The 40,943-nt window shown below is 62.6% G+C and carries 31 protein-coding genes; 13 read left to right on the forward strand and 18 right to left on the reverse strand.

Going from position 1 to position 40,943, the window contains the following annotated elements:
* Nucleotides 1–127: 127 nt before the first annotated feature.
* Entirely contained in the window at nt 128–1,732 is a 1,605-nt protein-coding gene (nadB, locus tag ACK59L_RS15290; protein WP_144966313.1) for an L-aspartate oxidase, read from the reverse strand.
* Between the two features lie 433 nt (nt 1,733–2,165).
* On the opposite strand from nadB, the gene rpoE reads away from it, so the two are divergent.
* The 10 genes from rpoE to pdxJ all read left to right on the forward strand — a co-directional run bounded on the left by rpoE (nt 2,166) and on the right by pdxJ (nt 12,083).
* Nucleotides 2,166–2,747, forward strand: a complete 582-nt coding sequence (gene rpoE / locus ACK59L_RS15295) for an RNA polymerase sigma factor RpoE (RefSeq protein WP_003252049.1) — start codon at nt 2,166–2,168, stop codon at nt 2,745–2,747.
* Nucleotides 2,748–2,778: 31 nt separating this feature from the next.
* Nucleotides 2,779–3,369, forward strand: coding sequence for a sigma-E factor negative regulatory protein (locus ACK59L_RS15300; RefSeq protein WP_023535291.1), 591 nt, complete (start codon nt 2,779–2,781; stop codon nt 3,367–3,369).
* Nucleotides 3,370–3,381: 12 nt separating this feature from the next.
* Nucleotides 3,382–4,341, forward strand: a complete 960-nt coding sequence (locus ACK59L_RS15305; RefSeq protein ID WP_058639318.1) for a MucB/RseB C-terminal domain-containing protein — start codon at nt 3,382–3,384, stop codon at nt 4,339–4,341.
* 226 nt (nt 4,342–4,567) lie between these two features.
* A complete protein-coding gene (locus ACK59L_RS15310) occupies nt 4,568–5,953 on the forward strand; it encodes a DegQ family serine endoprotease (protein WP_409274548.1) in 1,386 nt (461 codons plus the stop codon).
* 182 nt (nt 5,954–6,135) lie between these two features.
* On the forward strand, nt 6,136–7,935 hold the full coding sequence (gene lepA, locus ACK59L_RS15315; RefSeq protein ID WP_023535281.1) for a translation elongation factor 4: 1,800 nt from the start codon (nt 6,136–6,138) through the stop codon (nt 7,933–7,935).
* Nucleotides 7,936–7,940: 5 nt separating this feature from the next.
* Nucleotides 7,941–8,795, forward strand: coding sequence for a signal peptidase I (lepB, locus tag ACK59L_RS15320; RefSeq protein ID WP_058605209.1), 855 nt, complete (start codon nt 7,941–7,943; stop codon nt 8,793–8,795).
* 157 nt (nt 8,796–8,952) lie between these two features.
* The gene (rnc, locus tag ACK59L_RS15325) at nt 8,953–9,642 is read left to right on the forward strand and encodes a ribonuclease III (RefSeq protein ID WP_023535270.1); all 690 of its coding nucleotides are present in this window, start codon (nt 8,953–8,955) and stop codon (nt 9,640–9,642) included.
* A complete protein-coding gene (era, locus tag ACK59L_RS15330) occupies nt 9,635–10,537 on the forward strand; it encodes a GTPase Era (RefSeq protein WP_058605208.1) in 903 nt (300 codons plus the stop codon). The genes rnc and era overlap by 8 nt, the downstream gene beginning before the upstream one ends.
* Nucleotides 10,538–10,616: 79 nt before the next feature.
* A complete protein-coding gene (gene recO, locus ACK59L_RS15335) occupies nt 10,617–11,300 on the forward strand; it encodes a DNA repair protein RecO (protein WP_058605207.1) in 684 nt (227 codons plus the stop codon).
* 60 nt (nt 11,301–11,360) lie between these two features.
* Nucleotides 11,361–12,083, forward strand: coding sequence for a pyridoxine 5'-phosphate synthase (gene pdxJ / locus ACK59L_RS15340; protein WP_230380071.1), 723 nt, complete (start codon nt 11,361–11,363; stop codon nt 12,081–12,083).
* 8 nt (nt 12,084–12,091) lie between these two features.
* Here pdxJ and cmoB read toward each other — a convergent pair whose 3' ends face one another.
* The 7 genes from cmoB to ACK59L_RS15375 all read right to left on the reverse strand — a co-directional run bounded on the left by cmoB (nt 12,092) and on the right by ACK59L_RS15375 (nt 23,042).
* A complete protein-coding gene (gene cmoB, locus ACK59L_RS15345; RefSeq protein ID WP_167339820.1) occupies nt 12,092–13,048 on the reverse strand; it encodes a tRNA 5-methoxyuridine(34)/uridine 5-oxyacetic acid(34) synthase CmoB in 957 nt (318 codons plus the stop codon).
* A complete protein-coding gene (cmoA, locus tag ACK59L_RS15350) occupies nt 13,045–13,788 on the reverse strand; it encodes a carboxy-S-adenosyl-L-methionine synthase CmoA (protein ID WP_409274530.1) in 744 nt (247 codons plus the stop codon). Before cmoA ends, cmoB begins: the two co-directional genes overlap by 4 nt.
* Before the next feature lie 137 nt (nt 13,789–13,925).
* Entirely contained in the window at nt 13,926–14,318 is a 393-nt protein-coding gene (locus tag ACK59L_RS15355) for a protease inhibitor I42 family protein (protein WP_409274532.1), read from the reverse strand.
* A gap of 110 nt (nt 14,319–14,428) precedes the next feature.
* Nucleotides 14,429–16,849, reverse strand: a complete 2,421-nt coding sequence (gene lon, locus ACK59L_RS15360) for an endopeptidase La (RefSeq protein WP_058605200.1) — start codon at nt 16,847–16,849, stop codon at nt 14,429–14,431.
* Between the two features lie 134 nt (nt 16,850–16,983).
* A complete protein-coding gene (locus ACK59L_RS15365; protein ID WP_058605199.1) occupies nt 16,984–19,395 on the reverse strand; it encodes a glucose/quinate/shikimate family membrane-bound PQQ-dependent dehydrogenase in 2,412 nt (803 codons plus the stop codon).
* Between the two features lie 27 nt (nt 19,396–19,422).
* Nucleotides 19,423–20,757, reverse strand: coding sequence for a carbohydrate porin (locus ACK59L_RS15370; RefSeq protein WP_145256658.1), 1,335 nt, complete (start codon nt 20,755–20,757; stop codon nt 19,423–19,425).
* A gap of 239 nt (nt 20,758–20,996) precedes the next feature.
* Nucleotides 20,997–23,042, reverse strand: coding sequence for a TonB-dependent receptor (locus tag ACK59L_RS15375; RefSeq protein WP_409274535.1), 2,046 nt, complete (start codon nt 23,040–23,042; stop codon nt 20,997–20,999).
* A 160-nt stretch (nt 23,043–23,202) separates the two neighbouring features.
* Here ACK59L_RS15375 and ACK59L_RS15380 point away from each other — a divergent pair, with 160 nt between their 5' ends.
* Together ACK59L_RS15380 and ACK59L_RS15385 are read left to right on the forward strand one after the other, a co-directional pair.
* On the forward strand, nt 23,203–23,424 hold the full coding sequence (locus ACK59L_RS15380; protein ID WP_027915371.1) for a VF530 family DNA-binding protein: 222 nt from the start codon (nt 23,203–23,205) through the stop codon (nt 23,422–23,424).
* 1 nt (nt 23,425) lies between these two features.
* Entirely contained in the window at nt 23,426–24,049 is a 624-nt protein-coding gene (locus ACK59L_RS15385; RefSeq protein WP_058605196.1) for a Pr6Pr family membrane protein, read from the forward strand.
* A 98-nt stretch (nt 24,050–24,147) separates the two neighbouring features.
* Here ACK59L_RS15385 and ACK59L_RS15390 read toward each other — a convergent pair whose 3' ends face one another.
* From ACK59L_RS15390 to ACK59L_RS15410, 5 genes are all read right to left on the reverse strand, one after another.
* Entirely contained in the window at nt 24,148–24,909 is a 762-nt protein-coding gene (locus ACK59L_RS15390) for a siderophore-interacting protein (RefSeq protein ID WP_196136177.1), read from the reverse strand.
* Nucleotides 24,902–25,438: a PadR family transcriptional regulator gene (locus ACK59L_RS15395; protein ID WP_409274538.1), complete on the reverse strand. Its 537-nt coding sequence runs from the start codon at nt 25,436–25,438 to the stop codon at nt 24,902–24,904. The genes ACK59L_RS15390 and ACK59L_RS15395 overlap by 8 nt, the downstream gene beginning before the upstream one ends.
* 84 nt (nt 25,439–25,522) lie before the next feature.
* On the reverse strand, nt 25,523–28,672 hold the full coding sequence (locus tag ACK59L_RS15400; protein ID WP_409274540.1) for a transglycosylase domain-containing protein: 3,150 nt from the start codon (nt 28,670–28,672) through the stop codon (nt 25,523–25,525).
* Nucleotides 28,673–28,797: 125 nt separating this feature from the next.
* The gene (locus ACK59L_RS15405) at nt 28,798–30,417 is read right to left on the reverse strand and encodes an FMN-binding glutamate synthase family protein (RefSeq protein ID WP_144966336.1); all 1,620 of its coding nucleotides are present in this window, start codon (nt 30,415–30,417) and stop codon (nt 28,798–28,800) included.
* A gap of 29 nt (nt 30,418–30,446) precedes the next feature.
* Nucleotides 30,447–34,775, reverse strand: coding sequence for a DNA glycosylase AlkZ-like family protein (locus ACK59L_RS15410; protein WP_409274542.1), 4,329 nt, complete (start codon nt 34,773–34,775; stop codon nt 30,447–30,449).
* Between the two features lie 132 nt (nt 34,776–34,907).
* Between ACK59L_RS15410 and ACK59L_RS15415 the strand changes: the two genes are divergently transcribed.
* On the forward strand, nt 34,908–35,321 hold the full coding sequence (locus tag ACK59L_RS15415; protein ID WP_196136180.1) for an NUDIX domain-containing protein: 414 nt from the start codon (nt 34,908–34,910) through the stop codon (nt 35,319–35,321).
* Here ACK59L_RS15415 and metR read toward each other — a convergent pair.
* From metR to ACK59L_RS15440, 5 genes are all read right to left on the reverse strand, one after another.
* Nucleotides 35,305–36,222 carry a transcriptional regulator MetR gene (metR, locus tag ACK59L_RS15420; protein WP_023535218.1) on the reverse strand — a complete coding sequence of 306 codons (918 nt, stop codon included), beginning with the start codon at nt 36,220–36,222 and terminating at the stop codon, nt 35,305–35,307. The genes ACK59L_RS15415 and metR overlap by 17 nt on opposite strands.
* Before the next feature lie 117 nt (nt 36,223–36,339).
* Entirely contained in the window at nt 36,340–37,668 is a 1,329-nt protein-coding gene (locus ACK59L_RS15425) for a sigma-54 dependent transcriptional regulator (protein ID WP_027915364.1), read from the reverse strand.
* A complete protein-coding gene (locus ACK59L_RS15430; RefSeq protein ID WP_196136182.1) occupies nt 37,665–39,569 on the reverse strand; it encodes an ATP-binding protein in 1,905 nt (634 codons plus the stop codon). The genes ACK59L_RS15425 and ACK59L_RS15430 overlap by 4 nt, the downstream gene beginning before the upstream one ends.
* Nucleotides 39,570–39,642: 73 nt before the next feature.
* On the reverse strand, nt 39,643–40,377 hold the full coding sequence (locus tag ACK59L_RS15435) for an amino acid ABC transporter ATP-binding protein (protein ID WP_058605188.1): 735 nt from the start codon (nt 40,375–40,377) through the stop codon (nt 39,643–39,645).
* Nucleotides 40,374–40,943, reverse strand: a 570-nt coding sequence (locus ACK59L_RS15440; protein ID WP_409274546.1) for an amino acid ABC transporter permease, incomplete at its 5' end; no start/stop codon positions are given. The genes ACK59L_RS15435 and ACK59L_RS15440, both read right to left, overlap by 4 nt.

The raw sequence follows: 40,943 nt of genomic DNA on the forward strand, positions 1-40,943 counted from the left end.
CCCTGCGTTCGGCCTCCTGAAGTCGCGAAGATCAAAAGCCAAAGCAAGATCAAGATCAAGATCAAGATCAAGATCAAGATCAAGATCAAGATCGAAATCGCTTCAGCTGTCCTAGGTTCCCCTCTATTCAGTCGGGCTGAAGCACCGTGTCCCTGGCCTCACCAAGCATCGCCGGATAATCCAGCGTGTAATGCAACCCCCGGCTCTCCTTGCGCTGCATCGCCGAGCGAATCATCAACTCCGCCACCTGCGCCAAATTGCGCAACTCGATCAAATCCCGACTGACCTTGTAGTTGCTGTAGAACTCATCGATTTCATCCAGCAACAACCGCACGCGATGCTGCGCCCGTTGCAACCGCTTGCTGGTCCGCACGATCCCCACGTAATCCCACATGAAGCGCCGTAGCTCATCCCAGTTATGCGCGATGATCACATCCTCGTCCGAGTCCGTGACCTGGCTGGCGTCCCATCCAGGCAAGGCCTCAGGCATGCCCACATTTTCGAGGTTCGCCTGGATGTCGGCCGCCGCCGCCCGGCCGTAGACGAAGCACTCCAGCAGCGAGTTGCTGGCCATGCGATTGGCGCCATGCAGCCCCGTGAAACTGGTTTCACCAATCGCATACAGCCCCGGCACATCCGTGTGCCCCCTGTCGTCCACCATGACGCCACCACAGGTGTAATGCGCTGCCGGCACGACAGGTATTGGCTGGCGCGTGATGTCGATGCCAAAGCTCAGGCACCGCTCGTAAACGGTGGGGAAGTGGCTCTTGATGAACTCGACAGGCTTGTGCGAGATGTCCAGGTAGACGCAGTCCACCCCCAGGCGCTTCATTTCATGGTCGATCGCCCGCGCCACGATGTCGCGCGGGGCAAGCTCCTCGCGCGGGTCGAAGCGGGGCATGAAGCGCTCGCCGTTGGGCAGGCGAAGCAGGGCGCCTTCGCCACGCAGGGCCTCGGTGATCAAAAAGCTCTTGGCCTGCGGGTGATAAAGGCACGTAGGGTGGAACTGGTTGAATTCAAGGTTTGCGACCCTGCAGCCGGCCCGCCAGGCCATGGCGATACCATCGCCGCACGCGCCATCCGGGTTGCTGGTGTACAAGTACACTTTCGCCGCACCCCCCGTGGCCAGCACCGTGAACCGCGCACCGAACGTGTCCACCTGGCCCGTGTTGCGGTCCAGCACATAGGCGCCCAGGCAGCGCTCACCGTCCAAGCCCAAGCGCCGCTCGGTGATCAGGTCCACGGCCACACGCTGCTCCAGCAGCTCGATGTTCGGGCGCTGCCTGGCCTGGGCCAGCAAGGTGTTGAAGATGGCCGCGCCCGTGGCATCGGCGGCATGGATAATGCGCCGGTGGCTATGGCCACCTTCACGCGTTAGATGAAATTCGAAGCCTGCGTCGACAACGCCGTGGGGCTCGTCCCGGGTGAACGGCACGCCTTGCTCGATCAGCCACTCGATGGCTTCGCGGCTGTGCTCAACGGTAAAGCGAACGGCGTCTTCGTGGCACAGGCCGCCGCCGGCATTGAGGGTGTCCTCCACATGGGACTGAATCGTATCGGCGCCATCGAGCACCGCCGCTACGCCCCCTTGGGCCCAGTAGGTCGAACCGCTGGCCAGGTCACCCTTGCTCAGCACCGCAATGCGCAGATTCGCAGGCAGGTTCAGGGCCAGGCTAAGGCCCGCTGCGCCGCTGCCGATAACCAGGACATCATGTTGGAATTGTTGGCTCATGTCAGGACACTAGTAATCTTCGGAAGGGGCACGGCACAATAGCCACGCGTCGATGGCATTGTGAAACTATCGTTTATTGGCCGGGTGGCCTTTATAGCAGCCTCGGGTGGCCCTTTTCCATGCCGCTCGCCCGGTAACGGCAGGCATTGTGGGAACTTTCCAGCGTGGCTGGAAATCCTATGAAGGCTGCCCGCACGCCAACAATTTGCCGCGGCGACGCAGGGCGGTAGCTCGACATTGGGCTCACCTGCGTATTCGTAACCTGATTATCGACGTTGTCGGCTGCTGCCGTACCGCGTCTTCCGTGCACGCCGCTCAAGGTCTGCAGGAAACTTGCTTGGAGGGGAGAACTTTTGCGCAAAGCCCGAGTCTATGGTTGCAAGCCTGAGCGATGGCCGCTGCAACACTCCTTCGAGTTCACCGAGGAGTGTTCATGCTAACCCAGGAAGAAGATCAGCAACTGGTCGAGCGCGTACAGCGCGGCGACAGGCGAGCTTTCGATCTATTGGTGCTGAAGTACCAGCACAAGATTCTCGGGTTGATCGTGCGGTTTGTCCATGACACCCACGAAGCCCAGGACGTAGCACAGGAAGCGTTCATCAAGGCGTACCGTGCGCTTGGCAATTTCCGCGGTGACAGTGCGTTTTACACGTGGCTGTACCGCATTGCCATCAACACGGCGAAGAACTACCTGGTGTCCCGTGGAAGACGGCCGCCAGACAGCGATGTGAGCTCCGAGGATGCGGAGTTTTACGACGGCGATCATGGCCTCAAGGATCTTGAGTCCCCGGAGCGCTCGTTGTTGCGGGATGAGATCGAAGGCACTGTCCATCGCACCATTCAGCAGCTGCCAGAAGACTTGCGTACGGCGCTGACCCTGCGAGAGTTCGATGGCCTGAGTTACGAAGACATTGCCAGCGTCATGCAATGTCCAGTGGGTACCGTGCGCTCTCGGATCTTCCGCGCTCGGGAGGCCATTGACAAAGCCTTGCAGCCTTTGCTGCAGGAAACCTGAGACAGCGGCTACAGCCAAAAGAGGAACCGCCATGAGTCGTGAAGCTTTGCAGGAATCGCTGTCCGCGGTAATGGATAACGAAGCGGACCAACTGGAATTGCGTCGGGTATTGAACGCCGTCGACGATGCCGAAACCCGTGCCACCTGGTCGCGTTACCAGGTAGCCCGCGCAGCCATGCACAAGGAGCTGCTGCTGCCTAACCTGGACATCGCCTCGGCGGTATCCGCGGCACTGGCCGATGAGGCCGTACCTGCCAAGGCCAAGCAAGGCCCATGGCGCACCGTAAGCCGTGTGGCCGTTGCCGCGTCGGTTACCCTCGCCGTACTGGCAGGTGTGCGCCTGTACAACCAGGACGATATCACCGGTGCTCAGCTGGCTGCCCAGCAGCCTGTTCAGCAGGGTGTGACCGTGCCTCAGGCCCAAGGCCCTGCCGTGCTGGCCGGCTACAGCGAAAGCAGTGATCAGCCGACCGGCCCAATGGCCAACGGCGTGCTGCAGAACCAGGCTGGCTGGGATCAGCGCCTGCCAGGTTACCTGCGTCAACATGCCCAGGAGTCCGCTCTGAAGGGTTCTGAAACCGCATTGCCTTACGCCCGCGCCGCCAGCCTGGAAAACCGCTAATTAGGGAGGCTCATGCGCGCGCTACCTCTCCTGTCGCTGCTGCTCGGCAGCTGCATGACGGTGCCAGCATTGGCTGCCAACTCTTCGCCCGAGGCGAACGAGTGGTTGAACAAGCTGGCACAGGCCGAGCAACGACAGAGCTACCTGGGCGCCTTCGTTTACGAACGTAACGGCAGCTTTTCAACCCACGATATCTGGCACCGTGTCCAAGAGGGCAAGGTCAGCGAGCGGCTGCTGCAGCTCGATGGCACCGCCCAGGAAATCGTGCGCGTCGATGGCAAGGTACAGTGCGTCAGTGGCGGGCTTGCCGAGGGTATCTCGGCGCCGCCCGACAGCGCGCCGCGTCGCCTTGACCCCCTCAAGCTCATGAGTTGGTATGACCTATCCGTGTCCGGCAAATCTCGCGTTGCAGGCCGGGACGCGGTGGTCGTGTCACTCTCGCCGCGTGATCAGCACCGCTACGGCTACGAACTGCACCTGGACCGTGTAACGGGCTTGCCGCTGCGCTCGCTGATGCTCAACGAGAAAGGCCAGTTGCTGGAGCGCTTCCAGATGACTCGGCTCGAAGCGCGTGTGCCAACCGACGACGATCTGCGCCCCAGTTCGGCCTGCAAGCCCGTGGTGGCGGCAGCCCCTGCCGGCGGTGCTGTGTCTGGGTGGCGTTCCGATTGGCTGCCTTCGGGGTTCGAAGTGGTCAATAGCACCATCCGCCGCGAACCTGGGCAGGGTGGCCCGGTCAGCACCTTGATGTATGACGACGGTCTGGCGCGGTTCTCTGTTTTCATCGAGCCTGTGAAAGGCGAGGCTGGCGCCGATGTGCGTACCCAGTTGGGCCCCACATCGGCGGTATCAAGGCGTCTGAGTACACCCAAGGGCCAGATGATGGTGACCGTCGTTGGCGAGATCCCCCTCGGCACGGCCGAACGCGTCGCCTTGTCGATGCGTCCTCAAGATGCCCAGGCGAGTCATTGATCGAAGGCTGATGGCGAGCGTGCTTGTGTAGAGCGTGGCTTTTTGAAATGAAATTAAAGCATTGTCATTTGCAATCTGACGGCAAATTTTCTATAGGTCAGGCTTCTGGGAGTCTGGCCATTGCTGCGTTGTGCAGGGTCGTTTTTTAATTACCGCTCGTTGTGACGGGAGCCGTATGTCAATACCTCGCTTGAAACCCTATCTATCGTTCTTCGCGGCCGTGCTGATGCTCGGGCAAGTGCTGACGGTCCAGGCTGAAGAAGCCTTGCCGGATTTCACGACACTGGTCGAGCAAGCCTCGCCTGCGGTCGTCAACATCAGTACCAAGCAGAAGCTTCCGGACCGTCGCAGCGCCGCGGGTCAAATGCCGGATCTCGAAGGTCTGCCGCCAATGTTCCGCGAATTCTTCGAGCGCAACCTTCCGCAGCAACCGCGTGCGCCGCGTGGTGATCGCCAGCGTGAGGCGCAGTCACTGGGCTCGGGCTTCATCATCTCCAGCGACGGCTATGTGCTGACCAATAACCATGTGATCGCCGACGCCGACGAAATCATCGTGCGCCTGTCCGATCGTAGCGAATTGCAAGCCAAGCTGGTCGGTACCGACCCGCGCACCGACGTCGCGCTGCTGAAGGTGGAAGGCAAGAACCTGCCTACCGTCAAGCTGGGCGATTCGGAAAAGCTCAAGGTCGGCGAATGGGTTTTGGCCATCGGCTCGCCGTTCGGCTTCGACCATTCGGTGACCAAAGGTATCGTCAGTGCCAAGGGTCGCACGCTGCCTAACGACACCTACGTACCATTCATCCAGACCGACGTTGCGATCAACCCGGGTAACTCCGGGGGGCCGCTGTTCAACATGAACGGCGAAGTGGTGGGGATCAACTCGCAGATCTTCACGCGCTCCGGTGGCTTCATGGGCCTGTCGTTCGCGATCCCGATCGACGTGGCCATCGACGTCTCGAATCAGTTGAAGAAGGACGGCAAGGTCAGCCGCGGCTGGCTGGGCGTTGTCATCCAGGAGGTCAACAAGGACCTGGCTGAATCCTTCGGTCTGGACAAACCGGCCGGTGCGCTGGTCGCCCAGGTGCTTGAAAACGGGCCTGCTGCCAAAGGCGGCCTACAAGTCGGTGATGTCATCCTGAGCATGAATGGCCAGCCGATCATCATGTCGGCCGACCTGCCGCACCTGGTAGGTGGTCTGAAGGATGGTGCCAAGGCCAAGTTGGACATCATTCGCAACGGTAAGCGCCAAACCCTCGATGTCAGCGTTGGCGCACTGCCAGACGACGATGCCGACATCGGCGCCGGTGCCGGCGACAGCAATGTCGAGCGCAGCAGCAATCGCCTGGGCGTCTCGGTGGCCGACCTTACTGCCGAGCAGAAGAAGTCCCTGGAGCTCAAGGGCGGCGTGGTCATCAAGGAAGTGCAGGATGGTCCGGCCGCGCTGATCGGCCTGCGTCCGGGTGACGTGATCAGTCACCTGAACAACCAGGCCATCGGTTCGGCCAAGGAATTCACGCAGATCGCCAAGGAGCTGCCGAAGAACCGCTCTGTGTCCATGCGCGTGTTGCGCCAGGGGCGTGCCAGCTTCATTACCTTCAAGCTCGCCGAGTAAGCGCGGCGGATACGGGAGGAGGGCAGCGACAGCTGCCCTTTTTCATGTGCAGTGACACTTCCCTGCCAAGCTGCAGGTGACGGCCGGGCAGAGGAATCTCCCACATCCTGGCAGCTTCAGGTACAATTGCCGGCTATTTTTCGGCGGGCGTCTGGCTCGCAGCCTTTTCCGAGTGTTGACCCGTGAGTGATTTGAGTCATATCCGCAATTTCTCCATCATCGCCCACATCGACCATGGCAAGTCGACGCTGGCCGACCGTTTCATTCAAATGTGCGGTGGCCTGACAGCGCGCGAAATGGAAGCCCAGGTGCTTGACTCCATGGACCTGGAGCGCGAACGCGGGATCACCATCAAGGCCCACAGCGTCACGCTCAACTACAAGGCCCAGGACGGCAAGGTCTACCAGCTCAACTTCATCGATACCCCCGGCCACGTCGACTTCACCTATGAAGTCTCGCGCTCGCTGGCGGCGTGCGAAGGGGCGTTGCTGGTGGTCGATGCCGGTCAGGGCGTCGAGGCTCAGTCCGTCGCCAACTGCTACACGGCCATCGAGCAAGGCCTGGAAGTCATGCCGGTCCTGAACAAGATGGACCTGCCACAGGCCGATCCCGATCGCGTCAAGGACGAGATCGAGAAGATCATCGGCATTGATGCCACCGACGCTGTGGCCTGCAGTGCCAAGAGCGGCATGGGGGTGGACGAGGTGCTCGAGCGCCTGGTGCATACCATTCCCGCCCCGACTGGCGATATCGACGCGCCACTGCAAGCCCTGATCATCGACTCCTGGTTCGATAACTACCTGGGGGTGGTCTCGCTGGTGCGCGTGCGCCACGGTCGCGTCAAGAAAGGCGACAAGATTCTGGTCAAGTCCACCGGCAAGCTGCACCTGGTCGACAGCGTGGGCGTGTTCACGCCCAAGCACACCCAGACCGCCGACCTCAAGGCCGGCGAAGTAGGCTTCATCATTGCCAGCATCAAGGACATCCACGGTGCCCCGGTTGGCGATACCCTGACCCTGTCGTCCACTCCGGAAGTCGAAGTGCTGCCTGGGTTCAAGAAGATCCAGCCGCAGGTATACGCCGGCCTGTTCCCGGTCAGTTCCGATGACTTCGAAGACTTCCGCGATGCCCTGCAGAAGCTGACCCTCAACGATTCGTCCCTGCAGTACATGCCCGAAAGCTCCGACGCCCTGGGCTTTGGCTTCCGCTGCGGGTTCCTGGGCATGCTGCACATGGAGATCATCCAGGAGCGCCTGGAGCGCGAGTACGACCTGGACCTGATCACCACCGCGCCCAGCGTGATCTACGAGCTGGAACTCAAGACGGGTGAAACCATTGTCGTCGACAACCCGTCGAAGCTCCCAGACGTCTCGTCGGTCACCGACTTCCGCGAGCCGATCGTGACCGCGACCATCCTGGTGCCGCAAGAACACCTGGGTAACGTGATCACCTTGTGTATCGAGAAGCGTGGCGTTCAGCGCGACATGCAGTTCCTGGGCAGCCAGGTGCAAGTGCGCTACGACATGCCGATGAACGAAGTGGTACTGGACTTCTTCGACCGCTTGAAGTCCACCAGCCGTGGCTATGCTTCGCTGGACTATCACTTCGATCGTTACCAGTCGGCCAACCTGGTCAAGCTGGATGTGTTGATCAACGGCGACAAGGTCGATGCCCTGGCATTGATCGTGCACCGCGACAACGCTGCGTACAAAGGCCGCGCGTTGACCGAGAAGATGAAGGAGCTGATCCCGCGGCAGATGTTCGATGTGGCGATCCAGGCAGCCATTGGTGGCCAGATCATCGCGCGTACCACTGTCAAGGCGCTCAGAAAGAACGTACTGGCCAAATGTTATGGCGGCGACGTCAGCCGTAAGAAGAAGCTGCTCGAGAAGCAGAAGGCCGGTAAGAAACGCATGAAACAGGTGGGCAACGTGGAAATTCCACAAGAAGCCTTCCTCGCCGTGCTCAGGTTGGATAGTTAGGTCCTATGTCGCTAAATTTCCCGCTGTTGCTCGTCATTGCCGTGTTCGTGTGCGGTCTGTTGGGCCTGATCGACCTTTTGTTCCTGGCGCCGCGCCGACGTGCGGCGATCGCCAATTACCAGGGCAGTGTCAGCCAGCCGGAACCGGCGGTGGTCGAGCGCTTGAACAAGGAACCCTTGCTGGTCGAATACGGCAAGTCGTTCTTCCCGGTACTCTTCATCGTGCTGGTGCTGCGCTCGTTCCTGGTCGAACCGTTCCAGATTCCGTCGGGGTCGATGAAACCCACGCTGGAAGTGGGTGACTTCATCCTGGTGAACAAGTTCTCCTACGGCATCCGCTTGCCGGTGATCGACAAGAAGGTCATCGAGGTGGGCGACCCGCAGCGCGGCGATGTCATGGTGTTCCGCTACCCCAGCGACCCGAACGTCAACTACATCAAGCGGGTCGTCGGCTTGCCCGGTGACCAGATCCGCTACACCAACGACAAGCAGTTGTTTGTCAACGGTCAGCGGGTCGCCGAGCAACTGGTGGGTACCGAGCCTGGGACCCTAGGCAGCGCTCAGCTGTACAAGGAGAAGCTCGGTGCTGCAGAGCACCTGATCCGCAAGGAGATGAGCCGTTATCGCATGCCGCCGGACCAGCAATGGACGGTACCAGCCGGCCATTACTTCATGATGGGCGACAACCGCGACAACTCCAACGACAGCCGTTACTGGGATGACCCCAATATTCCCAAGGAACTGCACGGCATGGTTCCGGACCGCAACATCGTTGGCAAGGCTTTCGCCGTATGGATGAGCTGGCCTGAGCCGAAACTCAGCCACCTGCCTAACTTGTCGCGGGTCGGACTGATCCATTGATACCCTTCGGCGCTGTCCATACAGCGCCGAATGCTTTTCTGACATAGGCTGTGTCTCAGGGATGGGAGATTCGCCGCCCAGCGTGCGGTGACCATGGCCAAACCGTCTTTCAGGATGCTGATTTGAACAACGCGTTTAACAACGATCGGGTGGCCGCATGACTGCTTCCCTTACCCGCCTGGAGCGAAAGCTCGGTTACACCTTCAAGGACCAGGACCAGATGCTCCTGGCGTTGACCCACCGAAGCTATGCCGGACGCAACAACGAGCGTCTGGAATTCCTCGGTGACGCCATTCTCAACTTCGTCGCCGGCGAGGCGCTGTTCGAGCGCTTCCCTCAGGCCCGTGAAGGGCAGCTGTCACGGCTGCGCGCCCGCCTGGTCAAGGGCGAGACCCTGGCCCGTCTGGCCCGCGGGTTCGACCTGGGCGAATACCTGCGCCTGGGTTCCGGCGAGCTCAAAAGCGGGGGCTTTCGCCGCGAGTCCATTCTGGCCGATGCGCTGGAGGCCTTGATCGGGGCCATCTACCTGGACGCCGACATGGACACGGCCCGCGAGCGCGTGCTTGCCTGGCTGGCCAACGAGTTCGAAGGGCTGACCTTGGTCGATACCAACAAAGATCCTAAAACGCGCCTGCAGGAGTTCCTGCAATCGCGCAGTTGCGAGCTGCCGCGTTACGAAGTGGTGGATATCCAGGGCGAACCTCACTGCCGTACGTTCTTCGTCGAATGCGAAGTGGTGCTGCTGAACAACAAGAGTCGTGGTCAGGGTGTCAGCCGGCGTATCGCCGAGCAGGTAGCCGCTGCGTCCGCATTGATCGCCCTGGGCGTGGAGAATGGCAATGACTGAGAACACCACCACCCGTTGCGGCTACGTCGCCATTGTCGGTCGCCCCAACGTCGGCAAGTCGACCCTGTTGAATCACATCCTCGGTCAGAAGCTGGCCATCACCTCGCGCAAGCCACAGACCACGCGCCACAACATGCTCGGCATCAAGACCGAGGGCCAGGTGCAGGCCATCTACGTCGATACCCCCGGCATGCACAAAGCCAACGACAAGGCCCTGAACCGCTACATGAATCGCAACGCCTCGGCGGCCTTGAAGGACGTCGACGTGGTGATCTTCGTGGTGGACCGCACCCGCTGGACAGATGAGGACCAGTTGGTGCTCGAGCGCGTCCAGTATGTGACCGGCCCGGTGATCCTGGCGGTGAACAAGACTGACCGCATGGATGAAAAGGCCGAGCTCATTCCGCACCTTCAGTGGCTGCAAGGCCAGCTGCCCAATGCCGAGATCGTGCCCATTTCCGCACAGCAGGGCCACAACCTCGAGTCGCTCGAAGCGCTGATTGCCAAGCACCTGCCGGAAAACGAGCATTTCTTCCCGGAAGATCAGATCACCGATCGCAGCAGCCGCTTTCTGGCTGCCGAGCTGGTGCGCGAAAAGATCATGCGCCAGTTGGGCGCCGAGCTGCCTTACCAGATCACGGTCGAGATCGAGGAGTTCAAGCAGCAGGGGCATGTGTTGCATATCCATGCACTGATCCTGGTCGAACGCGACGGGCAGAAGAAAATCATCATCGGCGACAAGGGTGAGCGCATCAAGCGCATCGGTTCCGACGCGCGCAAGGACATGGAAGTGCTGTTCGACGCCAAGGTGATGCTCAACCTCTGGGTCAAGGTCAAAGGCGGCTGGTCCGATGACGAGCGCGCCCTGCGTTCGCTGGGTTACGGCGACCTCTAAGGCTCACGCGGCCTGATGCGAGTACGCCCCGGTCGGTGCGTTCTCGCCAGCGTCTGCCTCACGCGGGCTGGTGAATTTCATGGAACAACCTGTCGGTCAGCCAGCCTACGTGCTGCACAGCCGCGCCTACAAGGAAACCAGCGCGCTGGTGGACTTCTTCACCCCCCAGGGGCGCGTACGTGCCGTATTGCGCCGTGCGCGTGGCAAGGGTGGCAGCCTGGTGCGCCCCTTCGTGCCACTGGAGCTTGAGCTGCGCGGGCGAGGGGAGCTGAAGAACGTTGGCAGGCTGGAAACGGTCGGCATGGCACCCTGGCTGCACGGGGACGCTGTCTTCAGCGGTTTGTACCTCAATGAGTTGCTCATGCGCCTGCTCCCGGCAGAGGTACCTTCGCCTGGGTTGTTCGATCATTACGCGCAAACCTTGCAAGCCCTACTCGCCGGCCGCCCGCTTGAGCCGCTGTTGCGGGCTTTTGAATGGCGGCTGCTCGATGAGCTGGGTTACGCCTTCTCGCTGCACAGGGATGTCGTTGATCAGCCCATTGCCGCCGAGGGGCTGTACCGCCTGCGCGTGGACGCTGGGCTGGAGCGGGTCGAACTGTCCCAGCCTGGGCTGTTCGGTGGCACCGAGTTGCTGGCCCTGGCCGAGGCGGACTGGGAAACGCCAGGTGCTTTGCTGGCGGCCAAGCGCTTGATGCGCCAGGCCTTGGCCGTTCATCTGGGTGGCAAGCCGCTGGTCAGCCGCGAACTGTTTCGCAAGCGCTGATCACGACGTATGCTGTAGGGCTCAATCCAAGGAGAGCCTTTCGTGACTCACAGCAACCGCATGCTTCTCGGCGTGAACATCGACCATGTGGCCACCCTGCGCCAGGCCCGGGGTACGCGCTATCCAGACCCTGTCAAGGCGGCGCTGGATGCTGAAGAGGCGGGTGCCGACGGCATCACCGTGCACCTGCGCGAGGATCGCCGCCACATCCAGGAGCGCGACGTGCTGCTGCTCAAGGATGTATTGCAGACGCGCATGAACTTCGAAATGGGCGTCACCGAAGAGATGATGGCCTTTGCCGAAAAGATCCGCCCTGCACACATCTGCCTGGTACCTGAAACCCGTCAGGAACTCACCACAGAAGGTGGGTTGGATGTGGCAGGCCAGGAAGCGCGGATCAAGGCGGCCGTCGAGCGCCTGTCGCGCATCGGCGCAGAAGTGTCGCTGTTCATCGATGCCGACGAACGCCAGATCGAGGCCTCGCACCGGGTGGGCGCGCCGGCCATCGAGCTGCACACCGGCCGTTATGCCGACGCGCAATCACCTACCGAAGTGGCCGAGGAGCTCAAGCGCATTGTCGATGGCGTTGCGTTTGGCCTCGGGCAGGGCCTGATCGTCAATGCCGGTCACGGCCTGCACTACCATAACGTCGAGGCCGTGGCGGCCATCAAGGGCATCAACGAACTGAACATCGGCCACGCACTGGTCGCCCACGCATTGTTCGTGGGCTTCAAGGCCGCCGTTTCAGAAATGAAGGCGTTGATTCTCGCGGCCTCGCGTTGAGCCAATGGTTACTTGCGCGCTACCAGCGTGGCGCGACGCGGGGCAGGCAAGCCCTCGATGGTTTTGCCTGAATCGCTGGGGTCGAGGAAATCACTGAGCGACTGGTAGCGCATCCATTCGGTGCTGCGCTGTTCTTCCAGACTCGTGACACTGACATCCACGCAGCGCACATCACTGAACCCAGCCCGGCGCAGCCAGCGCTCCAGGGCTGGGACCGAGGGCAGGAACCACACGTTGCGCATCTGCGCGTAACGGTCCTCGGGCACCAGCACCTGTTGTGTGTCGCCTTCGATCACCAATGTTTCCAATACCAGCTCGCCGCCCTTTACCAGGCAGTCCTTGAGCGCCAGCAGGTGCTCGATGGGCGAGCGACGGTGATAAAACACCCCCATCGAAAACACCGTGTCGAAGCCTTCGAGGCTGGCAGGCAGGTCTTCCAGGGCGAAGGGGAGGTGCCAGGCGGGCAGGTCCGGCAAGTACCGTTGCACCGCCTGGAACTGACAGAAGAACAACCAGTTCGGGTCGACCCCGATGACCATGTCGGCCCCGGCGCCTAGCATGCGCCACTGGTAATAGCCATTACCGCAGCCAACATCCAGTACCCGCTTGCCCTTGAGGTCCAGGTGCGGTGCGACGCGCGACCACTTCCAGTCCGAGCGCCATTCGGTATCGACGTGCACGCCAAACAGATCGAAGGGGCCCTTGCGCCAGGGCGACAGCCCCATCAATGCCTGGCGCATCTGCACGCGGCTGGCGTCATCGCAGTCGCAGTCCAGGCGCAATCCATTTACCAGGTCGATTTCGCTCGGTTGCAGCGCCGGAAGCGCGTCCAGTGCACCGCGCCAGCGGTCCAGGTCGCCATGACCTTTTTCCAGCTTGGTATCGAGCTGCGCCTGCAGGCCTTGCGACCATGCAGCCAGGGGGGTGCCCGCCAGGCGGCGCGCCAGAGGAGAAAGGTCGATCATGGTAGGGCTATCAACGAGGCAAAGTTTAGGCATTGGAACCAGGGCACCACGGTCGAGAACCCTGCATCGAGCAGGCGCTGGCGGTGGGTTTCCAGGGTGTCGGGCTTCATCACGTTATCTATGGCGCTGCGCTTCTGGGCAATTTCCAGTTCGCTGTAGCCGTTGGCACGCTTGAAGTCCAGGTGCAGGTCATTGAGCAGTGCCTGCGCGGTGCTGTCGGCAAAGCACAGCTTTTCCGAAAGAATCAGGGCACCGCCGGGTAGCAGTGACTGGCGGATGCGCGTCAATAGCGCCAGGCGCTGTGGAGGTGCGATGAACTGCAGGGTGAAGTTCATCGCTACCACCGAGGCCGGTTCGAACGCCAGGTTGAGGATGTCCGCTTCCAGCACCTCAACAGGCAACAACTCCTGGAACATCGAGTCCTGGGCCGCGAGGTATTCCCGGCAGCGCTCGACCATGGCGGCGGAATTGTCCACGGCGATGACTCGGCAACCTTCCCCGCGCACGTGCCGACGCAAGGCCTGCGTTACCGCACCGAGCGAGGCGCCCAGGTCATACAGCGCCGTACCGGGCTTGGCGAAGCGCGCGGCCAGTACGCCCACATTTTCGACAATGGTGGGGTAGCCCGGCACGGAGCGCTTGATCATGTCCGGGAACACGCGCACCACATCCTCGTTGAAAACGAAGTCGGGGACCTGCGCCAACGGTTGGGCGAAAAGACGATCGGGATCTGTGGTCACGGCGGGCTCGGGGCTGGGTAAAACGGGGCGCGCATTTTATCGAATGGCGGTTGATCTTGCCATGCCAGCTTGGCGCCGATTGGCCTGAACCATGCGTATGTATGAGCAGGCACGCCCACGTACGTCAGCACCGAGCGTTAGCGCACGACGACAGTGCAATCGAAGGTTTGCACAGGCGCCACCTGCCTAGCCCAGGGCTGCTGGTAGACCAGCTTCAATGCCGCCTTGCCGGGTTGATCGGCCTGATAGCGCCACGTCGAGAGGCCTTCGTTGCCGACCACATCCTCCTGATCAGGCGCGCTGTAGACCTCAGGCCCGAGACTGACGAGCACAGGCGTGGCTGCGGCTTCCACGCGCCAGCGGTAGCCAGTGGAAGGGTTGCTGGGTAGGGTCAAGTTCAACACCTGCCCTTTTTCAAGGTAGACCGGGCACTCACTGTCGGCATCCAGGGTGACAGGCTCGAACCCATGTTGGGCGCAGGCGGTTAGCAGGGTCAGCCCCAACGGGGCAAGAAGGCGTGAGGTGGACATAGGGGCTCCACGGGTTGTCGAACGCCCGAGGATAACCGATTAAGCGCCACGGCAGTCATACCGAGGTACGAATGAACCAGGGGCTGTGGCACAGCCCCTGTTCCTGGGCTTTAGAAAAGCACTTTCGCGACATCCGCAAAGCGCTTGGCGAAATGCACCGTCAACCCTTCGCGCAGGTATTCGGGCAGCTCCTCGAAATCGCCGCGATTGGGTTCGGGCAGGATCAGCTCGTGGATCTTCTGCCGACGGGCCGCGATGACCTTTTCGCGCACCCCACCGATAGGGAGCACCTGCCCAGTCAAGGTCAGCTCGCCGGTCATGGCCACGCCTTTCTTCGGTGCCTGATCCCTTGCCAAGGACAGCAACGCGCTGGCCATGGTGATGCCGGCGCTCGGACCATCCTTCGGCGTGGCGCCCTCCGGCACATGCAGGTGAATGAACGCTTCGTTGAAGAACGCCGGGTCGCCGCCAAACTGCTTGAGGTTGGAGCTGACATAGCTGTACGCGATTTCAGCCGATTCCTTCATGACATCGCCGAGCTTGCCGGTGAGTTTGAAACCGCGGTTTAGCGTATGAATGCGCGTCGCTTCGATCGGCAGGGTCGCACCGCCCATGCTCGTCCAGGCAAGGCCTGTGATCACACCCTTGCCCGCCAGCACCTGCTCGCTGCGGAACACCGGCATGCCCAATGCACCTTCAAGGTCCTTTGGTCCGATCTTGAGCTTGGCGGTAGGGTCTTCAAGCAGCTTCACCACGGCCTTGCGCACCAGTTTGCCCAACTGTTTTTCCAGCTGTCGCACGCCGGCCTCACGGGCATAGCCTTCGATCACCAGGCGCAAGGCGCTGTCGGTGATGCTCAGGCTGCTTTTGGCCACGCCCGCCTTGGCCAGTTGCTTGGGCCAGAGGTGGCGTTTGGCGATGGCCAGTTTTTCTTCGGTGATGTACCCGGACAGGCGAATGACCTCCATGCGGTCAAGCAGCGGGCCGGGGATGGAGTCCAGGGTATTGGCGGTGCACACGAACAGCACTTTGGACAGGTCCAGGCGCAGGTCCAGGTAATGATCGAGGAAGTCGACGTTCTGCTCGGGGTCCAGGGTTTCCAATAGCGCCGAGGCAGGGTCGCCCTGGTAGCTTTGTCCCATCTTGTCGATTTCGTCGAGCATGATGACCGGGTTCATCACCTCCACATCCTTCAGGGCTTGTACCAGCTTGCCGGGCTGGGCCCCGATGTAGGTGCGGCGATGCCCCTTGATCTCGGCTTCGTCGCGCATGCCGCCCACGCTGAAGCGATAGAATGGGCGGCCCAACGATTCGGCGATGGACTTGCCGACGCTGGTCTTGCCCACCCCTGGCGGGCCTACCAGCAGCACAATGGAGCCACTGATCTCGCCTTTCCATGCCCCAACGGCCAGAAACTCGAGGATCCGTTCCTTGATATCGTCCAGTCCCGCATGGTGCTGATCGAGCAGCTTGCGAGCGTGCTTGAGGTCGAGCTTGTCATCGCCGTAGATACCCCAGGGCAGGGCTGTCGCCCAATCCAGGTAGTTCCGGGTCACCGCGTATTCGGGCGAACCTGTTTCCAGGATCGCCAGCTTGCCCATCTCTTCATCGATGCGCTTGCGTGCCTGATCCGGCAGGGTCTTGCCTTCGAGCCGCTGCTCGAACTGCTCCAGATCCGCGCTGCGATCATCCTTGGTCAACCCCAGTTCCTGCTGGATGACCTTCAGTTGTTCCTTGAGGAAGAATTCGCGCTGATGCTCGCCGATCTGCCGGTTCACCTCGGCGGAAATTTCATTTTGCAGGCGAGCGACTTCGACTTCCTTGCGCAGCATGGGCAGCACTTTTTCCATGCGCTTGAGCATGGGCACGCAGTCGAGCACCTCCTGAAGCTGGCTGCCGGTCGCCGAGGTCAGTGCGGCGGCGAAGTCGGTCAGCGGGGAGGGGTCGTTGGGGCTGAAGCGGTTGAGGTAGTTCTTCAACTCTTCGCTGTACAGCGGGTTGAGGGGCAGCAGCTCCTTGATCGCGTTGATCAGGGCCATGCCATAGGCTTTGACCTCGTCGGTGGGGTCGGCCGGTTGGCGCGGGTAATCGACTTCAACCAGGTAGGGCGGACGATGGTGCTTGAGCCAGGTCCGAATACGTACCCGCGTCAAGCCCTGGGCCACGAACTGCAACTTGCCGTTCTCCCGGCTGGCATGGTGCACCTTGACCAGGGTGCCGTACTCCGGGAGGGCCTTGGTGTCGAAATGGCGGTGGTCTTCAGGCGGCGTGTCCATGAAGAACAGCGCCAGGCAGTGGTCGGGAGACTTGGCCACCAAGTCCAGCGTCTCGGCCCACGGCTCTTCGTTGACGATGACCGGTAGCACCTGTGCCGGGAAGAATGGGCGGTTGTGAATGGGGATCACATAGACCTTGTCCGGCAGTTGCTGTCCAGGCAGGGCCAAGGCATGGCCGGTTATCGGCTGGCTACTGGTGTGTTCGACTTCGTTGGAATCGTCGGCGTGTTCAGGGTAATCCTGCTGGTCGCTCATGGGGCACCTGCGTGAATGACTATGGTGCTTAGATGGGGCAAGGCAGGAAGGGTTTCAAGCCGCTGCCGGGCAGTGGCGCGCGCGCATGAAAAAGCGGAGCCCGTCAGGCTCCGCTTTGGGTGACACCGTGCCGGTTACTCGGCGAGTTTGTAGGCGATGATGTAGTCGCCCATCTTGGTGCCCAGCGAGCCGTGACCGCCGGCCACGATCAGCACGTACTGCTTGCCGTCCTTGCCGGTGTAGGTCATTGGAGTGGCCTGGCCGCCTGCTGGCAGGCGGGCTTTCCACAATTCCTTGCCGTTGTTGACGTCATAGGCGCGCAGGTACTGGTCCAGCGTACCGCTCAGGAAGCCTACGCCGCCGGCGGTGACGATCGAGCCGCCCATGCTAGGTACGCCAACCGGCAGGCCGATCGGCACCGGCGTGCTGTCGCGGGTGGTGCCGTTCTTGTGCTTCCAGACCACCTTGTTGGTGAACAGGTCGATGGCCGCTACATAGCCCCAGGCAGGCGCCTGGCACGGCACGCCCAGCGGCGACATGAACGGGTGCATGGTCACGGCGTAAGGTGCACCGGTGTTCGGTTGCACGCCGCTGGTCTCGCTCTCACGCTTGCTACCGTCGGCAACCTGCTCACGGGGGATCATCTTGGAGACGAACGCCATGTAGTTGGGCGATGTGAACAGCAGTTGGCGCACCGGGTCGACCGAGACACTGCCCCAGTTGAACACACCTACGTTGCCTGGGTAGATCAGCGAGCCCTGCTCGGACGGCGGGGTGTACTGGCCTTCATAGCGCAGTTCGCGGAACTGGATGCGGCACAGCATCTGGTCGAACGGCGTGGCGCCCCACATGGCCTGTTCGGTCAGCTCAGGGCCGAGCAGGTTGAGGTCCGAACGGGCCTGGGTCGGCGAGGTGTGATCGCCCTTGACCGCACCTTGTGGCGTCGGGATTTCACGGATCGGCACGATCGGCGTACCGTCACGACGGTCCAGCACGTACAGGCTGCCCTGCTTGGTCGGCACGATGACCGCTGGCTTGACGCCATCGTCGGTCTTCAGGGATACCAGGGTCGGCTGGCTGCCCACGTCCATGTCCCACAGGTCATGGTGGGTGAACTGGTAGTTCCAGCGTGCCTTGCCGGTTGCCAGGTCCAGTGCGACCACACCGGCGCTGTATTTCTCGGCGCCTGGCGTACGGTCAGCACCCCATTGGTCCGGCGTCTGGTTGCCCAGCGGCAGGTAGATCATGCCCAGGTCTTCGTCGACGCTGGCAATCGACCACATGTTGGCCGAGTTGCGGCTGTACATCTTGCCCGGTGCCAGTGGCGCGGTGTCGTCTGGGTTGTTGCTGTCCCAGTTCCACACCAGGCGGCCGTCGTGTACGTCGTAGGCGCGGATCACGCCAGACGGCTCGTTGGTCGATTCGTTGTCGGTCACGTGACCGCCAATGATCACCAGATCGCGAGTGATGGCCACAGGCGACGTGGAGTAGTAGCCACCTGGCGTGAATGGCCCAAGGCCGGTGGTCAGGTCAACACTGCCCTGGTTGGCGAAGCCTTCGCAGACCTTGCCGTTGTCGGCATTGATGGCAATCAGGCGTGCGTCGGCAGTTGGCAGATAAAGACGGCGCGGGCAGGCCTGAGCCACGGCCTTGCCAGCCTCGCTGATAGTAGGCGCAGGGCTACCGTCACGGCTTACGTAGCGGTTTTCGTCATAGTACGAAACGCCACGGCAAGTCATGTGGGCGAAACCCTTGAAGGTGCCTACCGGGCTCTTGATCTGCGGGTCGTAGCGCCAGATTTCAGCCCCGGTGTCCGGATCCAAGGCAAGCACGCGGCTGTGCGCAGTGCAGGCATAGAGCATGCCGTTGGCCTTGAGCGGCGTGTTTTCGTTGGTCAGTTCCACCGGGTCGTTGTCACTGGGCAGATCGCCGGTGCGGATACGCCAGGCCTCTTCGAGGCGATAGGCGTTTTGCGCGGTGATCTGGCGCAGCGGTGAGTAACGGTCGCCGTGCTCGGTGCGGCCGTAGGCATGCCACTCGCCGTCGGGCATGGCCGGGGCGGTGCTGGCCATTTCGCTGGTGTCGCGACCCAGTTCGCCATACACCTCACCGGGGTGGGTGAACTGACTGGCGACGGCGCAGGCACCCGAAGCCACCACGGCAACGGTGAGCAGCGCCGTGTTGGCTTTGCTGGCTGGCCCGATCAACGGGCGGCGCGACCAGGGCAGCAACAGCACCACGCCGATGGCGAACCAGAGGGCCAGACGCGGCACCAGTTGCCACCAGTCCAGGCCCACTTCGAGCAGTGCCCAGACCGTACTGCCCAACAATACGACGGCGTAGACACCCAGGCCGATACGGCGCTGGGCCAGCAGCAGGGCGCCAGACACGGCAAAGCCGATGCCGGCGATCAGGTAATACAGCGACCCGCCCACCTGACTCAACTTGATGCCGCCGGCCAGCAGTGCCAGCCCCATCAACAACAGCAGGACGCCGATCAGGCGGGGGAGCCAGCGGCTTCCCGTTTTGGCACCTTCAGTGCTCATCGCATGTTCTCCGTTTGATATGTGTTTTTAGAAAGTGCTTTGAATCTTCAAGCCGCCGACCAGGGCGTTGTCGACCTGCGACACGCCTCCGGGGTGGCGGATGTATTGCAGGTTAGGTCGCACCGTGAGCCAGTCGGCAAGATGGATGCCGTAATACAGCTCAGCGCTGTATTCGGTGTCCTGTACGGGCAAGAAGCCTGGGTTGTCATAGTCGTAAAGCCCCGCGGCCTGGTTGGCCAGCCGAGCATTCTTGCGATAGGCCGGGTTGACATGCACACGGGCGATTGCAAGGCCGATGTCGTCCTTGGCCCGCCTGTCGAACGGCCCTTTGAATACCAGTCCAGCCTGCACATAGTTGTCGATGGCATTGGTTTTCTTGTCATGCATCGTGGCGTTGGCGAATACGCTCAAGCCACGCGAGCCGTCCGATGCCAGCGCAGTCACCTGCTGCTGGGCGCCCAGCCACACGCCGTGCTTGCTTGAGCTGCTGCGGTAGGCGGCACCGCTGATCGCTGCCGCCTGCCCGTCGTTATCCTTGAGTACGTCGCTAGCCTTGGCATTACTGTAGTAGTACCCGGCGCGATATTCCCCCTTCATGCCTTTGATGCGCGGGCTCCACACCAGTTCGATTGGCATGACGGCGCCCTGGGTGCCACTGCCGCTGAGTTTGAAGCCGTTGCCCGAATCCAGGTTGGACGGGTTCTGCTCGAATACGCCAACCTGGGCAAAGAGGCTGTCGCTGAGGTTGTAACGCACGCGCAAGGCCCACTGGCTGACGGGCCAGTTGTACCAGATGCCGCCTACCCAGTTGCCCACCTGAGAGCCACAGAAGGCCAGGTTCTGGAAGTCGCAGGGGAAGCTGTTGAAGTCTTCGCCTTCGCCAAAGCGGCCAAACTTGACGTCCAGCGCGCCGTCGAAATAGTTCTGCTTGACCCATAGCTGCGTCAGGCGCCAAGTCTGGCCGCGGCCCCATACCTCCTGCGCCGAGGTGAAGCCACCCACGCGGGGGTCATTGATGCGGTCGTTGCTGATGTTCTGGCCGTGGCGCTCGGTGACCGTGAGCTGGAATTCGGCGTCGTGCCAGCCGAAGATCTTTTCCAGGTCCATGTGGCTGCCGAAGGTGAACTGATCACTGTAGCGGGCAGTGCGGTCGTGGTCGTAGCCACCGCGCAGGTTGCTACCCATTTCGCCTGTGTAGCCCAAGGTGAAGTCGTAACCCTGGTCAAGCAAGGCGGTACGGTGCCCGGCCCAGTCACCAAACATCCAGGGAGAGTCACTGGCAAATGGCTCGTTGGCATGGGCTGCGTTGGCCAGGGTCGCCAGGGCGAGGCCGAGGTAGCAGGATTTTGGCAGTTGAAGCATGAGGTAGTGCTATCTTCTGGTTGTTGGAAAAACGGCAAGCGCATCGACAGGCAGCCCTGGCAATGGATTGACGAAAAAGGGGGTTGGGTGAAGCGATTCAGCTTGCGGCGGGGAGGATATAGGGTAAAGCGCGGGAAAAAAAGACAAAATGTCGCAGTGCATTGTTACCCCTTGGGTAACAGTGCGGCTGAATGGGGCGGATGACGCCCCATGTGTCCCGTCATGGCGAGCGGGTTAGCTCAGAAGGTGGTGCGCAGGCCGACTTCCACGCTCCGTCCCGGCGCAGGTGCGATATCGCGCAGGATCGAGCTGGCGTAACGCACCGTCTGATCCGTCAGGTTCTCGCCACGCACGAATGCCAGCCACTGGCTGTGGCCCACGTCGAACCGATACCCCACGCTGGCGCCCAGGGTGGTATAGCCATCGGTGCCGGTTTCATTGGCCGGCTTGCGGTGTTGAGCGGCGGCGTGCTCAACGTCCACCCGCGCCTGCCAGCGGTCTAGCTCCCACACCAGCCCGCTGTTCAGGCGCAACGGTGCGATTCGTGGCAGGGGCTCGCCGGAATCGAGGTTCTTGGCACGGGTATAGTCACCCGACAGCTCAAGCGCAAAGCTGCCATAGCGGTTCTGCGCCAACTGCCACCGCTCTTGCGCTTCGATGCCGTAGAAGCGGGCTCGAACACCTTGGTACTGGTATTCGGGAATGCCGTCATGGTCGTGGTCATGATCATGGTCTTCGCCTTCATGCTCATGATCGTGACCTTCGCGCAGGTTGCCGGTGCCGATCAGGCCGATATAGTTGCGAAAATGGCTGTAGAAAACGCCCACGCTGCCTTTGTGCGTGCCGTTGTCAAAGCGCAGTGCCAAGTCCCCCGAGAACGCCTTTTCCTTGCTCAGGCTGGCATCGCCCACTTCATAGGCACCGGTGGCCACATGCGCGCCGTTGGCATAGAGCTCATAAAAGGTGGGCGCCCGCTCGGTGTAGCCCAGGTTGGCGGCGAGCGACCAGATCGAGTCAAGTTGATACACGGCGCCCGACGACAGGCTAAAGGCATTGAAGCTACTGGCGCTGTCGGCGTCTGCAAACTGCGCGTTACCCTTGCCGTCCGGGTCGACGCGGGTGTGTTCCATCCGAGCCCCGAGGCTCAAGTCCAACCGATCAGTGGCGTGCCATTGCTCCAGCAAGAACAGTGCAAGGGTGTCGGTATCGGTATGCGGCACGAACGCTTCTTCGCCCAGGGCTGAGAATTCGTTGCGGCTGACTTGCGCGCCCAGCACGCCTTCGACGGGACCCAGGGGTTGGTGGCGGGCCTCGACACGGGCCTCGTAGCCCTTGTTCTTGAACGTGGTGTGGACTTCGCCTTCTTCGATTTCACGGTGCTGGTAATCGGTATACCCGGCATCGAGCTTCACCGAGCTGAACGGGCCGTCCAGGTCGCGAAACTGCGAGGCGAAAGCATAGTGGTCCTGCTCCATGTCCAGCCGAACGCCGGGCTCGGCCACCGAACCGTAGTTACTGTCATAACGGCTGTAGGACAGGCCAGCATAACCGTGGTCCCAGTGATAGACACCGCCCAGCGCGCCGCCGTCCTGGCGACCGTCGCTGTTTTCCAGGCGATGCTTGCTGCCTGGGGCGTCGGCATCGCGTACCCGGGCGCTGCGAGCAAAGCCTGGGATGCGCAAGTCATTGTACTGACGGGCATTGGCATCCACGTGCAGGGCGAAGGCGCCGTTGCCGGCCTCCAGCTTGCCGGCACTGCTGCGTGTGGTGTCGGCGCCACCGTAGCGCAACTCGCCGGCTCCCTGGATGCCGTCGATAGGGGTATCGGGAATGCGGTTGTCGAACGTGTTCACCACGCCACCAATGGCATTGCCACCATACAGCAGGGCAGCGGGGCCCCGGACGATCTCGATGCGTTCGACGGTGACGGGGTCAAGGGGCACGGCGTGGTCGTAGGACAACGACGAGGCATCCAGCGCGCCGACGCCATTGCGCAGCAGGCGAATGCGATCCCCGTCCAGGCCTCGGATGATCGGGCGGCTGGCCCCTGGCCCGAACCAGGTGGAGGCCACACCTGGCTGTCGGTTCAGGGTTTCCCCCAGGCTGCTGTGCTGTTGTTGCAGCAGGTCGGTGCCTTCCAGCACCGTGCTGGGGCTGGCCAACTGGGCGCTGCCCAACGGGTTGGCAGTGATGACTTGGGGCGAAAGTTCAACCCCCTGACTGTAGGAGGTGACCATGCAAAGTGCGAGTGCGAGCGGAGACAGGCGAAGCGGTGAGTGCACCATGAGCTGTAGCGATCCTTGGCAGAGATGTTAATTGTTACAATATAACATCTCTATTTCAGCACAGCCGTGTCCCACGCCGCCAGCCTTATTTGTCCAGCGCAGGATGCGCGACGATGCCTGCACTGGTGTAAGGTGCGCATCTTTGTACCGGAGCCTTGGCATGAGCACTGCCCAACACAACGCGTTGCACGGCAAGACCCTCGAGCAGATCCTGACCGAGCTGGTCGCCCACTATCAATGGCAGGGGCTGGCCGAGCGCATCGATGTGCGCTGCTTCAAGAGCAACCCGACGGTCAAGTCGAGCCTTACCTTCCTGCGCAAGACCCCATGGGCCCGCGAGAAGGTCGAGCAGCTGTACATCAAGCTGCAGCGCCAGGCCTGACATGCGGCGTCACCCGTGGTTGAGCACCCTGGCCATGCTGGGCTGGCTGGGCCTGAGCGTTCAGGTATACCTGGTGCTGTGGGGGCGATGGCAGGAGCAGGCGAGCCTGATAGGTGGCCTGATCAACGTGTTCGGCTACTTCACGGTGCTGACCAATACGCTGGTGGCCACTGTCCTGAGCTACGCCGCATTTGGCCGGGAAGGGGCGAGCAAGCGCTTTTTCCTGTCTCCTGTGGTCAGCTCGGCGGTGGCGGCGAGCATCGTGCTGGTGGCGCTGGCGTATAGCCTGTTGTTGCGCCATCTGTGGCAGCCGGAGGGTTGGCAATGGTTGGCAGACGAGCTGCTGCATGACGTCATGCCAGCGCTTTACGTCTTGTATTGGTGGTTCGAGGTGCCCAAGGGGCGGCTGCGGCTGCACCACCTTGGGCTATGGGCGTTCTATCCTGCCGTCTATTTCGCCTATGCGTTGTGGCGCGGCAGTGAGATTGGCGTCTACGCCTATCCTTTCATCGACGTCGCCACCTTGGGGTACGGCCAGGTGATGATCAATGCGCTGGGTGTGCTGGCAGGGTTTTGGGCAATCGCCGGGGTGCTGCTCATTCTGGACAGGTGGCGGGCGGGGTAAGGAAGGGCGTGCCGTCATTCAAGCTTCTCAGGCTGCCCTGGGATTTGAGCTTCGCAACGAACATTGCCGAGGCGCCGTCCCGGCCGCCCCGGCCCCTTTCAGTCATCGCTCGCTGAACCTTCCGCGCGCCAATAGGCGGCGGCTTTGAGGGCGTCTTGGGCTACGCCTTTGCTGATCAGCAGCGTCTTGACCTCACGCGTCAGGCTCTTTTCCAGCGCCACCCAGGCGTACAAGGCCCCTTCGGGTAATGGCAAAGCCTCGACCGTGGCCACCAGGTCGTCCCGCCCCCGTACCGACCAGATCACGTCCACCTGCGCCTGGCTCGGCAAGGGCTGACGCTCCTGCTCATCGTGAACCTGGATGACGGCCACCACCCGTCGCCCCGCAGGCAGGGCTTCAAGACGGCGGCTGATGGCGGGCAAGGCGGTTTCATCGCCGATCAGCAGGTAGGCATCGAAAATGTCCGGGACCACCATCGAGGCGCGCGGCCCGGCGATATCCAGGGTTTGCCCCGGTGCCGCTTGCGCCGCCCAGGTTGAAGCAGGGCCATCGCCGTGCAACACGAAGTCGATGTCCAGTTCGTTGGCCTGCAAGTCGATGCGCCGGGGGGTGTATTCGCGCATGATGGGCCGCTCGCCACCTTCCCGACCCAGTGCCCGGGCATCAATGGCTTGCTGCTGCTCGGCAGTCTCGGCAAACAGCAGCTTGATATGGTCATCCGTGCCCAGGCTGATGAAGCCCTGCAGCTCAGCGCCGCCCAATGTCACGCGCCGCATCCGCGGGGTCAGGTCGGTCACGCGCAGCACGTTCAGGCGGCGCTGGCGAATCTCGTGGTTGACGCGGTGGATGGCTTCACTCATCGACGCTCTCCTGGTCAGGGGCATGGGGGCCGCCAGCAATGGCCTTGGCGGTCACGTTGAGCAGGTCGCGGACTCGCTCGATTTCCTCGGGTGTCCAACGGCCATGGTGCATGTGCAAGGCGTGGCGCAGATTGCCCACGGCCTCGTGAATCTCAGCAGGGCGGTCGTGACCCCGCAGGGCATGCTTGCTGACTTCGATACGCACGCGTAACCCATCCAGTGCCACGGCCTGCTCGGTCAAGGCGCTGCGACCCGTGTCGGTAATGGTGTACAGCCGCTTGCTGCCTTGAGGTTGGCCCTGGATGAGTTCGGCTTCCTCCAGAAAGTTGAGCGTGGGATAGATCACACCTGGGCTTGGCGTATAGCTGCCATCGAAGCGCTTTTCGATTTGCCTGATCAGGTCGTAACCGTGTCCTGGCTGTTCGCCCAACAGTGAGAGCAGCAGTAGTTTCAGATCGCCCGGGGCGAACACCCGAGGGCCGCGTTCGCCGCGGCCGGATTTGCGTTCGAAGTACTCAGAATCGCGCATGCTGGAAAGTGCCTGTTTAAGATATATCTCAAGATAGTACTCAAGATGTCTCTTCGGCAAGCCACAAATGCTGATGATTCTTATCTACCCGTTCGATATATCCTCAGGTGAACCCGCGACGGCGTTTGACCGCTGTGGGGGGATGCATTCGTTAGGGTTGCCAGGCTGCAAGTACGGCATGAGAATCGGCGCCATGCCCTTGAGCACCTGCACCGGTAATGCAGACGTGAACTTGAAGGCCTCCGCCGAGCGCCCAGGCACGAAGGCGGTCAAGGTGCCGAAGTGGTTGTCGCCCAGGAAGAATACGAACGTCGCGGTGCGGTTCAGCGACCGTGAGCCTATCAGGCGGCCCCCGGCGCCAAAGCTTTCGATGCGGTTGTCGCCCGTTCCGGTCTTGCCGCCCATGACCAGAGGCGTGCCGTCCTTGAGCATGAAGCTGCCGGAGATGCGCCGCGCGGTACCCGCGTCCACCACTTGCGACATGGCGCCCTTGAGGGCTCGCGCCACTTCGACCGGCAGTATCCGCACACCACGGTCCGGGTCGCTGATCAGTTTGGTTTCGTAGGGCGTATCCGCTGCAAAGTGCAGGGTATCGATGCGCAGTGTCGGCAGCCGTACTCCGTCGTTCTGGATGATGCCCACCAGTTCGGAAAGCGCGGCAGGCCGGTCACCGGAGCTGCCGATAGCGGTCGCCAGCGACGGGACCAGGTGATCGAAGGGATAGCCGACCCGCTTCCAGCGCTGGTGAATGTCGAGAAACGCCTCGATTTCCACCATGGTCCGGATGCGGCTGTCCCGTGCACCCTGGTGGCGGCTCTTGAACAGCCAGCTGTAGACCTCCTGGCGCTCGAAGCGACTGGCGTTGATCATTTCACTCAAGGTCGATGCCGGATGCTTGAGCAAATAACCCAGCAGCCACAGGTCCAGCGGGTGGACCTTGGCGATGAAGCCCTGGTCAGGCAGGTTGTACCGCCCCGGGCCGTAGGCATCGTACATCTGTACCAGGCGATCGTCGGTCAGCTTGCTTTGTGCGAGCTTGTTGTCTTTGCTATGGGCCCGTACGAAGGCATTGAACGTGGCCTGGCCGGCCTCGGGGAACAGGTAGCGGTGCACGGCCGCCAGACGTTGGGGGGTCACGCGCATGCTGTCGAGGAAGGTGTCCAGGCGCTGCTGCGAGGTCTTGCGCTGGTACTTGCGCCAGAAACGCATCAGGTAGCTGGTCCCTTCCTTGTCGGCGAACTTTGCCAGGTACTCCTGCCGGCGTGGGTCAGCATCATCCTTGAGCAGCGGCACCCTGTTCAGTGGCTGCTGATAGGTAACGTAGCGCACCACGTCGCGCATCAGTCGGATGAACGGCAGGTTGATCGATTCGCGCAGGGCGTCCTTGAGGGTAGGGTTGCGGCCGTTGTCTTCCTTGCGGAAGTTGTTGAACACGTGCATACCGCCCCCGGTGAAGAACGATTCTCCGGTACTGGCCGAATACTTGCGCTCAAGGGCGGCATCGAGCATGGCGTCCAGGCTCTGGTTTTTGCTGTTTTGCATCAGCCAGCCCAGTGACCAGCGGCTGATCACATCCAGGTCGGCGACCTCGACGTTCTTCAGCTCGGCCACAGGCTTGCCGGCGTACTTGTCATGCAGCTCGGCGACGATTTCCAGGTAGGTGGTCAGCACCCGAAGCTTGGCGGTGGACCCCAGTTCCAGCTTGCTGCCTTCGTTGATGTCGAATGGCTGGTCAGTGCTGTCCGTCTGTACCCGCACGCGTGAGCCATCGGCCGTGCGCTCGAACAGGGTGAAACTGTAGCTGACCTGGTCGGTGGTTTTGGCGGTCAGCAGACGTTCGCCGATCAGGCCGATCTGCGCGGCAAAGGCCGGGTCGGCCAGATGCTTGAGGTACTCGCTGACTTGCAGCTGCAGGTCAGCCTGCAAGGTGCTGGTGGCAGAAAGGTCCAGGCGATCGAGGTCGTACAGCGGACGGTTGAGCATGGCCGAAAGACGGTTGCGGGCCAGGCTGATGCCCTTGTTGGTGACGATCGGCACGATGGTCGGCTGCGCGACCCAGTCACGGTAGACAGCCTTGCTGGCCAATGCGGCATCGGCCAGCGCCTGAGGGATGATCTGGTTCGCGGCCAGCACGCGGACATGGGCGTCGGTCAGCTCGGCGAGTTCGAGGCGCCCCTTGGAGAGGTAGTGCGAGGGCCGGCGCTGGGCGATCATCAACGACAGCACCTGACGCAGCGCAAGGCCACGGGCCGACAGGCTCTGTGCGTCCGTGGCGGTGTCATTGAGCGCTTTGTTGACTTGCTCGAAGTCTGCCCCGTACCACACGCGCAGGCCTTCGGCCATGCCGTGCACCTCGCCATGACCCGGCACGGCGGACAGCGGCACGCTGTTGAGGTAGTCACGCACGATACGCTGGCGCGCCTCGGTGGTGTCCGGCCCGCCCTGGTAGGCGCGCACGCTGGCAGAAATCATCTGCCTGATCTTCTCGGCGCCCGACACGGTCAACCCGTCAGGTGAATGGCGATACTTCTCCAGCTGGGTAGCCAGGGTACTGCCACCGGCAGATTGGCCAGGCAGGGCCAGGTAGCGCGCGATCTGGCTGTAGGCCGCCTTGGCGAAACGGGGCCAGTCCACCGCCGGGTTGTTGCGCGGATCACGGGTATCGAGCAGGTCGCGGTTCTCGATGAACAGCAAGCTGTTGACCACCACCGAGGGAATCGAGGCGAAGTCCGGGTACAGGTACTGGGGATACTGATACTGGTACAGCATGTCGCCCCGGCAATCGGTGATCGCCAGGCCTGCCTGGACCTTTTCGATGTAGGGCGCGAACAGCCCATGATCGACGTAGTTGACCAGCGCCGGCGAGAAGCGCACTTGTTGGCTGATCAGGTAATCGCGTTTGAGCAGGCGGGGCAGGAACTCGCCGAGCGAGCTGTAGCCCAGGCGCTTGTCGAACGGTCCTTCGCCTGGGTACACGATCGAATCGCTGGGGCCGGGCTGAAGCGAGTAGGTCAGGGTGCTTGCCAGCTTGCTGAACTCGCGCGATTGCAGCTCGGAGGTGCGGAACTCTTCATAGGCCGCGAAGCCGACCGCGCCAGCTGCCACCAGCAGAATCAGGATGATCAGGCGCCACCATAGCCGGCGCTGACGAGGGGACTTGGGTTCTGGCGTCTCGGCAGGCGTTTGTTCGGGTGCTTGCTTGGTGTTTGGTTCCGTTTGCCACAGTGCGCCCATAATCGTCTATCCAACCAGGTATTTTCATCTTGCTTGCCTGGAGCTTAGACGTTGCGCCGGGTATGTGAAAATTTTGTGGAAACTGCGTAATAAAGCGGGTGCGCGGCTTGGCCGCGCTCAAGCATTCAGGCGGCTACCTCGCTGTTGGGCTCGAAGCTGTCCGCCCGGGCCAGTTGCCACATACGCGAATAGAATTGCCCATCGACCTCGCCGGTCAGTAGCTCGCCGGGCTTCAGGAACACATGCATTTGCGAGAACAGCTTGATCTCGGTGGCTGAAATGCGGCGTACCAAGTGCTTGGCTTCGAGCTGCGACGGGTGTTCCAGCCCGGCAGCAGCCAGCATCTCGGCCAAGGCACGCAGGGTGTTGCGATGGAAGTTGAGCACCCGTTCGGCTTTGTCCGGCACCACCAGGGCACGCTGGCGCAGCGGATCCTGCGTGGCCACACCGGTGGGGCACTTGTTGGTGTGGCAACTCTGGGACTGGATGCAGCCGATGGCGAACATGAACCCCCGCGCAGCATTGGCCCAATCCGCACCGATGGCCAGGACGCTGGCAATGTCGAAGGCGCTGACGATCTTGCCGCTGGCACCGAGCTTGATCTTGTCGCGAAGGTTCAAGCCCACCAAGGTGTTGTGCACGAACAACAGGCCTTCGCGCAGCGGCACACCGATATGGTCGGTGAACTCCACGGGGGCGGCTCCGGTGCCGCCTTCCTTGCCATCGATCACGATGAAGTCGGGCAGGATGCCGGTTTCCAGCATGGCTTTGGCAATGCCCATGAATTCCCACGGGTGACCCAGGCAGAGCTTGAACCCCACCGGTTTGCCGCCCGACAGCTCACGCAGTTGGGCGATGAACTGCATCATTTCGATGGGTGTTGAAAACGCGCTGTGCCGCGACGGCGAGATGCAGTCTTCGCCCAGCGGGACGCCGCGGGTTTCGGCAATTTCCTGGGTGACCTTGTGCTTGGGCAGAATGCCGCCATGCCCAGGCTTTGCGCCCTGGCTCATCTTGACCTCGATCATGCGCACCTGCGGGCTGCGCGCCTGTGCGGCAAATGCCTGCGGATCGAAACGACCGTCCGAAGTACGGCACCCGAAATACCCGCTGCCCAGTTCCCATACCAGGTCGCCGCCGTGCTCGCGATGGTAGGGGCTGATGCTGCCCTCACCGGTGTCGTGGTGAAAGTTGCCCAGCTTCGCGCCTTGGTTCAACGCGCGAATGGCGTTGGCGCTGAGCGAGCCAAAACTCATGGCGGAGATGTTGAAGATCGAGGCTGAGTACGGCTGGCTGCACTGCGGGCCGCCGATGGTGATGCGAAAGCTCGCCGGGTCAGCCAGAGGCGCCGGGCGCATGGAGTGACCGATGAACTCGAAGCCCGACGCGTAGACGTCGATCAGGGTGCCGAACGGCTTGTCCGAGACCTGGTTCTTGGCCCGGGAATAGACCAGCGAGCGCTGGGCACGGGAGAAGGGCAGGGCGTCGCTGTCTGCTTCGAGCAGATACTGGCGGATTTCCGGGCGAATGGTTTCCACCAGGTAGCGAATATTGCCCAGGATCGGGTAGTTGCGACGCACGGCGTGGCGTTTTTGCAACAGGTCGAACAGGCCTATCAGGCTGAGCAAGCCTGTTGTCAGGGTGAACGGCCAAAGCCAGTGGTGATGAATCAATGGCAGGGTGGCCAGGGTAAACACGATGCAGACGGCGAACACCGCATAACGGCTGAGAAGTGACAGGCTCATACAGGGTCCTTGCGATGGCTCGGTCAGGCTCACGGCCTGAGGTGAGCCCCGACCATAGCCAACTTGTCCGTCGCTGCAAAGGCCGTGTCGCGCAGCAGCAGCTGTCGCCACTGCACCTGCTGCGCCGCGCAAGCTTCGACCAGATAGTCGTAGCGCTTACCCACCCGCGCAGCCACCGGTACGCCGTCGCGGTAGAGCAGGCGGTTGCCGCTGGTGGCCGGTACCTTGGCCCCCGGCAGCAACGTGCCGATCAGGTTCAGCGGATCGCTGGCACTGACCAGCACCAACGTGCCGTCCGCCGCTTGCCGGCGAACTTGGCGCAGCATGGCCACGGCCTCGGGCAAGGCGAACTGCTCGCCGGATAACCCGGCAATGAAGCGCCCACCCCGTATTTCCCCACGCGCCTCCAGGCGCTGGTAGCAGCGCAGCAGGTCACGCCAGGGCGGCAACACATCGCTCTCACGCGCCAGCAGGCGCCAGCACATCACCCCGTAGCGCTGCAGCAGCAGGCGAGCGATGCTTTCGATGTGCTGATCCTGATCCGGCGCGGCTTCGCTGCGCGGCAGCAGGGCCCAGCGCCCTGCATAAGCCATGCTGCTGGACAAGGGCAGGTGACCGAAGCGCGGCCGACGCGCGGTGCGCCGGGCGGCCGGCGCGATCAGGCTACGCAGCCCGGTGAAGCTGTCGGCATTGGCCAGGCCAGCGCCAACCAGCGCCTGCAAGGCCGTTTCCAGTTCGCTGGGGAGCAGACGGGCCTCTTGGGCCAGCTCGTCGAAAAACAGCGCACCCCGGGTTTTCAGGGCGCCATGCACCCGCTGGGCACGTGGTCCCAAGGTGTCGAGGCACGGGGGTGGGGCCAGGCTTCGCCACAGCTGCAGGTGTTCGCGAGGCAGCAACACCACGGGCGTGCTGGCCACCGTGCTGGCTGACATGGTACTTGCCAACCGGCTCCAGGCGAATTGCCCGCTGCGGCAGGCCTCGTCGAGCCAGCTGGGGCTGTAATCGCGCACGCGTGCAGGCAGCACTTCGGCTTCCCACGCCCCGGCCGCACTTGGAAACCCCTGCAGTTGGGCCAGCACAACAGGCAGCGCCTGCGGCCCTTGCAACCGTTGCCCCGGATCAAGGTGTTGCCAGTGGAACAGGAAACGCATGAAGTCCTGCAGGCTGACCGGCTCGATCTCCCGGCGCAGACGTTTGACGGTATAGCGGTGGATACGCGCCAGCAGGTGGCGTTCGCACCATTGATTGTCAATTGCATCTGGGCTGAAATGCCCCCTGAGCACATGGCCTTGGGCCTCGAGCCGGGCCAATGCCTGCTCCACATCAGCGATGGACTTGCCCAGCGGCGTCGCAAGCTGGGCAACGGTGGCAGGCCCATGACCGCTGAGCCGGGCACGCAGCAGTTCGGGCAGCGCCAGGTCGTGGTCCACTGGCTGATCGAAGCCTGGCAGTGGCTCGACCACGGGCGACAGGCGGCAATCGGGGTAGACGGCTTGCAGCAGCGTCAGGCGCTCACGGGCCAGCCACAACTTCTGCTCGGGCAGGTAGACGGCTCGGCCCCGCTTGGCAAGCTGATCAAGCAGCGTACGCCAGCGTGCGCCTGCCTGAGCTTCGGGCTGGCTGATGGCGCCCAGGCTCATCAGCGCTTCATGCATTTCATCCGCGTTGACCGGCTGCGGCCAGGCCTCGGCTGCCACTGCCGCAATGGCGTCCGCATCCAGCGCACCCAGCTCATCGCCTGACTGCACATCCGCCCAGCGGCGATTGAGCACCGCCTGGGTACGGCGCTCTTCGAGCGGGGCGTCATCCAGAAAGGTGTAGGGCCTGGCATTGAGAATGGCTGACGCCAGCGGCGAGGGCGCCGGCAGGTCGCGCGCCAGCAGGCGCACGGCACCGCTTTCCATGCGCCGCAGCAAAGCCAGCCAACCGTCGCAATCCATGGCGTCGTGCAGGCAATCGTCGAGGGTCTGACGAACCAGCGGGTGGTCCGGTACGTGCCGTTCGCCGGACAGATTTTCAAGGCAGGCGATCTGATCGGGAAACACCGAGGCGATCAGGTCTTCGCTCTTCATGCGCTGGATCTGCGGTGCAACCTTGCGACCACCGGCAAAGCGCGGCAAGGCCATGGCCACACCCGCGTTCCAGCGCCAGCGGACACCGAACAGCGGGGCATCGAGCACTGCCTGGATCAGCACCTGCTCGGCGCTGCGGCTGTCGAGGTAGCGCCACACCTCGTCGAGGACAAAGCTGTGGCTGGTAGACAGCGACAGCACGATGGCATCTTCACTGGCTGCCGCTTGCAGCTCGACATTGAAGGTACGGCAGAACCGCTTGCGCAGGGCCAAACCCCAGGCGCGGTTGATGCGGCTACCGAACGGCGAATGAATGATCAGCTGCGTGCCGCCTGACTCGTCGAAGAAACGCTCCATCACCAGGGTGTCCTGGGAGGGCAGGGCGCCCAATACCTGCTGGGTGCGGGCCAGGTAGTCCAGCAACTGCTCGGCACAGCTGGCGTCCAGTTCGAACGTGGCTTGCAGCCAGGCCAGCACATGCGCCAGCGAGCCATCGGCGTGTTGCAGGCGCTCATCGATCTGCCCTTGCAGCCTGGCCACGGCGGCGCTGAGCTCGCGGCTGCGGCCAGGGGCTTCGCCCAGCCAGAACGGAATCGTGGGGGGCTGGCCGTGGGCGTCTTCGACCCGGACCCGCCCGGCCTCCACGCGCAGGATGCGATAAGACGCGTTGCCTAGCTGGAAGATGTCGCCAGCAATGCTCTCCACGGCGAAGTCTTCGTTGACACTGCCGATGTTCAGCGCCTGAGGTTCGAGCACGACGGCGTAGTCGGCGTTGTCGGGAATCGTCCCGCCACTGGTCAAGGCGGTGAGTTGGCTGCCACGGCGCCCTCGCACCATGGCGCTGACGGCATCGCGGTGCAGGTAGGCACCGCGCACGCCCTGGCGGCCGTTGTAGCCTTCTGCAAGCATGCCAAGCAAGGCGTCGTAATATTCGTACGCCAACGTTTCGAACGGCATGGCCTGGCGCAGGCAGTCGAACAGCGCTCGCTCGTGCCAAGGCTGGTTGCTGGCCTCGGCGACGATCTGCTGGGCCAGCACATCCAACGGGGCCTTTGGTACCTGCACTTCATCCAACTCGCCGCGGCGCACGCAATCGAGCAGCGCCACGCACTCGATCAAGTCGTCTCGCGATGTCGCGAACAGCCGTCCTTTGGGCACCCCGTCCACCTGATGCCCTGCACGCCCCACGCGCTGCAGGAACGCTGCGATCGAGCCGGGTGAGGCGATCTGGCACACCAGGTCGATGTCGCCGATGTCGATGCCAAGTTCCAGCGAGGCCGTGGCCACCAGCACCTGCAGCTCGCCCGCCTTCAGGCGCTGCTCGGCGCTCAGGCGCCTTTCCTTGGACAGGCTGCCGTGGTGAGCGGCCACCGCAGCCGCGCCCAACCGATCGCTCAAGTGACGGGTGATGCGCTCGGCCAGCCGCCGGGTGTTGACGAACACCAGGGTGGTGCGATGCGCACGGGCCAGTTCGGCCAGACGATCGTACACCAGCCCCCAGGCATCCTGGTCGAGCACCGCCCCCAGTGGCACGGGTGGGATTTCGATGGCCAGGTCACGCTGGCGGGCGTGCCCTACATCGACGATGGCACAGGCGCGCCCGCTGCCCACCAGAAACTGCGCCACCCGCTCGACCGGACGCTGGGTAGCAGACAGGCCGATGCGTCGCAGCGGACGGTCGCACAACGCTTGCAGGCGTTCGAGGGTCAGCGCCAGGTGGCAACCGCGCTTGTTGCCGGCCAGGGCATGGATCTCATCGACGATGACGGTGTGCACCGTACGCAGGCCTTCACGTCCAGAGGCCGAACCCATCAGCACGTACAGGGACTCAGGGGTCGTGACCAGAACATGCGGTGCCTGCTTGCGCATGGCGATGCGTTCTTTCTGGGGCGTATCACCAGTGCGCACCGCCGTGGTGATGGTGGGGGCTGCGTGCCCTTGCGCCTGGAGCGTGCGCTGGATGCCCTCCAGCGGTATTTGCAGGTTCAAACGGATGTCGTTGGACAGGGCTTTCAAGGGCGATACGTAGACGACCTGCGTGCGGGCGGGCAATGTGCCGCCCTGCTCCAGCCCCTGGCGAAACAGCCGGTCGAGCACCGCCAGAAACGCACTGAGCGTCTTGCCTGAGCCGGTCGGCGCTGCCAGCAGCACGGACTGACCGGCCTGGATGAGCGGCCAGGCCTGAGCCTGGGCATCGGTCACCGACGGATAACGGCCTGAGAACCAGGCCGCAACGCCTGGATGGAACAGCTCGAATACGGGATGGTTGGCGGCAGGAAGCGTCATTGGAAAGGTTATGAAGGGTCCCGGCCGGGTTGGCAAGTGGCCATTCGTCTGCCCACGTCCAAACCTGGCAGTGGCCTTGTCACGGCTGGGGAGGCATGGGATGCTCGCCGCCCATTTTCAGGGAGATCACCCATGGCCAATATCATCCGCATTGCCGCCGCCTTATTGCTGGACTCGCAAGGTCGCACGCTGCTGGTGCGCAAGCGCGGCACTCAGGCATTCATGCAGCCGGGCGGCAAGATCGATGCCGGAGAAACCCCGGTTCAAGCGTTGGCCCGTGAGCTGCACGAGGAACTGGGCCTGCAGATCGACCCCGCCAAGGCCGTGCGCCTTGGTCAGTTCAGCGCCCCGGCAGCCAATGAGCCAGGGTTCGAGGTGCAGGCCGAGCTGTTCCGGGTGGACTGCGCGGCATCGGTAATGCCGGCGGCCGAAATCGAGGAGATCACTTGGTTGGCCGCTGACCAGACGCCAGAAATGCCCCTGGCGCCCCTGACCCGTGACCTGATCCTGCCACTGTACCGCCAGTTGCTCAGCGCACCGCACTGACCCCGTCGAGGGTGGCGAACGAAGTGTCTTTGGCCGTCAGCAGAAAATCGCGCATATAGGGTGCATCTAGCATGTCGGTGCGCACGGCTGCATAGAGTGTCGCGAACAGGCCTTTTTCGCCCAGGCGCTTACCTTTGACGTAACCGCGCGAGCTGTATTCGTGCAAGGCCCAATGGGGCATGCCGCACACGCCGCGGCCGCTGGCCACCAACTGCATCATCATGACCGTAAGCTCCGAGGTGCGTACGGCCGCGGGCTCGATGTCGGCTGGCTCCAGGAAGCGGGTGAAGATGTCCAGACGGTCACGCTCCACCGGATAGGTGATCAGGGTCTGGTCCGCCAGGTCCTGGGGCACCATGTAGGGTTTGCTGGCCAACGGATGTTGGTTGGCCACCGCCAGCATGGCTTCGTAGGTGAACAGGGGAACGTAGGTAATGCCGGCCAGGTCCAGGGGATCGGAGGTCACCACCAGGTCCAGGTCACCACGGGCCAAGGCGGGCAGGGGCGCGAACGCAAAGCCTGAGGCCAGGTCCAGTTCCACTTCAGGCCAGGCATCACGGAACTGATCGATGGTGGGCATCAGCCACTGGAAGCAGCTGTGGCATTCGATGGCCATGTGCAAGCGACCGGCAGTGCCCCCGGCCAGTCTGGCGATATCCCGCTCGGCGCCACGCAGCAGGGGGAGCGTGGCGTCGGCCAGTTGCAGCAGGCGCAGCCCTGCGCTGGTGAAGCGAATGGGCTTGCTCTTGCGCACGAACAACGTCAGGCCCAGGCGCTCTTCCAGTTCCTTGAACTGGTGGGACAAGGCCGACTGGGTCAGGTGCAGCCGCTCGGCCGCTTCGACCAGGCTGTCTGCTTCACGCAGGGCATGAAGGGTTTTCAGGTGGCGGATCTCCAGCACAGCTAACTCCGAAGGTAGGGCTGAGGGTAAACATCTTGGAGTTGAGTTTCCCTCATGTTGCCGCCGCTGTCGACTGTGCCTTGCCTATTGACTGGCGCATTGCAGCGCCTCGGTCCATCAACCTAGCCCGTATTTCTTGACCTTGTCGAACAACGTGGTCTTCGCCATGCCCAATTCCTGGCTGGCCTGGCTCAGGTTGCCCCCGGTACGCTGCAAGGCGTCACTGAGCAGGTTGCGCTCGAAGGCCTCCACGGCCTCGGCAAAGCCCAGCCCTTGGCTGCTGGTGCCCGTGGGGCCTTTCTTGAACGCGGGCAGCCCTAGTGCATAGCGCTCGGCCACATTGCGCAGTTCGCGCACGTTGCCCGGCCAGTCATGGGCCATCAGCCGTGACAGTGTCTGGCTGTCCAGGGTGGGCGTCTCCCGGTCGAACCGCAGCGCCGATTGCTGCAGGAAGTGTTCGAACAGCTGCAGGATGTCTTCGCGGCGTTCGCGCAGCGGTGGCAGTTCGAGGGTCACCACGTTCAGGCGGTAATACAGGTCGCTGCGAAACTGCCCGCTCTGACCCAGGCTGTCGAGATCGGCCTTGGTCGCCGCGATGAGCCGGCAATCCACTGGAATGCTCTGGTTCGAGCCGAGCCGTTCCAAGGTGCGCTCCTGGAGCACCCGCAACAGTTTGATCTGAAGGTTGATCGGCATGCTTTCCACTTCATCGAGAAACAGCGTGCCGCCGTTGGCGTGCTCGATCTTGCCGATACGCCGTTTGCCAGCACCGGTGAAGGCGTTGGCTTCATGGCCGAATATCTCGCTTTCGAACAGGTTCTCGGGCAGGCCACCGCAGTTCAATGCCACGAAGGGCTGGCCCTGGCGACGGCTGAAGTCATGCAGGCAGCGGGCCACCAGTTCCTTGCCGGTGCCTGTCTCACCTTCGATCAGCACATTGGCGGAGGTATCGGCCACGTTGGCGATCAGTTCGCGTAGGTGCTGCATGGCGGGCGAACGACCGATGATGCGCCCCTCCAGGCTGCTCTGCCCGGCAAGCTGGCGGCGCAGCGCCGAGACTTCGCGGGACAGGCCGCGTTGCTCGAGCGCACGGCGCACCACATCGACCAGCCGCTCGGGGGAGAAGGGCTTTTCCATGAAGTCATACGCGCCGTTGCGCATGGCGCCGACAGCCATGTCGATATCACCGTGCCCGGTGATCAATACCACCGGCAGGCTGCGGTCGCGCGCCTTGAGACGGTTAAGCAGTTCGAGGCCGTCGATACCCGGCAGGCGAATGTCGCTGACCACGATGCCGGCAAAGTCATCGCCAATGCGCTCGAGCGCCTGTTCGGCACTGCCTACGCCTTCGCAACCGATGTCCTCCAGCGCCAGTGCCTGCTGGCACCCAAGAAGGACATGGGGGTCGTCTTCGACGATCAGAACGGTAAGGGGCGCTTGGGTCATGGAGAGTCTGCCGATTCGCTGGGGGTGGAGGCCAAGGGCAGGATCAGCACGAAAGCTGTGCCGCCGCTGGCAGGGTGCTCGACACTGAGGCTGCCCTTGGCGGCCGCAGCAAGGCTGGCCGAGAGGGTCAGGCCCAGGCCAAGGCCATTGTCGCCCGGCTTGGTGGTGAAGAACGGTTCGAAAAGATGCTTGCGTGCCTCTGGATCGATGCCATGGCCGTTGTCGCGCACCTGCAAGCGGTATTTGTCCCCCTGCAGTTCACCTTCGAGCCATAAGGCTGGTTGGGGCTGGACAGCCATGGCATCCAGGGCGTTGCCGATGAGGTTGACCAGGATCTGCTCCAGCCGGGTCTGGTCGATGGCCAACTGCAGGTCCTGATAATGGCGGTGCACCTGCAGGTGGCTGCTGTTGATGCGTTCTGCCAGCACCTGCAGGCTGGCTTCGACCGCCTTGGCCACCGCGGCCTGGCCGCTGTCGTCACTGCGTCGGGCGAATGAACGCAGGCTGGCGGTGATGCGGCCCATGCGGTCGACCAGGCCATTGATGGTACGCAGGTTGGTACTGGCGGTCTCCAGTGCGCCGCGTTCGATGAACCGAACGGTGTTGCCCGACAAGGTACGCAGCGCCGCCAAGGGTTGATTGAGTTCGTGGGCGATACTGGTGGACATCTGTCCGATGGCTGCCAGCTTGCCAGCCTGAACCAGTTCGTCTTGCGCCTGGCGTAGGGTCTGCTCGGCATGACGGCGCTCGCGTATCTGCCCCTTGAGCCGTTCGTTGCTGGCCCGCAGGTCGGCCGTACGCTCGGCGATGCGGCGCTCGAGCTGGCTATTGGCTTGCTCCAGCGCCTCGCGCGCTGCCAGGCGGGTAGCGATGACTTTGCGCCGCTCGTTCCAGGCGATGCCCAGAATGGTCAGCAAGGCAAACGCCACACCGACCAGGATGCCCTGCACCATGGACTCGCGACGCAGATCCTGAAGCGGCGTGAGCAGCGTGAAGTGCCAGGGTGTATCGACCAGGCGACGTGTCTGGGCCAGGTAGGCCACCTCATGGGGGTTGCCCTGGGCCGTTTCGCTGTTGGCCGGGAAGGTCAGCTTTTCTACCCCGTCGGCCAGGGTCTCGCGCCCCAGCGGTTCTAGCTCATTGAGCGGCCACCAGTAGTATTGCAGGCTGCGCGCCAGGCGCTCCTTGGTTTGCGGGGTCAGTGGACGCACCGATTTGAGGCGTCGAGCCGGATCGCTGGAAAGAATGATGATCCCGTTCTCGTCGCTGACGAACGCTTCCAGACGGGCGCGCTGCCAACGTTCCTCCAGGGTATCGAGACGCACCTTGATCACGGCCACGCCGATGATTTTGCCGTGCTCCTCGAGCCCATGGGCCAGGTAGTAGCCAGCTTCGCCCGTGGTGCTGCCGATGCCGTAGAAGCGCCCGGGTTCGCCACGCACGGCGGTCTGGAAATACGCGCGAAACGACAGGTCCTCGCCCAGGAATGAGTCGGTATCGCGCCAGTTGCTGGTGGCCTGCACCCGTCCTTGGGTATCGAGCACGAAGATCGCACGGCTGCGGCTGCGCCGGTTGAGGCCTTCGAGGTATTCGTTGACGGTTTGCCGTGAGCCACCATCAGGGTCGGTCAGCAGGTGCGACACACTGTCTTCGAGTTCCAGCAGGCTGGGAAGGTAGGTGTACTTGCTGATTTCGCTCTCGACCGTACGCGCATGCAATTCCAACTGGCGCTCGCCATTTTCACTGAGCACGCGTATGCCGTTGCTCTCGCTGATCAGGAACCCGGCCATGCCCAGCCCGATCATCAGCAGGATGATCAGCGGGGGTAACAGCAGTTGGCGAACAAGGCGGGCTTTCACGGCAGGCTTGGCAGGTAACAGGAGCGAGGGGTCGCATTTCATCACAGTGACCTCGTCACGGCCAGCGCCCGCTGCCCGGAAGGGCGGCGGGGCCGAGCGGCTCGATGAGGCAGGATCAGTGCTGAAGGATCTTGCTCAGGAAGTGCTGGGTGCGTTCGTGACGGCCTTCGGGGTTGCCGAAGAAATCTTCCTTCTGGCAATCCTCGATGATGTGCCCCTTGTCCATGAAAATCACGCGGTTGGCCACTTTGCGGGCAAAGCCCATTTCGTGGGTCACGCACATCATGGTCATGCCTTCGTGGGCAAGCTCGACCATCACGTCCAGCACTTCGTTGACCATCTCCGGGTCCAGGGCCGAGGTGGGCTCGTCGAACAGCATGACGATCGGGTCCATGGACAATGCTCGCGCAATGGCAACCCGTTGCTGCTGGCCGCCGGACAACTGCCCGGGGTGCTTCTTGGCGTGGGCACTCAAGCCGACGCGGTCGAGCAGGGCCAGGCCCTTCTTGGTGGCTTCGGCTTCACTGCGGCCCAATACCTTGCGCTGGGCAATGGTCAGGTTTTCGGTGATGGTCAGGTGGGGGAACAGCTCGAAATGCTGGAAGACCATGCCCACGCGCGAGCGCAGTTTGGGCAGGTTGGTCTTGGAATCGGCGATCGAAGTGCCGTCGACCACGATGTCACCTTTCTGGAAAGGCTCCAGCGCGTTCACACACTTGATCAGGGTGGACTTGCCCGACCCCGAAGGCCCGCACACCACCACCACCTCACCTTTCTTGACCTCGGTGCTGCAGTCGGTCAGCACCTGGAAGTCTCCGTACCACTTGTTGACGTTCTTGATGGAAATCATACGGTGATCCTTTTTTGCAGGCGCTTGACCAGCCACGAAGCGGAGAAGCTGATAATGAAGTACACGACGCCGGCGAAGATCAGGAACTCATGGGAGCGCCCGATGATGTCGCCGTTGGAGCGTGCCGAGTTGAGGAAGTCGACCAGGCCTACCGTGTAGACCAGGGACGTGTCCTGGAACAGGATGATGCTTTGCTGCAGCAGCAACGGTGTCATCTTGCGGAACGCCTGGGGCAGGATGATCAGGCGCATGGTCTGGCCATAAGTCATGCCCAATGCCTGGGCTGCGCCCATCTGGCCTTTGGAGATCGATTGCACACCGGCACGCACGATTTCGCAGAAGTAGGCCGCCTCGAACATCATGAAGGCGACCACACAGGAGGTGAAGGCCCCCACCGGCGTGTCCTGCCCGGTGATCCAGCGCAGCACGAACGGCACCGCCAGGTAGAACCAGGTGATCACCAGCAGCAAGGGGATCGAGCGGAAATAGTTGACGTAGGCGCCGGCCAGCCTGGACAGCAGTTTATTCGACGACAGGCGCATCAGCGCCAGCAGGGTGCCCAGCAC

This window comes from Pseudomonas sp. KCJK9111 (assembly GCF_046231935.1).
Taxonomy (GTDB): Bacteria; Pseudomonadota; Gammaproteobacteria; order Pseudomonadales; family Pseudomonadaceae; genus Aquipseudomonas; species Aquipseudomonas parafulva_B.

Bases quoted from the DNA above. Each gene is read 5' to 3' on its own strand.
- ACK59L_RS15370 (WP_145256658.1), bottom strand. From the start codon at position 20,757: ATGCTTCAACTGCCAAAATCCTGCTACCTCGGCCTCGCCCTGGCGACC.
- ACK59L_RS15435 (WP_058605188.1), bottom strand. From the start codon at position 40,377: ATGATTTCCATCAAGAACGTCAACAAGTGGTACGGAGACTTCCAGGTG.
- ACK59L_RS15300 (WP_023535291.1), top strand. From the start codon at position 2,779: ATGAGTCGTGAAGCTTTGCAGGAATCGCTGTCCGCGGTAATGGATAAC.
- ACK59L_RS15305 (WP_058639318.1), top strand. From the start codon at position 3,382: ATGCGCGCGCTACCTCTCCTGTCGCTGCTGCTCGGCAGCTGCATGACG.
- rpoE (WP_003252049.1), top strand. From the start codon at position 2,166: ATGCTAACCCAGGAAGAAGATCAGCAACTGGTCGAGCGCGTACAGCGC.
- ACK59L_RS15430 (WP_196136182.1), bottom strand. From the start codon at position 39,569: ATGAAATGCGACCCCTCGCTCCTGTTACCTGCCAAGCCTGCCGTGAAA.
- ACK59L_RS15425 (WP_027915364.1), bottom strand. From the start codon at position 37,668: ATGACCCAAGCGCCCCTTACCGTTCTGATCGTCGAAGACGACCCCCAT.
- ACK59L_RS15375 (WP_409274535.1), bottom strand. From the start codon at position 23,042: ATGGTGCACTCACCGCTTCGCCTGTCTCCGCTCGCACTCGCACTTTGC.
- ACK59L_RS15415 (WP_196136180.1), top strand. From the start codon at position 34,908: ATGGCCAATATCATCCGCATTGCCGCCGCCTTATTGCTGGACTCGCAA.
- ACK59L_RS15355 (WP_409274532.1), bottom strand. From the start codon at position 14,318: ATGTCCACCTCACGCCTTCTTGCCCCGTTGGGGCTGACCCTGCTAACC.
- ACK59L_RS15385 (WP_058605196.1), top strand. From the start codon at position 23,426: ATGCGGCGTCACCCGTGGTTGAGCACCCTGGCCATGCTGGGCTGGCTG.
- rnc (WP_023535270.1), top strand. From the start codon at position 8,953: ATGACTGCTTCCCTTACCCGCCTGGAGCGAAAGCTCGGTTACACCTTC.
- ACK59L_RS15405 (WP_144966336.1), bottom strand. From the start codon at position 30,417: ATGAGCCTGTCACTTCTCAGCCGTTATGCGGTGTTCGCCGTCTGCATC.
- era (WP_058605208.1), top strand. From the start codon at position 9,635: ATGACTGAGAACACCACCACCCGTTGCGGCTACGTCGCCATTGTCGGT.
- ACK59L_RS15400 (WP_409274540.1), bottom strand. From the start codon at position 28,672: ATGGGCGCACTGTGGCAAACGGAACCAAACACCAAGCAAGCACCCGAA.
- ACK59L_RS15410 (WP_409274542.1), bottom strand. From the start codon at position 34,775: ATGACGCTTCCTGCCGCCAACCATCCCGTATTCGAGCTGTTCCATCCA.
- cmoB (WP_167339820.1), bottom strand. From the start codon at position 13,048: ATGATCGACCTTTCTCCTCTGGCGCGCCGCCTGGCGGGCACCCCCCTG.
- ACK59L_RS15395 (WP_409274538.1), bottom strand. From the start codon at position 25,438: ATGCGCGATTCTGAGTACTTCGAACGCAAATCCGGCCGCGGCGAACGC.
- lepB (WP_058605209.1), top strand. From the start codon at position 7,941: ATGTCGCTAAATTTCCCGCTGTTGCTCGTCATTGCCGTGTTCGTGTGC.
- recO (WP_058605207.1), top strand. From the start codon at position 10,617: ATGGAACAACCTGTCGGTCAGCCAGCCTACGTGCTGCACAGCCGCGCC.
- ACK59L_RS15365 (WP_058605199.1), bottom strand. From the start codon at position 19,395: ATGAGCACTGAAGGTGCCAAAACGGGAAGCCGCTGGCTCCCCCGCCTG.
- nadB (WP_144966313.1), bottom strand. From the start codon at position 1,732: ATGAGCCAACAATTCCAACATGATGTCCTGGTTATCGGCAGCGGCGCA.
- ACK59L_RS15380 (WP_027915371.1), top strand. From the start codon at position 23,203: ATGAGCACTGCCCAACACAACGCGTTGCACGGCAAGACCCTCGAGCAG.
- ACK59L_RS15310 (WP_409274548.1), top strand. From the start codon at position 4,568: ATGCTCGGGCAAGTGCTGACGGTCCAGGCTGAAGAAGCCTTGCCGGAT.
- lon (WP_058605200.1), bottom strand. From the start codon at position 16,849: ATGAGCGACCAGCAGGATTACCCTGAACACGCCGACGATTCCAACGAA.
- ACK59L_RS15390 (WP_196136177.1), bottom strand. From the start codon at position 24,909: ATGAGTGAAGCCATCCACCGCGTCAACCACGAGATTCGCCAGCGCCGC.
- pdxJ (WP_230380071.1), top strand. From the start codon at position 11,361: ATGCTTCTCGGCGTGAACATCGACCATGTGGCCACCCTGCGCCAGGCC.